The following is a 53,800-nucleotide window of genomic DNA, read 5'->3' on the forward strand; positions in this document are numbered from 1 at the left end:
GGGGGAGGAAAGTTGCCGGTTCGGCAAAAGCCTCCGGGCGGGCCCTGGCACGGGCCCGCCCGGAGGCGCGGATCACAGCGTCTGCTCCAGGCGGCCGGCCATCAGCTTGATGAAGCGCGACGGGTCGCTGAGTTCCCCGCCCTCGGCGAGCAGGGCCATCCCGTAGAGGAGTTCGGCCGTCTCCGCGAGGCCCGGGTCCTCCGCGCGCTCACCATGGGCCGTGCGCAACCCGCTGACCAGCGGATGAGTGGGGTTCAGCTCCAGGATGCGCTTGATCTGGGGCACGTTCTGCCCCATCGCGCGGTAGATGTTCTCCAGGGCCGGGGTGACATCGTGGGTGTCGCCGACGATGCAGGCGGGAGAGGTGGTGAGGCGGGAGGACAGCCGCACCTCCTTGACCTGCTCGCTCAGCGTCGTCGTCATCCAGGACAGCAGATCGGCGAAGTCCTTCTTCTGCTGCTCGCGCTCGGGCCCGCCCTCGTTCGACTCGTCCTCGCCGTCGAGGTCGACCTGCCCCTTGGCGACCGACCGCAGCTGCTTGCCCTCGAACTCGGGGACGGCGTCGACCCACAGCTCGTCGATGGGGTCGGTGAGGACCAGCACCTCGTACCCCTTGGCCTGGAAGGCCTCCATGTGGGGCGAGTTCTCCACGATCGAGCGCGACTCGCCCGTGGCGTAGTAGATGTGCTCCTGCCCGTCCTTCATGCGCTCCACGTACTGCCGGAGCGTGGTCGGCTGCTCCGCGTCGTGCGTCGAGCCGAAGGAGGAGACCTCCAGGATCGCGTCCCGGTTCTCGAAGTCGCCCAGCAGCCCTTCCTTGAGGACGCGGCCGAACTCCTTCCAGAACGTCGCGTACCGCTCGGCGTCGTCGGACATCATGTCCTTGACCGTCGACAGCACCTTCTTGACCAGTCGACGGCGCATCAACTGGATCTGGCGGTCCTGCTGAAGGGCCTCGCGCGAGACATTCAGCGAAAGGTCCGCGGCGTCCACGACACCCTTGACGAAGCGCAGGTATTCCGGCATGAGCGCTTCGCAGTCGTCCATGATGAAGACGCGCTTGACGTAGAGCTGCACGCCCCGCTTACGGTCCTGCATATACAGGTCCTGCGGCGCGCGGGACGGAATGAACAGCAGCGACTGGTATTCGAACGTGCCCTCCGCCTGCATGCGGATGGTCTCGAGCGGGTCGGTCCAGTCGTGGCTGATGTGCTTGTAGAACTCGTTGTATTCCTCGTCGGTGACCTCGCCCCGCGGGCGTGCCCACAACGCCTTCATCGAGTTGATGGTCTCGAGTTCGGGGGTGCCGCCGTCTTCCGGAGTGCTGTCGTCCTCCGAAGAGCTGGTGGCGCTTTCCCCGGCCATCCGGATCGGCCACGTGATGAAGTCCGAGTACCGCTTGACGATTTCCCGGATCTTCCACGGGGAGCTGTAGTCGAAGAGATGGTCCTCGGCATCCTCGGGCTTGAGCCGCAGCGTGACCGCGGTGCCCTGGGGGGCGTCCTCGACCTGCTCGATGGTGTAGGTGCCCTCGCCGCTGGACACCCAGCGGGTGCCCTGGGTCTCGCCCGCGCGCCGGGTCAGCAGCGTCACCTCGTCGGCGACCATGAAGCTGGAGTAGAAACCGACCCCGAACTGCCCGATGAGGTCCTGGGAGGCCGCCGCGTCCTGCGACTCCTTCAGCTCCTTGAGGAATTTCGCGGTGCCGGAGTTCGCGATCGTCCCGATGAGCTGTACCACGTCATCGTGCGACATCCCGATGCCGTTGTCGCGCACGGTCAGCGTGCGCTGCTCCTTGTCGACCTCCAACGCGATGTGGAGATCCGAGGTGTCCGCCTCCAGATCCCCGTCCCGGAGGGTTTCCAGCCGCAGCTTGTCCAGGGCGTCGGAGGAGTTGGAGATGAGCTCCCGCAGAAAGACATCCTTGTTCGAGTAGATCGAATGGATCATCAGCTGCAAGAGCTGGCGCGCCTCGACCTGAAACTCGAATGTCTCTACCCCTGTAGTCACCTGATTCCCCTCATGCGATAAGTGTTCGACGCCATCAAGTCCGGTGCGTCGCCGGAATCTTATCGAAGAGGGAGGTCACCGCGCGTGGTGGTCCGGTGCCTTCGCGCGGTTTGCGTGGCCCGACGGCCGGAGCCCCGGGCCGCGCTTGGTGTCGTTGTCGTATCCGGAGAACCCGCTGGGGGTGAGGCGATACGGACCCCGCGTCACTCGCCCTGCTGGTGCGGGTGGGAGCCCTGGGCGGGACGGATCCGGCTCCAGTCGAGGGCCTCGGCGGCCTCCCGCTGAATCTCTTCGGCCGCTTCCCGTGCCTCGGCGGGAACGTCGCCCTGTTCCGCTATGAGACTGTCGTAGATCGGGGACAGGTCACCCTTGTTCGCGGTGGTCATGCTGAGGTACTTCCTTCGTGCCGTGGTGCAGGTGTGCCACCCGAGCCTAACCTTCGGTTTCCCTTGTCGCGAGGACACATATCACCGTGATCCCGCGGGGTCCGGTTCCGTGAAGGTTGTGTGGGGCCCGGGTGGAGGCCGTCACGCGATGAGCGGCTCGGCCGCCGGACCGGGCCGCTCATCGCGTCAGGGCGTTCAGTGCGGCGCGGCCGCGGGCTCCAGGACGAAGACGGGGATCTCGCGCGTGGTCTTCTCCTGGTAGTCGGCGTAGTCCGGGTACGCCTCGACCGCGCGCCGCCACCACTGCGCCTTCTCCTCGCCGGTGACCTCGCGGGCGTTCATGTCCCACAGCTCCGTCCCGTCGCGCAGCTCGACGCGGGGGTCGGCCAGCACGTTGAAGTACCAGACGGGGTGCTTGGGGGCGCCGCCGAGCGAGGCCACCGCCGCGTACCTGCCCTCGTGCTCCACCCGCATCAGCGGAGTCTTGCGGATCTTCCCGCTCTTCGCCCCGCGCGTGGTCAGCAGGATGACGGGCATGCCCCGTATCGTCGTGCCCTTGGTGCCTCCGGAACTCTCGATCAGTTCGACCTGATTGCGCACCCACTGGGTCGGGCTCGGCTCGTACTCGCCGTGAAGAGGCATGTCATCCGTTCCCATCGTCGTCGACAACGCTTACCGCACGGCATAACGCGCCGGGCCTGCCCGATCATCCCGGGGCATCAGGCGGGCAGCAGGGCGGCGATCAGGAGACGGTGTGCAGCCGGTGGAGGGCGTGGTGACGGGCCCTCGGCACGGCCACCGCCGGAAGCGGCGGCGTGCCGAGCGCGGCCAGCCGGTCCAGCAGGACCCCCTCGCGCAGCGCCCAGGGGCAGATGGTGACCCGCCGCACGTCCAGCAGCTCCATGGCGGCCTCCGCCACGATCGCCCCGGCGAGCGACTGATGGGCCCGGGACGTGGAGATGCCCGGCAGCCGGGCGCGCTCGGCATCGGATCTGGCCGCCAGCCGGGGAATCCACTTCCGCAGATCGGAGCGGGCGAGGGTGCTGCGGCCGGGCGCCCCGGCCGTCGGCTTGGGGGCTCCGGCGAGCCGTGCCAGCTGGGTGAAGGTCTTCGACGTGGCGATCGCGGACACGGGGGCCGGCTGGTCGCGCAGCTCGGCCGTGGCCTCCGTGAGGACGGAACGCACGTACTTGCGCAGCCGCGCCACGTCCCGCTTGTGCACCGGCGCCTCGTCGGGCAGATGGTGGCGGGTGAGCCGACCGGCCCCGAGCGGCAGTGAGAGCGCCACCGCGGGTTCCGTACGGCTGCCGCAGGCCAGCTCCATCGAGCCGCCGCCGATGTCGAGCAGCAGCATCTGCCCGGCCGACCAGCCGTGCCAGCCGCGCGCGGCCAGGAAGGTCAGACGCGCCTCTTCCTCGCCGCTGAAGAAGCGCACCCGGAATCCGGTCGCGTCCTCGATCGCGGCGAGAACGGTCTTCCGGTTGGCTGCGTCGCGCACCGCGGAGGTCGCCAGGGGCACCAGGTCGTCGACCTGGTGTGCGGCCACGACCGCTTCGCTCTCGGTCACGGCACCGACCAGGCGCCGGATGGCGTCCTGGCTGATCACCCCGTGGCGATCGGTCGCCTCGGCCAGATGGACCGACCGCTTGAGCGTGGCCACCGGCTCGGGCGGTCCGCCCGGAACGAGGTCGGCGATCTTCAGGTGAACGGAACGTGAACCTATGTCGAGCACTGCGAGACGCATGCCTGCTGAGTGCCCGAGCCGCCGGACTTTACGCCGCGAGAGGCCGCTGCTGGGGGGTGGAGGAGGGTGCGGGGGATTCCTTTTCGCCGTTCCGCTCCGCCGGGCCCGGGGACTTCTCGGTGCGACGTCCGCTGGGGAACGTCAGATCCGGCACGTCGACCACGGGCGGCAGATCGGGCGTGAGCAAGGGTTGCTCGTTTGTGTCCATGACCCGATGGGTACCCTCGCGCATCGCACTCATCCGTGGCGGGACGGATTCTTCCCTGCGATACCGGTCACACCTGGACCATATCGGGCCAGGAGGGATCGGAATCGTGCGAAAAAGTGTGCCAAGCGGTCCCGGGTACAACGGCCGGATCGCGTCGGTGCCGCGCCCGAAGCTGTTAAGGGGATGTCCGCGTGATCGGCGAGACATCCCCTGGTCGGGTGGTTGATGCCGGTATGCGGCTAATCGGCCGGAGACGTCTCCCTGGCCGTCGGGCTGCCGGTGGCCACGACCGTCGAGGGCGCCGGGCGCGGACGGCGGCGGGAGACCGCGACCCCGGCCAGGCACAGGGCGCCGCCCGCGAGCGTCAGCGCGCCCGGCGCCTCGTCCAGCATCAGCCAGGACATCAGCACCACCAGGGCCGGCACCACATAGGTGGTGGCTCCCATCCGGCCCGCGGTGGTGCGGGCCAGGGCGAAGGCCCAGGTGGTGAAGGCGAGCGCGGTCGGGAACAGACCCAGGTAGACCATGTTGAGCGTCGCGGACAGCGGGGCGTGCGCGGCCTCCGACACCAGCGTCCCGGCGAAGGGCAGACAGGCCACCGTCCCGATCAGACAGCCGAACGTGGTCACCTGGAGCGCTCCGCCGTGCCGCAGCGCGGGTTTCTGGGAGACGACGCCGCTCGCGTACGTCACCGCGGCCACCACGCACAGCAGCACACCGAGCACGGAGGAGCGGCCCGAGCCGGACATCGAGAGCCCGACGACCACCGCGCCGCTGAAGGACACCGCCATCCCCCACAGCAGCGGACGCGGCAGCCCCTCGCCCAGCAGCCTGCTGCTGAGCAGCGCGATGAGGATCGGGCCGATGTTGACGACCATCGCGGCCGTGCCCGCGTCGACCTGCTGCTCACCCCAGTTGAGCGCCACCATGTAGACGCCGAACCACAGAAAGCCCGAGCAGGCGATTCCCGGCCAGGCCGCGCCGGGTGGCCACCCCACCCGCCGTATCAGGCTGATCGCGCCCAGTGCCACCGTCCCGGCGAGCAGCCGCCCGAGGGCCAGGGCGCCGGGTGAATAGGCCGAGCCCGCGCTGCGGATGGAGACGAAGGCCGAGGCCCACAAGACGACGGTGACGGCTGCCGCCGCCACGGCGAGCCATTCCTTTTGGTAACCGGTGTCCGGCGCTTTGGTCATGACGTCGACACTATGCCGCGCTCATTTCGATGATCAACGAAGTTTTGGCGCGCGGTCAGCCACTGACCGCGGGCTGTCCGAACCGGCTGACATAGCGGCGCTGCCAGGGCGTTTCCACGGCGCGCGCCGCGTAGTGCTCGCGTACGTACCGCACCGCGTCCCCGGGCGGTACGCCGTCCAGCACCGCGACGCAGGCCAGCGCCGTGCCGGTGCGGCCCCGGCCACCGCCGCAGGCGACCTCGACCCGTTCGCCCGCGGCCCGCTCCCACACCTCGCGCAGCGCGGCGGCGGCCTCCGCGCGGTCGGACGGGCACCGGAAATCGGGCCAGCGCAGCCAGCGGGCCTCCCACGCGACCGAGGGCGGCTCATGGCCCAGCAGATACAGCGCGAAAGCGGGCGCGGGTCCCTCCGGAAGGGGGTGGCGCAACCCCCGGCCGCGGATGAGCCGTCCCGATGGCAGTCGCATCACTCCTGGCGCGGAAGCGTTCCAAGTGGCGTCCATGGAGCGAGAGTAGCGGCGCGCGCGGCATGCGCGGCATGCGCGGCAGGGAAACGGGCCGGTGTGCCTCGGCATCATGATCACTGCCTAGGGTGATCCCATGGAAATAGGAGTCAACGTCCCGAACTTCGGCCCGGGCGCCCGGCCGGATGTGCTGCGCCAGTGGGCACGGACCGTGGAGGGGCTGGGGTACGACCTGCTGATGGTCTCGGACCACGTCGCGGTCACCCCCGATGTGGCGGAGCAGTATCCCGCCCCGTTCTACGAGCCCTTCACCACCCTGTCCTGGCTGGCCGGGATCACCGACCGGGTGCGGCTGGGCACCACGGTGCTGGTCGTCCCGTACCGTCATCCGCTGCTCATCGCCCGCATGGCCGCCAACCTCAACCAGCTCAGTGGGGGACGCCTGGTCCTCGGCGTCGGCGTGGGATGGGCGAAGCAGGAGTACGAGGCGCTCGGCGTGGAGTTCGAGCGGCGCGGAAAGCTGGCCGACGAACACCTCCAGGCGATCCGCACCGCCTGGGAGGACGACGCGGACTACCGCAGTGGCGACATACCGGTCTGGGTGGGCGGCATGAGCGACGCCGCGCTGCGCCGGGCGGTACGGCACGGCCAGGCGTGGCATCCCATCTGGTTCACCCTCGACTGGCTGCGGGAGGCGCTGGACCGGTTGAAGAGCATCGCGGAGGAGCTGGGCCGACCGGTGCCCGGGCTCGCCCCGCGCGTGGTGCTGAAGCTCACCGACGAGCCGGTCACCGGCCCCGAACGCCCGGCCGGCGAGGGCACGATCGACCAGGTCATGGATGACATCGAGGAGCTGCGCCGACTGGGCGCGGAGTCCGTGCTGCTCGACCCGTTCAACGGCGACCCGGAGGAGACCCGGCACCCGGAGGCGGCCTGGCAGGCGCTCGCGGCCGTGGCCGCCCGCCGGGGCAAGGCCACCGACCAGGCGGGTTGACCGGCCGCCGGGGGCCGGTGGCTTCGTTCCCCGGCCCCCGGTGCGTCGTCCGCTCAGCCCACGCGCTCGATGCGCGCGTTGCGGATCAGGTTCTTGCCGGTCTCCCGGACCTGCTCGAAGGCGGCGTTGTTGAGCAGGGCGCAGCTGCCCGAGGTCGAGGTCACGGAGACGGTCGTGGACTTGTCGTTGTCCAGGTTGGTGACCTTGAGCTTGGTGCCGACCGGGAACTGGTTGCTGGACGCGGCCGGTGCCCCGTCCTCGCCCGACAGGGTGACCGTCGAGCCCGCGCAGACGACTTCGCCGGCGGCGGCGTCCCCGGAGGCCGCCGTGTCATCGGCCGCCGCCGTGTCCTCGGCCGCGCCTCCGGCCTCCGGGGCGGACGAGGTGGCGGGGGAGGCCGCGGTGTCCCCGGAGCCCACCGCGCAACCGGACGCCTCCTGTTTCCGCTTGATCTCCTCGATGACCGCCTCCCGGTTGGCTATCCGGGCGTCCGACTGGGCATCCGGATTCGCTCGCTGGTCGGCGATGAACTTCTCGTTGTTGGCCAGGGCCTGAGCCAGTCCGTCGCACGCGGTGGACTCCGCCTTGACCGTGTTCGGGGAACTGGTGGTGCCGGCGTTGCTGCTGGTCGCCATCACTCCGGCCCCGGTGCCGGCCAGCGCCACCGCGCCGACCAGCAGCATCAGCTTCTTCGGACCGCCGAGGGTTCTTCTGCGCGCCATGTGTGACTCCTTCGCTGGGTTCATGAACCCATACGCGCCGGAGCCCCGCCCGTCTCATGGGTTCTCGCACCGCGTGGCGCGCAGTTCGTGGCCGTCGGCCGTCAGACAGCGCCCGGTGGTCAGGTCGTAGCGCCAGCCGTGCAGCGTGCAGGTGAGCACATCGCCCTCGATCTTCCCGAACCGGCCCAGGTCGGCGCGGAGGTGGGGGCAGCGGCGCTGGATCCGCCAGCCGTCGAGTTCGATGTCCTGGCCGTCGTCCTCACCGGAGGCGTAGTAGTTCTCGACGTACTCGATGCGCTCCATGGACAGGCACTTGAAGAACACGTACAGGAACTCGTTGTACGGCCCGATGCGGCTCGCGGTGAACCGCATCGACAGCAGCAGGCTGTTGGACCAGTCGACCTCGCGCTTGGCGACGTTGGTGGCCACCAGGTCGCCCGTGGTGGACAGCGTGTAGCGGCAGCGCTCGCCGTTCCACTCCCGCACCTCCCGCGCGGGGAAGTCGATCACGATCGGGATCTCGCCCACATCCAGCCGGGCGGGTCCGCCGACGCCCGCGCAGATGTGGTCCGCGCGCGCCAACAGCGGTTCCCACCACCGCTTCAGCTCGCTCAGCAGCCGGTGTCGCGGCAGCGCGGGGGAGCGCGAGGCGCGTTCGGCGGCCAGGGCGGGGCGCCGGCGGCGGGCGAAGTCACGCAGATAGGCGCGCTTGTCACCGAAGATGTGGTCGATCTCCTTGTCGGTGTGGCGGTGGGTGAGTTTGCAGGCGGTGTCCTCCGGCTCCGCGACCGTGCCCGGCAGCAGCAGATGCGCCGAGACATCCGGCCGCGCCTGCGCGAGCTGCGCCAGGAACTCCCGCTGGTCGGTGAAGATGGACTCGCCGTCGCGACCGGTGCCGTTGAACTCGAAGAGCGCGTCGTCGAGGAAGCACGGCGGTCCCGCGTTGGGGAACACGTGCGCCGCTTCGACCGCGTCGATGTAGCGCAGCGCGCGGTCGAACTGGCCCTGCCGCTTACGGGCGGCGAACTCCCGCTTCGCGGAGTCCGGCAGCTGGTAGACCATCGGGTACCAGATCGCCCCGGAGAACTGCACGAAGTACGCGTCGACCTCGCCGAACGCACGGATCGCCGGGATGTCCAGCGGATGCGCGTCGTTCTGGTTGAGCAGCACGGTCCTGCCGTCGTCCAGCGAGAGCGCCGAGTCGCCGATGGGCCCGTCGCCGGGGCCGGTGAGGGCGGTGATCATGATGCGCAGGCCGTCCCGCTCGACCGGCTTTCCGCTCTCGGTGCGCAGGAACCGGGTGAACCCCAGCGCCCGCAGCTCGCGCTCCAGCTCGTCGGTGGCGAAGGCGGGCAGCAGCACCGTGATGTCCTTGCGCACGTTGCGGCGCAGATTCTGCGCGTCGAAGTGGTCCCGGTGCAGATGGGAAACGTACAGATAGTCGGCGGACCGCCCGTAGTGCGCCCAGTCCAGGTCCGTGTTGTCCGGGAACGGAAACCACGAGCCGAAGAAGGCGGGGTTCACCCAGGGGTCGCACAGGACCGATCCCGCCTCGGTTTCGATGAAGAGTCCCGCATGTCCAAGTCCGGTGATACGCATCCCGCAGCACCCCAACCAGCTTGTCAGGTATGTCGGACACCTCCGACTCTCCCGGTGATGCGGAGGGGCTGCATCCGCAGGTGGGCTTGGCGGGTGATTCCGCGGCTTCCGGTCACCTGGTGAGGAACCGGATGTGCGGGCGTCCGTCGGGGCCGTCCGGGGTGACGGCCGTGCGCACCCCGTAGACGTCGGCGATCAGCTCCTCGGTGAGGACGTCGCCCGGCGTACCCGCCGCGGCCACCCGCCCCTCCCGCAGCACCAGCAGCGCGTCGCAGTACATCGCCGCCAGGTTGAGATCGTGCAGCGCGATCACGGTGGTGACCGGCAGGTCCGCGACGAGTGCCAGCAGATCGAGCTGGTGCTGGATGTCGAGGTGGTTGGTCGGCTCGTCCAGCAGCAGTTCCCGGGGCGCCTGCGCGAGGGCGCGGGCGATCTGGGCGCGCTGGCGCTCACCGCCGGAGAGGGTGTGCCACGACTGCTCGGCCCGGTCCGCGAGCCCGGTCCGCTCCAGGGCGTGGCGTACGGCCTCCTCGTCCGCAGCCGAGGTGCCCGACCAGGGGCGGCGGTGCGGGATGCGGCCCAGGCCCACCACCTCGCGCACGGTCAGCTCGGACTGGGTGGCGGCATTCTGCTCGACCACCGCGATCCGGCGCGCGACCGCCCTGCGGTGCGACTCCGCCAGCGGACGGCCGTCGAGCGTGACCACGCCCGAGGCGGGCGCCAGCACCCCGGCCAGCAGCCGCAGCAGCGTCGACTTGCCCGAGCCGTTCGGCCCGAGCAGCCCGACGCACGACCCCGGCGCCGGGGCGAGGCTCACCCCGTCCACGATCAGCCGCCCGCCCGCGGCGCGCGCCACGCGCTCGGCGCGCAGCCCGACCCCCGTGTCTCCCGTGTCCGTGTCCCCGGTCATGCCGTGCCCGCCTTCCGGGTGCGGTAGAGGACCAGGACGAAGGCCGGTACGCCGATCAGCGAGGTGACGACGCCCACCGGCACCTCCTGCGGGTCGAGCACGGTGCGGGCCAGCGTGTCGACCCACACCAGGAACACCGCCCCGGTCAGCGCCGTCACCGGCAGCAACCGGGCGTGCCCGGAGCCCACCAGGGCGCGGGCGGCGTGCGGAAGCACCAGCCCGACGAAGCCGATCGCCCCCGCCGAGCTGACCAGCGCCGCGGTCAGCAGCGCGGTGACGGTCAGCAGCACGATCCGGGTGCGGGCCACCCGTACGCCCAGGGTGGCCGCCGCGTCCTGCCCGAACGCGAACGCGTCCAGCGCGTGGGCGTGCACCCCGCACACCAGCAGCGTCACGGCCAGCACCGCGAGCCCGGCCCACACCTCGGCCCAGCCGACGTTCGCCAGCGAGCCGAGCAGCCAGAACAGCACGCCGCGGGTCTGCTCCGCGTCCGCCGCCGTCATCACGACGAACGAGGTCAGCGCCGAGAACAGCTGCATGGCGGCCACCCCGGACAGCACCACCCGGTCCGTCGTGGCGCCCAGCACCTGGCTGAGCGCCAGCACCAGCGCGAACGACACCACCGCACCCGCGAAGGCGCCGGCCGAGACGGACACCGCCCCGCCACCGGCACCCAGCACCACCACCGCGACCGCGCCGGTGGAGGCGCCCGAGGAGACACCCAGGACGAACGGGTCGGCGAGCGGGTTGCGCAGCAGCGACTGCATCACCACCCCGCACACCGCGAGCCCGGCCCCGCACACCGCGGCGAGCAGGGTCCGCGGCAGCCGCAGGTCCCACACGATGCCGTCGCGGATCGGCGTCAGCCCGGTCGTGCCCCAGCCCAGGTGGGACGCGACCGAGGCCCACACATCGCCGACCCGGATGTCGGCCGGACCGATGGTGATGGCGAAGGCGATCGACAGCGGCAGCGCCACCGCCCCGGCCGCCCACAGCGCCGGGTACCGCAGCCGTCGTACGCGTACCGCGGCCGTACCGGTCACTGGTCGAGACCGAAGCGGCGCAGCGCGGCGGCCACCTTCTCGATGCCGTCGACCGTACGGATCGACGGATTCATGGCCTGCCCGCTGAGCAGGACGTACCGCTTGTGGCGCACGGCGTCCATCGACCGGGTGGCCGGGTTTGACTCCAGGAACGCGATCTTCTTCGCGGCGGTCTCGGCCGACTCCTGCTTCCGGGTGAGATCGCCGATCACCAGGACGTCGGGGTTCCGCTCCGCCACCGTCTCCCAGTTGATCTGCGGCCATTCCTCATGGGCGTCGTCGAAGACGTCCTTCGCGCCCACCGCGTGGGTGATGGCGCCGGGGGCGCCGCAACAGCCCGCCATATAGGGGGATTCGGAGTTGGCGAACCAGTAGAGCACCGAGGTGCCGGACGCGTCGACGCCCTTGGTGGCCTTCGCGACCCGGGCCTTGAGCCTGCCGACGAGCGCGTCGCCGCGCTTCTCCACGCCGAAGACCCGGGCCAGGTCGCGGATCTCGCCGTAGACGTCGTCCATGGTCAGCGGGGTGGTGCGGCTGCCGTCGCCGTCCCCGCTGTTGTCCTTCACGCAGTCGGCGGGGGAGACGTACGTGGGTACGCCGAGCTTCTCGAACTGCTCACGGGTGGCCACTCCGCCCTTGCCGAGGGTGGATTCGAAGGACGCGGACACGAAGTCCGGCTCCTTGTCGAGCACCTTCTCGAAGGAGGGTGCGTTGTCGGCGAGCCGGGGCACGGTGGCGTTCGCCTCGCGCAGCCCGGGCAGGACGGGGTCGGTCCAGGTGGCGGTGGCCGCCATCCGGTCGGCGAGCCCCAGCGAGAGCAGGATCTCCGTCGACCCTTGATTGAGCGACACCGCCTGCCGGGGCGGTGCGGTGATGCGGACCTTGTGGCCGCAGTTGCTCAACGTTCGCGGATACCCGGGGGCGTCCTCGGAGGATTCGGAGGACGCTTCCGGGCCGCCGCCGCATCCGGTCAGCAACAGGGCACCGGTCAGGGCGCCGGTCAGCCACAGGGTGGCGCATCGGGCAGGACGTGCTATCGGCACGGGTGGTGTTTCCTCTGGCGACAGGTGCGGATCGGGCGGGCGGGACGGTCAGTGGGCGACGCCCGCCTTCGCCGGGGCGCTCGGCGCCACGGCCGGGCGCGGGACGAGCAGCCGCTCGGCCAGATACCCGAAGAACAGCCCGAAGGATCCCCACAGGGTCGCCTGGACGGCCAGCGCCGACAGCCGGAACTGCCACAGCAGGGTGGCCGGGAAGCCGTGGGGCACCTCGTTGAACGAGGGCAGGAACGCGTACGCCGGCCCGATCGCCGCGAGGAAGGCGACCGAAGCCGCCACGGTGGCGTTCCAGTTGCCCAGCCGCGGCGCCAGCCGCTTGCCGAGGATCACCGCGGCGACCGTCAGCAGGACACTGAGCACCACCATCAGGAAGTACAGCGTGGTGCGCTGGTCCAGGGTCGACGGATCGCCCACGGCCGGAGGGTTGGCCGGGTACTTCAGGAACGGCACCACATAGACGGACACCAGCGCGCCGAGCGACACCAGCGCGGCGGTGGCCCGCGGGCCGAACCGGCCGACGCGCCCGAGGGCGTAAGCGATGACGAGGGCGGCGATGCCGCCGAGGGCGACGCCGTAGATCAGCACCCCGGTGGCCAGACCGGCGGTGGACTGCATGGTGCGGCCGACGAGTTCGACACCGCCGTGTTCATGGCTGTGCGCTTCCTCGTACCCGATGGCCGCGTCCACGCGCGGCTCGCCCAGCAGATACGCCACGACGAGCGCGAGCAGCCCGGCGGCGAGACCCGCGAGCATGCCCCGGACGAGCAGCGCCCGGACGGATATGGAGTTCATGGTGTGTCGATTCCCCTGATGTGCAGCTGAAGCCGAGGCGGTGAGTGCGGTCAGTGTCAGTGGCAGGGGAAGCCGAGCAGATGGCGACCGTCGTGCACCCACTCGTGCACGTTCTCACCGGAGACGACCGCGGTGGCGCCCTGCTCGGCGCCGACGAAGTACAGGAGGATCAGCATGAGGACGCCGAAGAACAGCGCCCACGGGGCGATCGCCTTCAGCGAGATGGGAGTGATCTCCGGCACCGGCTGCGAGCTGGGTGCGGGAACGGCGGACTGAGCCATGGCGACCTCCTGGGAACACGCGTCCCGTTTGTTGGTACTCGTACGACGGCGCCGGGTCTGACTCGCCCGCCGGGCGGCCCGCTTTCACGGGACGTATCCGCCGGACACACAGTGGCGCGACCGTGCCGGGTTCTCACCGGACTTCCGTCACGCCGTCGTTTTCCATGAGACCGTAGCGCGCGGCACCCGGCCCCCGCTACGGCGCGGTCGCCGGAATCGGAGTCCCCGCGGGGGCGGATGCTACGGAATAGGGGGACAAGGCGGTGCGTATCACCCTGCTGGCGCCCGCGGTCAACGCGGCCCTGCGGCAGGTGCGTTTCGACGACGCCCCGCCGGACGCGGCCGCCGCGCGGCGGGCCCGGGACGCCGCGGGCGCCCTGCCGCACCACGATGTGACGTTCACCTCACCGTCCGCGCGCTGCCGCGGCACCGCGGAGGCTCTCGCCCTGGAGGCGGCGGTGGCACCCGAGCTGCGCGACCTCGACGTCGGCCGCTGGCGAGGCCGGTCGCTGGACGAGGTGGGGCGGGAGGCGCCCGACGACGTCGCCGCCTGGCTGGCCGATCCGGCGGCGGCGCCGCACGGCGGTGAGTCGCTGCGGGGGCTGATCGAACGGACCGGCACCTGGCTGGAGTCGAGGGCCGGGCAGGAGGCGCGGGTGCTGGCCGTCGCCGACCCCGCCGTGATCCGCGCCGCCCTGGTCCACGCGCTCGACCTGCCCCCGAGGACCTTCTGGCGGCTGGACGTCGCCCCGCTCACCGCGACCGAGCTGAGCGGCCGGTCCGGCCGGTGGAACCTGCGCTGCGGACTGCCCCTGACGGCCCCTGCGTAGGCCCGCCGTACGCCGATTCCCCACCGCGTCACAACAGCCGCGCTCCGCGGTGAGCGCGACGCCGATCCCGCCCGTATGAAGAGGGAGGGCCCTCGCCGGCCGAGCCCTGGCTCTGGTTGTCGGCGACGCGCTGGATCGACGTAAGGAGACGTGGTGGTGAAGCACACGCGGCGAGGCGTGCGCCATGCAGTACGGTACGCGGCCGTCGGTGCCATGGTCTGTGGCGGACTGCTGGTCGCCCAGTCCTCACCGGGCGGATCGGCGCACGGGGCGGAGAGCGGCGGCTCCTCGCAGGTACTGGACGGGAAGAACGCTGAAGGAGGCGCGAGAACGGACCTCGGGAGCCGCCTGGTGAACGAGCTGGGGGCGTCCCGTACGGCCGGGAACTGGACGGCCGCGGACGGGAAGCCGGTGGTCGCGGTGACCGACGCGGAGGCGGCCGACGCGGTCACCCGGGCCGGGGCGCGGGTCAAGCGGGTGCGGTTCAGCATGGAGCAGCTGCAATCCGCCACCGAGACGCTGCGCTCGGCGCCCCGGGTGGCCGGTACCGCCTGGATGGTCGACCCGAAGTCCAACAAGGTGATGGTGCTGGGCGACAGCTCCGTCTCCACCTCGGACTGGTCGAAGATGAAGGACATGGCCGAGCCGATGGGCGACGAGGTGAGCATGCGGCGCACCACGGGGACGTTCACCACCAAGACCAACGGTGCCGCCCCGATCTTCACCAACGGCAGCCGCTGCTCGGCCGGTTTCAACGTCACCAATGGTCAGACCGGCTTCATCCTGACCGCCGGGCACTGCGGCCCGCCCGGAACGCCCTGGTTCCAGGACACCTCGGGCAAGACGAGCATCGGCACCACCGTGCAGACCAACTTCCCCGGCAACGACTTCTCCCTGGTGCGCTACGACAACACCAAGCTGTCCCGGAACAGCGTCCTGGACGTGGGCAGCAGCCAGCAGGTGAAGATCACGAACGCCGCCGACCCGACCGTGGGCCAGGAGGTGTTCCGCAGCGGCGCCACGTCCGGGCTGCGCTCCGGAAAGGTGACGGGGCTGAACGCGACGGTGAACTACCCCGAGGGCAGCGTCAGCGGGCTGATCCAGACCACCGTGTGCGCCGAGCCCGGGGACAGCGGCGGCCCGCTCTTCGTCGGGAACACGGCGCTCGGTGTGACCTCGGGCGGCAGCGGCGACTGCACCAAGGGCGGGGTGACCTTCTTCCAGCCCGTGACCAAGGCGATGACGGCGCTCGGCGTGACCATCCCGGGCACCAGGATCGGTGACGCGGGCGGCTCGGCCGACAACTCCGCCATCGCCTCGGGCACCCAGGCCGCCCAGGACGACGCGACCTCGCTCGACGGCATCATGGAGCGGGTGCGGGCGTTCGGCCCCGGCCTGTGGATCATCGCCGGTGGCGTCGTCGGCTTCGCCATCAGCCTGCGACCGCGCCGTCGCCGGTACAACAGCTACTACTCCCCGGGCTGGTGAGCCGGACCCCCGGGGAGGCGGATCAGGCCTCGGGGACGTCCAGCAGGACGATCCGCTGGGCGCCCTTGGCCTCCCCGGGGTACCGGCTGACCAGGTCCAGACGGAGCCGGGTGGTGCGCACCGGGTCGAAGGTGACGACGGTCGGCTTGCCGGACGCGTCGGCCCAGGTGATGTCCGCCCCGTGGACCGGGGTGAAGCGGTGTCCGTCCCAGGCGGAGACCGTGATCGAGGCGGGCAGGGTGTGCGTCGTGTCGAGGGTGAAGGACACCTCGACGCGGCGCACTCGGCGTTTCCTGGCCCACGTCACCGAGATCCAGTCGGTCTTCCTGGCCCCGTTGAAGGCGGGCAGCAGTGCGGTGGCGGGCTTGGTGAAGGCGTTGGACCATCCGGTGGCCGGGTCGCCGTCCAGCATGGCCGCGGGCAGCGTCTGGGGCGCTCCGGAGTAGCTGGCGTCCGCGAGCGGGTACGCGGGCGCGGCCGGGCCGGGGTCGGGTGCGAAGGGTGGGGTGGGGGTGACCCGGGTGGTGGTGCCGCCGGTGGCGCGGACCGCGGTGGTGGCCTTGCGCAGCCCCGCCGAGCGGGCGGTGATGGTGAGGTGCCCCGGCTTGGTGCCGGTACGGACGATGGCGAGGGCCTTGCCGTGGTAGGCGGTGCGGGTGCTGGCCTGGTAGCGCTCGGCGCTTTCCTGCCGCCCGTTGTCGACGCCCGCGAGGGAGCCCCCGGAGACGTCGAAGGAGATCAGGTGGTCGGCGTCGGGGACCAGCACGCCGTGGGCGTCGACGATTTCGGCGGTGATGAAGCACAGTGACCGGCCGTCGGCGTCGACGGTCTTGCGGTCGGGGGTGAGGCGGATGGTGTGGGGGCGTCCGGCGGTGCGGAGTGTGTCGGTGGCGACGACGCGGCCGTTGCGGCGGGCTACGGCTTTGAGCTCGCCGGGGGCNGAGTGTGTCGGTGGCGACGACGCGGCCGTTGCGGCGGGCTACGGCTTTGAGCTCGCCGGGGGCGAAGGGGACGTTCCAGGTGAGGTGGAGTTTGCCCGCGCTGTTGTTGGGGCTGGTGTAGCTGCCGGGGTAGGGGCCGGTGGTGACGGTTTTGTCGTCGCCGGTGGCCTCGGTGGTTTCCAGGTAGGTGCGGCCGTCGGTGGTCTTCTTGGTGTCGAAGCGGCGGACGCCGAGCGAGTCACCGTTGAGGAAGAGTTCGACGGTGTCCACGTTGGCGTAGGCCCAGACCTCGACCGTCTCGCCCGGCCGGTGGCCGGTCCAGTCCATGGGCAGCAGATGGACCATCGGCTCGTCGGTCCACTGGCTCTTGAACAGGTGGTACATGTCCTTGGGGAATCCGGCCGTGTCCACGGCGCCGAAGAAGGACGCCTTCACCGGGAACACGTCGTACGGGGTGGGCTCGCCGATGTAGTCGATGCCCGACCACAGGAACTGCCCGGTGAAGAACTTCCGGTCGCGGTCCTTCTTCAGCCCGTACTCGCCGCTCATCGTCCACGAGGCGAGGTTGTTGTCGTAGGAGGAGGGCTCGCGCTTGCCGGGCGTGTGGTTCTCCCCGGTGTTGAGGTGCTCGGGCTCCTGGTAGGCCCCGCGGGAGGACGTTTCGGAGGAGGACTCGGACTCGAACAGGAACAGATGCGGATAGCGGGCGTGCAGGGCGTCCACCGAAGCGGCGGTGTTGTAGTTGAGGCCAAGCCCGTCCAGCTTGGCCAGCATCAGATCGGCGGCGGAGCCGGGAGAGGGGAGGGAACGGTACTTGTCGGAGCCGATCACCACCGGCCGGGTGTCGTCGGCCTTCTTGACGGCGTCGATGAGCCGCTCCGCCATGCCGAGCCCGGCGGTGCTGGTGGAATCCGGGATCTCGTTGCCGATGGACCACATGATGACCGCGGGGGAGTTACGGGCGGCCCGCACCATCTCGGTGATGTCCGCCTCGCTGTGCTCGTCGAAGAAGCGCCCGTAGTCGTAGGGGTTCTTGCCCGTGCGCCAGCAGTCGAACGCCTCGACCAGCATGACGATGCCGAGCCGCTCACAGATCTCGATCAGCTCCGGTGCGGGCGGATTGTGCGAGGTGCGCAGGGCGTTGACGCCCATGCTCTTCATGATGGTCATCTGGCGCAGCGCGGCATCGGCGTTGAACGCGGCGCCGAGTGCTCCGAGGTCATGGTGGAGGTCGACGCCCCGGAGCTTGGTGTACTCGCCGTTGAGGGTGAGCCCGTGGTCGGGGTCGATGGTGACGTGGCGGATACCGAAGGGGGTGCGGTAGCGGTCGGTGGTCCTGTCCCGGACCCGTAGTTCGGTTTCCAGGGTGTACAGCCGGGGTGTGTCGAAGGACCACAGCCGTGGCTTGTCGACCGTCATCTCCTGGGTGGCGTCGCGGGTGGTGTCCGCGCCGACGGTGAGGGTGGAGCGGGCGTGGGTGACCGTCTTCCCGTCGGGGTCCTTGAGGGTGGAGACGATGGTGACGGACTGGTCGTCGCCGGTGGTGTTGACGACGCTGGTGCGGGCCCGCACGGTGGCGCGGTCTTGGCTCAGGGTGGGGGTGGTGATGTAGGTGCCCCAGCGGGCCACGTGGATGGGGTCGGTGATGACGAGGCGGGCGTAGCGGTAGATGCCGCTGCCGGAGTACCAGCGGCTGCTGGGCAGTTGGTTGCGGACCTGGACGGCGAGGACGTTGGGGGTGGTGCCGTCGGTGTGGACCGCGTCGGTGAGGTCGAGGGCGAACCCGGTGTAGCCGTAGGGGTGGTTGCCGATGAGCTTGCCGTTGCAGTACACGTACGCGTCCATGTACACCCCGTCGAACTCGACGGAGATCCGCTTGCCCGCGAGCTCGGACGGCAGCGTGAAGGACTTGCGGTACCAGCCGAGCCCACCCGGTAAGTAGCCGGTCCCGCCCGTGGTGTCGTGCTCGGTGGTCGGGGTCAGCTCGATGCTCCAGTCGTGCGGCACCGCGACCGTACGCCACGCCGAGTCGTCGTAGCCGGGCTTCCGCGCGGCCTCGAAGTCCTCGTCCGGTTCGGCGTTCCCGTCCGGGGTGACGAGCCTGAACCGCCAGCCGTCGTCGAGCGGGATGCTCCGCCCGCCGGTGGCCCGGGATGCGGCGGCAGCCGGTGCGGCCGCCTGTGCGGGGATGCCGGTGGCGAGCGTCCCCGCCATGGGCGCGGCGCTGCCGGCGATCAGCAACGATCTACGAGTGACCGCCATGGCGATCCCCTTCTCTTCGATTATGTTGCTTCTTGGGAACGTTGACGGGCTTCAACGCCCCTTGGGAGAACAGATTCTGACAGTTTCGAACAGGTTGATGTCAAGGGTCCGTGCTGCCCCAGCAGATACTCCAGCGGCGTCTGGTAGAAGATCGAGTGCCGGGCCTTGATGACGAAGAGGGAGTCGTCGTCGGGCCTGATGGGCTCCACCAGATCGGCGTGCGGCGACCGCAGCGCGGTGTCCAGGAGCTCATCGTGATGGGAGCGCCAGCGGCCGAAGTTGTCATTGACGTAGATGACCTCGACCCCCGCCTCCCGGGCCCGTGTCACCAGCCGCCGCACCGCGGGCAGCGTCTCGCGGACGGAGGGGAGCAGCAACTCGGCGTCCGCGTGGTCATACGTGTTGATCATGTCGATGACGATGAGCGCGGTGTGCATGCCAGTGCCCCAGTGGTGCGTTGATCAGGCCAGCAGGCTTTCGTCGAGATGGGCCAGCAGGTCCGCCGGACTCTCCCGGATCTCGGCAGCTCCGGCGTCCGCCAGCGCCTCCTGGGGGACGCCGCCGGACAGCAGCGCCACACAGGGCACCCCGGCCGCTCGGCACGCCTCCACGTCCCAGACGCTGTCGCCGACGAAGACCGCGTCCCCTGGCGGCACCCCGGCGCGCTCCAGGGCCTGTTCGACCAGGTCCGGTGCGGGCTTGCCCTCGCCGACGTCGTCCGAGCTGAGCGCGTCGCGCGTCATGTCGTCGGCACCGATCGCCGCGCGCATGGCCGCCAGTTCGTCCTGCCCGGCGGAGCTGGCCAGCACCACATGACGCCCGCGGGCCGCCACCGCGCGCAGCAACTCCCCGGCGCCTTCGAAGGCGGGCAGCCGGGTGAAGTACGTGGCGTACAGGGTCTTGTGCGCGGAGCTGATGGTCCCGTCCCGCGACCGGTCCCGGTCCTCGCCCAGCAGATGGTCGAGAAGCCGGTCGGAACTCCTGCCGATGGCGAGGTGGATCTGCCGCATCGGCACCGCGTGCCCCGCCTGCCGGAACGCCTCCCACCAGGCCACGGTGTGCAGGTAGTTGGTGTCCACGAGCGTGCCGTCCACGTCGAACAGCGCGGCCTTCCGTACGGCGGCCATCGTCACCTCCCGGGGTGGGAAAGGGAAGGTGGCCCCCACCCGTGGCGGGGGCCACCTCGTGTGGCAGGGGGTTTTCCGGCCTCAGATCTGGACCTGGCCTCAGATCTCGTAGTGGTGCCGGTGGTGGTGCGGGTCGGGATCCTCGACCACCGGGGGCGTCGCGGCCGTCGGCGGGATCATCCGCCGGCGCTTGTAGACACTGACGTACGCGGCCATGCCGATGAAGCCGACGGCCATGAGGATCAGGCCCACCAAATGCACATTGAATCCACTGCTGTTCCAGTCCGTCGCGAAGGTGAGGATGCCTCCGATCGCGACCATGAGGATGCAACCGCCCAAGCCCATGAGTATTGCCTCCGAACATCAATTAGCTCTCTTCCGGGCCGGTCCGATCCCGAGTACCCATCAAGGGCACCTCCAATCTCACGGGCTGCCGCCCTCGGCGTCGGTGCCCGCGTCGGCGGCCACGGCCCGGTCGAGCGCCCGGAGGTCCTGGCGGGCCCGGGCGCGGTCCTTGGCGGACGCGTCCGTGACGTCCAGGAAGATCTGGTCGGCCTGCGGCCAGACCTCCGTCATCTTGGCCTTGACCCGCATCAGGACCTCCTCGACCTCTTCGCTGTCGAGCCCGGCGACGAGGTCGATCCGGGCCGCGACCAGCGTGGACTCGGTGCCCAGCCGCATCGTCAGCAGCGTGGTCACCGTGTCGATCTCCGGCTGCTCGTCGAGGAAGCGCCGTATCTCCCGCCGCTGCGCCGGATCGATCGCCTCACCGATCAGCCGCTCCCGCGACTCCTTGGCCAGCCGGTAGGCCACGTAGACGAGCAGCGCCCCGATCAGGAACGACGCCACCGCCTCGTACACCCCGTCGCCGGTGAGCATGTGCAGCCACATGCCGAGGAGGGCGAACACCACGCCGAGGCAGGCGGTGGAGTCCTCGGCCAGCACGGTGCGCAGCGTGGGGTCGCCCCCGGCGCGGACCTCGGCGAGCATGCCGCGGCCCGCCTTCCGGGCCTTGCCGCGGACCTGGACCAGGGCGCGGACCAGCGAGGAGCCCTCCGCGACGAGGGCCACCCCCAGGACCGCGAGGCCGACCAGATAGCCGGTGTGGTCCTCCGAGCTGCCCGAGTGCAGCGCCTCGGCGCCCTGGAAGAAGGAGAAGCAGCCGCCCATGACGAAGATGCCGACGGCGGCGAGCAGCGCCCAGAAGTAGCGCTCCTTCCCGTAGCCGAAGGGGTGCTGGGCGTCCGGGGCGCGTTTGCTGCGGTTGAGGGAGGCGAGCAGGAACACCTCGTTGAGGCTGTCGGCCACCGAGTGGGCGGCCTCGGAGAGCAGCGCGGGGGAGCCCGTGAAGACCCCGCCGATCGCCTTGGCGAGGGCGATGACGAGGTTGGCGCCGAGCGCGACGAGCACGGTGACCGCGGTTCTGGTGTCCTCGCCGGGCCGGGGGCCGGGGGCGCGTGCCGCGGATTCGCTCATCGTGGGACTCCGATCGTGGGACTCCGTACGTCGACTGGTCTGTGTCCCCTCTGGTGTCCCGATGCGGCGGTCTTAAGCGTCACGCCCTCCCTCGCGCCCGTGCTCGGGCCCGCCTGCGTGCCGCGCTCGGGCCCGCGCTCGGGCCCGCCTTCGCGCCCGCCCGGAACGCGGCACGCCCCGGGGAGAATCACTCCCTCGGGGCGTGCCGGGTTGTCGTCGGTCGGCCGGATCAGCCGGTGGGCGCGCCACCGGGGCTGGCCGGGACCTTGGGCATCGGGGTGAACACGTCCAGCCCCATCACGGCCGCGATCAGCAGGCCGATGACGCCGAGCGCCACCGCGCCCCAGGCCACGGCCGAGACCCAGGTGGCGCCCGAGGCCGACGCGGCGGTGCGCTGCCGCAGCAGCACCACGGCGGCGATGACCACGGCCGCGAGGCCGAACAGCCCGTTGAAGAAGGCCGTGGTGTGCCACGGTGTGCCGTAGACCGCCTCGATCTGGTTGGCGGCGGCTCCGGACTGGGCCTTGATCTGCCCGGTCAGCTGCTCACGCTCCTGGAGCATGGTGCCCAGCCAGGTGCCGGTGAGCGACGCGAGCCCCAGGCCCGCGGCGGCCACCGCGGCCGCGCCGGAGAACACCCCGGAGGAGGCCGCCGGGGCGGCGGCCGGAGCGGTCGCGGGCTCGTCGAGGCGGTCCGCGGAAGAGCCCGTGGCGGTCTCCTTGGCGGGAGCCTCGGTGTGCGATTCCTTCTCGGAAACAGCGTTCGGGACACCCTCCGCCGTTGCTTCTTCGGCTTCTGCGGGCTGCGCTGTGCGGTCGGTCGGTTGGTCCGTCTTGGTGGTGTCCATGGGCCGGACCGTAGGTGCCGAAAATGAGAGTCCGCTGAGAATGAGCCCCGGCCTCCGGCCGGGTGCCGCCGACCGGTGCGCGCGGGCCGCTGCGCATACGCTGGCCAGGCAGCCTCACGATGGCTGAAACTCTTCGCCGCATCGAGCCGCACCGACAGGAGCACACATCGTGACCGGCTCTCCTCACCGCCGCTCCGCCCCGCAGGGCGGACCGCGGGACCGGCTGCGCGCCTGGCTGCTGGAGGGCCTGACCGACATCGCCAAGCGGCAGCCCGGGCCGCACGCCGAACCGGAGAGCCCACACCGCGGCCGCCCGTGGTGGCGGGTCATGTGCCTGACCGGCCTCGACTACTTCTCGACCCTCGGCTATCAGCCCGGTATCGCCGCCCTGGCCGCCGGGCTGCTCTCCCCGCTGGCCACGGTCGTGCTGGTGGTGGTGACCCTCGTGGGCGCGCTGCCGGTCTACCGGCGGGTGGCCGCCGAGAGCCCGCACGGACAGGGCTCGGTCGCGATGCTGGAGCGGCTGCTGACCTTCTGGAAGGGCAAGCTCTTCGTCCTCACCCTGCTCGGCTTCGCCGCGACCGACTTCCTGATCACCATCACCCTCTCGGCCGCCGACGCCACCGCCCACCTGGTGGAGAACCCGCACTTCACCGACCTGCTGCACGGCCATGAGGTGGCCATCACCCTCGTCCTCATCGGACTCCTCGGCGCGGTCTTCCTCAAGGGCTTCACCGAGGCCATCGGGCTGGCCGTCGTCCTGGTCGGCGCCTATCTGCTGCTCAACGCCGTGGTGGTGGCGGTGGGGCTGTGGCACGTCTTCACCGCACCGCAGGTGATCACCGACTGGACGGCCGCGCTCACCGCCCAGCGCGGCAACCCCCTGGTCATGGTCGCCGTATCCCTGGTGATCTTCCCCAAGCTGGCGCTCGGGCTGTCCGGATTCGAGACCGGTGTCGCCGTCATGCCGCACATCGAGGGCAAGCCCGGCGACACCGAGGAGCGCCCCACCGGCCGTATCCGGGGCGCCCGGAAGCTGCTCACCACCGCCGCGGTGATCATGAGCGTGTTCCTGATCACCTCCAGCCTGATCACCACCCTGCTGATCCCGCAGCACGCGTTCCAGCCGGGCGGCGTGGCCAACGGACGCGCCCTGGCCTACCTCGCCCACGTGTACCTGGGCTCCGCCTTCGGCAGTGTCTACGACGCCGCCACCATCGCCATCCTCTGGTTCGCGGGCGCCTCCGCCATGGCCGGACTGCTCAACCTCATGCCCCGCTACCTCCCGCGCTACGGCATGGCACCCCACTGGGCGCGCGCGGTGCGCCCGATGGTGCTCGTCTTCACCCTGATCGCGTTCCTGGTGACCTGGCTGTTCAAGGCCGATGTGGACGCCCAGGGCGGGGCGTACGCCACCGGCGTCCTCGTCCTCATCACCTCCGCCGCCATCGCCGTCACCATCGCCGCGCGGCGCGCCCGGCAGCGCGGCTGGACCATCGGCTTCGGGGCCATCGCGGTCGTCTTCCTCTACACCACGGCCGCCAACGTCATCGAGCGGCCCGACGGCGTCAAGATCGGCGCCTGCTTCATCGGCGGCATCATGGCCGTGTCCCTGCTGTCCCGGGTGGCCCGCGCCTTCGAGCTGCGGGTGACCAGCGTCACCTTCGACGACATGGCCCAGCGCTTCATCCGCGACACCGCCCATCGCAAGATCCGCTTCATCGCCAACAAGCCGCAAGCCTGTGACCTGGCCGAATACCGTGACAAGCAGCAGCAGATCCGGGCCGACAACGACATCCCGCCCGAGGACGACATCATCTTCGTCGAGGTCACCGTCGCCGACCCGTCCGAGTTCGAGAGCGAGCTGCGGGTGTGCGGAAAGGTGATGCACGGCCGCTACCGGGTGCTCACCATGGAGAGCGCCACCGTCGCCAACGCACTCGCCGCCATGTTGCTGGCGGTGCGCGACGAGGCCGGTCAGCGGCCGCACATCCACTTCGAGTGGACCGAGGGCAACCCCCTGGCCCACTTCCTCCGCTTCTTCCTCTTCGGCCAGGGCGAGGTGGCCCCCGTCACCCGCGAGGTCCTCCGCGAGGCCGAACCCGACCGCGACCGCCGCCCCCACATCCACGTCGGCTGACCCCCGCCCCGCCCGGGCCTTTCACGCCACGACCGCCCGCCACCGGACCTCGCCGTCCTGCCGGTGGCCGGTGGGCGCGAGTCCGGCGGCGCGGGCCACGCCCGCCGAGGCCCGGTGGCCGGGGTGGATGTGCGCGATGACCTGGCTCACGGAACCGGCCGCGAGCCACGCCACCAGGGCCCGGGCCGCCTCCGTGGCGTACCCCCGCCCCTGCCATGGCGTGCCCACCACCCAGGCGACCTCGGCGGTGCGGTCGGTCGCGGGGCCGCTGACCGTGGCTTGGACCGTGCCCACCAGGCACCGCTCGGCGCGGGCGTGGGCCACCCAGTTGCACCACGCCACCTCCGGGTCGGGCGAGCCCGCGACCAGGCGTTCGTAACGGGCGCGCAGGGCCGTGGCGTCCAGCGGGGCGCCACCGATGAAGGTGTGCAGGCCGGGGTCGGACAGCACCCCGGCCATCTCCGCGGCGTGCTCGATCCGCAGCGGCCGCAGCTCCAGCCGCGCGGTGGGGATGACCGCCGCGCGGTCGGGGTGGCTCACTCCGCCCCCGCGGCAACGGGCTCGTCGGCCGACAGGCTGTCCATGAACGAGCTGACCGAGAACACCGCCCGCCCGGGCCCGGCCGGGCCGTAGCCCGGGGGCGAGGTCAGGCCGTACTCCTCCAGCGTCGCCCGGTAGGTCTCCAGCAGCCGGATGTGGTACTCCAGCGGCGCGCCCTGCGGATTGGCCTTGCCCAGCGGCGTCGTCGGCTCCGGGCACCAGGTGGTGAAGCGGGGGACGACGCCGTTGGACATGAAGAACCGCAGGCCCTCGGCGGTCGAGTTGATGGCCTCGTCCACGCTGGTGAAGCCGAACGGCTCGGCCATCTCCACGCCCGCCACGAAGTTGGGGATCACATTGCGCGCGCCGAACACCTCGGTCGAGTCCAGGATCCGCCGGTGCCACTCGTCCCGGCCGACGTAGCGTTCCTTGCCCGGGCAGTACAGCTCGAACAGCCGCCGGTCCCACACCTCGAAGTTGGGGTGGTAGATGCTGATGCCGTAGTCGTGGAACCGCTGGACGTCGTCGCGCGGCAGCGCCTGCGCCACCACCTTGCCGATCCAGCGGCCCGGGAAGCGCTCCTCGATGGCCTTCGCGTAGTGGCCGTAGAAGTCGGCCTCGTCACGGCCGCCGACCTGCGAGGTGATCGAGCCGCCGGTGAGGGTGTACGCCTTCGAGGCGCCGGCGGTGTCATGGCGGTCGATGATCTCCAGTGCCTCGAGCACCTCCTCGACCGGCTTGACCCCGGTGTACGGGCGGCCCGCCGCCTTGTGCTGGCGCCAGTTGTGGTTGATGTCGCAGTACTGGCACTCCTCCTTGGCGCCGAAGTACTGGCACACCCGGAACACCGTCAGATAGACCAGATAGCCCCACTGGATGGTCGGGGCGACCTCCATCACCGACTTGCCGTTCGCCAGCGTGTGCCGGTAGTAGTCCGGCATCGGCGGCAGGCCGACGTCCGCGATCCGGGTCCCGTCCAGATACAGGCCCAGCGCCCCGTCCTCCCCGGCCCGGACCACATACGGCGAGTCCGGGTTGACGCGCACCGACACCACGGTGCGCCGCAGCCCGTACGACCCGCCGGTGAGCACGATCTCCTCCGGCGGCCGGTTGAGCGCGGCCGCGCCCAGCTCGGGAAGGGTGCGGTGGTCGAAGGAGAAGATGAAGTACGACTTCGGCTTGACGTCCCCGTCGTCGCCGCCGCTGAGCGCGGAGTCGTCGAAGGCCATGCCGCCGCGCAGCAGGTCCTCCTTGATCACCGCCTCCGGCGGCACCTGCGGGAAGCGCCCCATCAGCTCCTCGACCAGCGCGGTACGGTTCGGGCTCGTCATCTGCTGCACCATCCCTGATTCGATGAGACTCGTCGGCTCCCCCGCAGCTCCGTCATCCCCGCCACCCTAGATCAGCCGCGCCGTCCGCCCGCCTGCGGGCGGCCGCGGGGCGCTCTACGGTGGGGAGGAGGATGCCTGTCAACCGGCTCGGTCTGGTCGTCCACCAGGCCCGCCCCGCCGCTGTCGCGGCGGCCCGCGCCGCGCATGCCTGGGCTGCCGCGCGGGGCATCGCCTGCACCGAGATCGACGTATGGCGCGAGGGCCATCCGCGGCGCAGCGCGCAGGAGGAGTCCGCGGCGGCCGGGCATCCCGATCTGATCGTCACCTTCGGCGGTGACGGCACGTTCCTGCGCGGGGCCCGGATCGCCGCCCAGGACGGCGCCGCGGCGCTGGGGGTGAACGTCGGCCGGGTCGGCTTCCTCACCGAGATCACCCCCGACGACCTGCGGGCCGCCCTGGACGCCGTGCAGGCGGGCCGCACCACCGTCGAGGAGCGCATGATGCTCACGCTGCGGGCGTCGCGGCCGCTGGACATGCCCGCCGGGATGGACGCGCTGCTGCGGTACGGACGCGGGCCGGTGCTGCCCGCGCCGAAGATCCGGCCCGGCAGCCCCGAAGAGGTCGGCTGGGGCGTCGCGCTGGACGTCACCGCCCTCAACGACGTGGTGTTCGAGAAGCTGGCCCGCGACCGCCAGGCCGGTCTGGCGGTCTACGTGGCCGGGCAGTTGCTCGCCTCGTACTCGGCCGACGCCATCATCGTGGCCACCCCCACCGGCTCCACCGCCTACAGCTTCGCCGCGGGCGGCCCGGTCGTCTCCCCGCACATGGACGCGGTCGTGTTCACCCCCGTCGCCCCGCACATCGCCTTCGACCGCACCGTGGTGGCCGCGGTGGACGAGGCCGTCGCGATCCGGGTGCTGCCGCACTCCGGGCGGGTGGCCGTCTCCATCGACGGGCAGCTGCGCGGGGTGCTGGAGCCGGGCGACTGGGTGGCGGCGTACCGGGCCCCGGCCCGGCTGCGGCTGGTACGGATGCGGCCCACCGAGTTCTACCACCGGCTGCGCGACCGCTTCCGGCTCGCCGACTCGCCCGCCGCCGACCAGGCCCCGCCCTTCTACCGGCCCCGCAGCCCGGTCCCCGACGACCTCGCCCATCTGCGGCTGCCCCCGCCGCAGGGCGCGCCCTGAAGGCGCGTACTGAAGATGCGGGGCCTGAAGACCCGTACTGAAGATGCGGGGCCTGAAGACCCGTACTGAAGATGCGGGGCCTGAAGATGCGGGGCCCTGAACCCGGTGCCATGGTGAGGGTTGTGACAGCTCAGAGGTTTCACACCGATCTCACGCTGCGTGTCAACGGCACCGACCGGCCCCTCACCCTCGACAACCGGGTGACCCTGCTGGACGCCCTGCGCGAACACCTCGCGCTGACCGGCACCAAGAAGGGCTGCGACCACGGCCAGTGCGGCGCCTGCACCGTCCTGATCGACGGCGAACGGGTGAACAGCTGCCTGGTGTTCGCCGTGACCGCGGCCGGGCACGACATCACCACCATCGAGGGCGTCGCGGACCTCGCCGCCACCGGCGATCTGCACCCGCTCCAGCGGGCGTTCCTGGAACACGACGGCTTCCAGTGCGGCTACTGCACCCCGGGCCAGATCTGCTCCGCCATCGGCGCGCTCACCGAGGCGGCCCGCGGCTGGCCCAGCCACGTCACCGAGGACCTGGCCGCCGGTGTCCGCGCGCCCGACGCCCTGGACGACGAGGAGATCCGGGAGCGGATGAGCGGCAACCTGTGCCGCTGCGCCGCCTACCGGGGCATCGTGGACGCCATCCGCGAGGCCGCCGGGGCGGACGGCCGGGGCGTGCCGGGCGTACCGGTCCGGGGCGGTGTGTAATGAAGCCCTTCGCCTTTGAGCGCGCCACCCGCCCCGAGGCCGCCGCCTCCCTCGTCGCGGACTCCACCGAGGCGGTGTACCTGGCCGGGGGAACCAATCTGGTCGACCTGATGAAGCTCGGCGTCACCGAGCCCGCCGTGCTCGTCGACATCACCGGACTGCCGTACGACCGCATCGAGCACCGCGCGGACGGCGGGGTGCTCATCGGGGCACTGGTGCCGAACAGCGAACTCTCCGGCGACCGCGGCATCCGCGAGCGCTTCCCGGCCCTCGCGCAGGCGCTGCTGGCCGGGGCCTCCGGGCAGCTCAGGAACCGCGCGACCACCGGCGGCAATCTGCTCCAGCGCACCCGCTGCGTGTACTTCCAGGACGTCACCAAGCCCTGCAACAAGCGGTCCCCGGGCACGGGTTGCTCGGCCATCCAGGGCAGCCACCGCGACCTGGCCGTCATCGGCACCTCCGACGCCTGCGTGGCCACCAACCCCTCCGACATGGCGGTGGCCCTGGCCGCGCTCGACGCGGTCGTCCATCTGCGGCGCGTCGACGGCAGCTCCCGCGCCGTGCCGCTCGCCGACTTCTATCTGCTGCCCGGCGACACCCCGCACCGGGAGACGGTGCTCCAGGCCGGCGACCTCATCACCGGTGTCGAACTGCCCCCGCCCCCGCCCGGCGCCACGCACTACCGCAAGGTGCGCGACCGCTGGTCCTACGCGTTCGCCGTGGTGTCCCTCGCCGCCGTGGCCGCCACCGACGGCGGGGGAGCGCTGCGGGAGATCCGGCTCGCGCTCGGCGGAGTGGCGCCCAAGCCGTGGCGCGCGCACAAGGCCGAGCAGTTGCTGGCCGGGCAGCGGCCGACCGAGGACACGCTGCGGACCGCGGCCCTGGCCGAATTCGCCTCGGCGCGCCCGCTGCCGCACAACGCCTTCAAGATCGGCCTCGCCGTGGACCTCATCACGTCCACCGTGCGCGACCTCGTGGCAGGGGAGGGGCGATGACCACATTGGAACGCACCGTGGGCGCCGAGGTGACCCGGATCGAGGGGCGCGACAAGGTCACCGGCACCGCGCTCTACGCGTACGAGTACCCCGTACCGGACGCTCTGTACGGGGTGGCCGTGCAGTCCACCATCGCCCGCGGCCGGGTGCGTTCCGTCGACGCCGGTGCCGCCCTCGCGCTCCCCGGGGTCGTCGCCGTCCTGGACAGCGGCAGCGTGCCGCGGCTGCACCCGACCGACGACCCGGAACTGTCCGTCCTCCAGTCCGCCGAGGTCGCCTACCGCGGGCAGATCGTGGCGGCCGTGGTCGCGGACACCTATGAGACGGCCCGTCAGGCCGCCGCCGCGGTACGCGTCATCTACGCGGAGGAGCCGCACGACGCCGAACTGCGCGACGGCGATCCGCACATCTTCGTCCCCGAGACGGTCAACGCCGGCTACGTGGGCCGGACGGAGCAGGGGGACGTGGACACCGCCCTGGCCACGGCGCCGGTCACCATCGACGCCACGTACACCACCCCGCCCGAGCACACCTGCGCGATGGAGCCGCACGCCACCATCGCGGTCTGGGACGGCGACACGGTGACCCTCTACAACGGCGACCAGGGGCCCTGGGTGACGGCGAGCACACTCGCCGCCCTCTTCGGCCTCCCCGAGGGCGCCGTACGGATCGTGGCGGACCATGTGGGCGGCGGGTTCGGCTCCAAGGCGCTGCCCCGCCCGCCCACGGTGCTCGCCGCGCTGGCCGCGCGCGCCGTCGGCCGCCCGGTGAAGGTGGCGGCGACCCGACAGCAGATGTTCACCATGGTCTCGTACCGGACCCCCACCGTGCAGCGCGTCCGGCTGGGCGCCGAGCGCGACGGCCGGCTCACCGCGGTCTCGCACAACGCGCTCCAGCAGAGCTCCCGGCTCGCCCCGTACTGCGAGCAGACCGTCGTCGCCACCCGCATGATGTACGCGGCGCCGCACCGCCGCACCATCCACCGCCTGGCGCAGCTCGATGTGCCCACGCCGTCGTGGATGCGGGCGCCGGGCGAGGCACCGGGGATGTTCGCGCTGGAGAGCGCGATGGACGAGCTGGCGTACGCGCTGGACATGGACCCCATCGAGCTGAGGGTGGTCAACGAACCGTCCGTGGACCCCGAGTCGGGGAACGCCTTCAGCAGCCGCAATCTGGTCGCCTGCCTGCGCGAGGGCGCGGCCCGGTTCGGCTGGCCGGGGCGCGACCCCAGCCCCGGCCGCCGCCGCGAGGGGCGGTGGCTGGTGGGCACCGGCGTGGCGGCGGGCAACTACCCCGCCTTTACGTTCCCCGCCACCGCGACCGCCCGCGCGGAACCCGACGGGCGCTTCAGGGTACGGATCGCCGCCGTCGACATCGGCACCGGCGCGCGTACCGCACTGACCCAGGTGGCCGCGGACGAACTCGGCGTGGCGCTGGACCGGGTCACCCTGGAGATCGGCCGCAGCGTGTACGGCTCGGCCCCGTTCGCCGGTGGCTCCATGGGCACCAGCTCATGGGGGTGGGCGGTGAGCAAGGCGTGCCGGGCGCTGGCCAAGCGGCTCGGCGAGGTGTCCGGCCAGGTCCCGCCCGGCGGACTGGAGGCCCACGCGGACACCACCGAGGACGTCCGGGCGCGGAAGGAACTCGCGCGCCACGCCTACGGCGCCCAGTTCGCCGAGGTGCGAGTGGACGCGGACACCGGGCAGGTGCGGGTCGACCGGATGCTGGGGATGTTCGCCGCGGGACGCATCATCAACCCCCGTACGGCCCGCTCGCAGCTGCGCGGCGGCATGTGCATGGGGCTGTCGACGGCACTGTGCGAGAACCTCGAACTCGACCCCCACTTCGGCGACTTCGCCAACCACGATCTGGCCACTTACCACGTGGCGGCACACGCCGATGTGCGCGATGTCGAGGCGCACTGGATCGAGGAGGAGGACGACCAGCTCAGCCCGATCGGCGCCAAGGGGGTCGGGGAGCTGGGCATCGTCGGGGCGGCCGCGGCCATCGCCAACGCCGTCCATCATGCGACGGGGGTACGGGTGCGCGACCTGCCGATCACCCTGGAGCGGGTGCGCACGGGCCTGAAACGCTGACCTGCCACAATGAGCGGGGCCTGAAATGGCCCCGCCCGGGTGTCCCGCGGTAACGGCGCGGGACACCCGGAGCGTGAGGGTCAAATGCTCGACGGCGTGGCCTTACTGGGCCGCACCGCCGTCGCCGATCGTGGCGCCGACGGCCTCCAGCGCGGTGGTCACCGGCTGGAAGAACGTCTCACCGCCCGAGGTGCAGTCGCCACTGCCGCCGGAGGTCAGGCCGATGGCCTGGCCGGACTCGGTGAAGAGGGCGCCGCCGCTGTCGCCCGGCTCGGCGCAGACGTCGGTCTGGATGAGCCCGCTGACCGAGCCCTCCGCGTAGTTGACGGTCGCGTTCAGACCGGTCACCGAGCCGCCGTTCAGCCCGGTGGTGCTGCCCATGCGCTGCACCTCCTGGCCCACCGACGCCTCGGCCGCCTCGGTGATGTTCACCTTGTTGCCGTCGCCGGTGTTGACCGTGCTCGGGGCCTCGGTGGCGGCGTCGTCGTACGTGGCGAGCGCGAAGTCGCCGGTGCCCGGGAAGGTGGCGTCCTGGATCGTGGCGACCGGGGCGCCGTCCTGGGTCTCCGACCACTCCTCGGCCGCGACACCGCAGTGGCCGGCGGTCAGGAAGCCGGGGTCGCCGCTCTCGGTGGTGACGTTGAAGCCGAGGGAGCAGCGCGAACCGCCGCCGAAGATGGCGTCACCGCCCTCGGCGAAGGTCTTGAACGTGCCCGCGGAACGCTTGACGTCGGCCATGTCCGCGCCCAGGGACTTCACCGTGGACTCGAGGGTGTCCCACTTCGCGCCCTTGACGGTGCTGTCCGCCGTGACCTGGAGCTTGTTGGTCTTGGGGTTGATGGCCCAGGCGGTGCCCGCCATGGTGGCCTTCTTCTTGAGCGTCGCCTCGGCGGCCTTCAGCGACTTCATGCTGTTCTTGGCGGCCTTGGGGACGGCCCCGGCGCTCTTGACCGCGGCGACCTCGACATTGTTGTTGTCGCCGATGACGTTGACGACGACCTGCTGCTGCTCCTTGTCGTACCAGGCACCGCCGAACGCCTCGCCCAGGCTCGACGCCAGCTGCGCGATCGCGTCCGAGGCGGAATCGGAGTTGAACGCCTTGGGCTTGGCATCGATGGCCTCGGACTTCTTGTCCTGCGAGGCATTGGCGTTGGGCAGCACAATGGCGGCACCCACGACGGCGGCAGCCGCGGCAGCCCCAATGATGATCTTTGTCTTGGGGGCGCGCTTGTGACTCCGGCTCAACTTATGACCTCCTGTGGGGCGCACGGGGTCGTACGCAGGGGACGGGTTCGCTACGGCAGTGGATACGCATGGGCCGCCGGTTGTGTTCACACCAATTTCACGGCCGTGCGGTGACGGCCCTCACACCTGGGACGAGGAGCGACAACGTCTGCATTGGTGTCCGTGTGCGGGGTACCGGCCGTTCTGTGTCCCTTTCCGCCCACGGGACCCGCCTACGAGAAAGGAGCGCATCGTGAGTGAGGACAAGCTGCCGGAAGCCCCCGGGGAACACGCCCCCGCCATCCCCAGGGACCTGCCCGACCAGCAGGCGCAGGGCGGCCCCGACCCCCTGGACATCGACGGCGGCACACCGCAGACCGCAGCCCCGCCGCACCGCCCGGAGGACGTCCCCGACCTGGACGAACCCGGCACCCGTCGGCGCGGAAAGCCGCACAGCGGAGGTGTGCACCCCGAGCAGCCGGTGCCGGATGAGCCCTCCGGATGACGATTGACCCGGCACGTCCGGGTACTCGGGCCGTATACCGATGAGCCCGCTGACCGCTTGATGAGGACGACGAGGACGGTGTTCACGATGGCCATTCCGGAACGGTCCGCCGCGCAGGTCGTGGTGGCCCTCAGCGGCCACTCCAAGGAGGACGCCGACGCCGTGTTCGGCGTGCTCCACGCCTGCTACCCCTCCGGCCCGGCCACCGACGCCCAGCCGCGGGAGGAGGCCGAGGGACACCCCACGGTGTGGAGCGCGACCTTCGAGGTGTCCGGTGCGCGGCAGGAGCTGGCCCCCACGCCCCTGGGAGCGCCCCTCACCGCCGATCTCCAGGGCGGCCCCCGCGAGGTGGAGCAACTGCGCGACGTCCTGGCCACCGCCTTCGCCGTACGGGACGAGGGCCGGGCGGCCGGTGACCAGGAGCGTGAACTGCACCTGCGGCTGGAGAGCCGCTAGTGCTGTTTACTTTGTCGTAGGGCTCTCTACCTTGTAGGGCTCGCTACGTCTTGTTCCCTGCGCGCCGGAACGCCCACTCCATGCGCGGCTCGACCACTCCGCGGAGGACCCGCCGCACCGGCGCCGTGCACAGCACCGTGATCATGGCGACGGCCGCGGCGGTCACCGTCAGCTCGCCGAGCGGGGTGTGCAGCCACGGATAGTCGTACCACCGGCCGAAGCGGGACGCCTTGATGATGAAGCCGTGCAGCAGATAGCCGTACATCGTCCCCGCACCGAGCACCGTGAACCAGGTGCGCCGCCCGGGCACCCAGGCCAGGAAGCAGGCCGTCAGCACCAGCGCCCCCACGAAGAGGACGGGCGTGGACAGCAGCCCGGCCCACTCCGGTACGCCGTCCAGGGCCGCGACGCTCTTGCGGTGGTAGAACCACTCCGAGTTGAACCACGGCGCCACCACGTACGCCGTGGCCAGCGCCACGAGTCCGACCGGCAGGGCGATCCACCGCGCCCGCCAGGTGCGCAGCCGGGCGAAGTGCTCCTGGCGGAGGGTGAGTCCGAGCACGAAGAACGGCAGGAACGCCAGGGTCCGCTGGAGCGAGAGGTCGCCGCCGGTCTCCGGCGAGAGCGAGCCGATCGCGGCCACGGCCAGCGCGACCGGCACCGGATGGCGCAGCGCCAGCCACAGCGGAGTGGTGATCCGCCAGATGAACAGCGCGACCAGGAACCACATCACGTACCACGGGTCGAGCAGGCTGAACGGCTCGTCCGGGTTGTCCTGCGCCCAGCGGGAGAAGAGGGTGTACGCGATCTCGAAGACGACGTACGGCACGACCACCCCGGTGACCAGCCGCTGGAGCCGCTTGGGCGCCATGTCGAAGGTGCGCGAGAAGTAGCCCGATATCAGCGCGAAGGCGGGCATGTGGAACGCGTACACCAGGAGGTAGACCGCCATGGAGGCCCGGCTGCCGTACGTCAGTGGTTCCCATGCGTGGCCACAGGCCACCAGTACGATGGTGAGGTACTTCGCGTTGTCGAAGTAGGCGTCGCGGGCCTTGCCTTGGGCCGCGCCCTCACCCCGTGCCGGTCGTTCCGCGGGGGCTTGCGGGTTTGCCACACGGGTGGGGGTGTCCTGGTGCACTGCTTCTCCCGGTCACCTTCGATCGAGCCAGCGAGGTTTCCTTTTCGCCTGCCCGACGTGGCCCCGCTCATGACCGTTCACGGTAGTGGCGAATGACACCCCACCTCCGCGGAACTGCCCGAATTTCATGAAGATCCCTAAAGCCTCAGTATTCGGCGCCCCGATGCTCCGGAAGTCTGCTAACGGTGGTCAGTTCACCATCGGCGGAGGCGAACAGCAGCGCCACCGCCAGGGCACCCGGGTCGGGGACGCCGACCGCGTGGTCCCCGGTGTAGCTGGCCCGCCCGCGCCGGGCGCGCAGATAGGCGGTGGCCCGGGCGCCGCGGTGGGCGGCCACCGCCGCCAGCCGCAGCGAGCGGGACGGGTCGGCGGTCGGCGGGCAGTCGGCGAGCGCCTTCGCGGCCGGGAGGAGGGCGTCGATCATGGTCTTGTCGCCGACCTCGGCCTCGCCGACCCGCTGGATCGCGGCCGTCCCGGCGGCGATCCCGGCGGCCAGTTCGCCGGTGCCGGGCGGGGTGGGGGCGGCCGCGGCGACCGCGTCGGCCAGCTCCTGGAAGAGCAGGCCGAACAGCGGGCCGCTGGTGCCGCCGACGTCGTCGAGGAAGACCCCGGCGGCCGCGGCGAGCGGTGTCGCCGCGGTGTCCTCGCCGACTGTCGGGGCGGCGGACAGGCTCTCCAGGGCGCGGCGCACCCCGTCCATCCCGGTGGCGAGGTTGGCGCCGAAGTCACCGTCGCCCGCCTGCTGGTCGAGGGCGGTCAGCTCGGGCTCGACGGACCGTACCGTGGCGCCGAAGCGCATCAGCCAGGCGGTGACGGTGGCGCGGGTCAGGGTGCGCGGGGCGTGGTTCACGGACATGGCTGCGGAGGCTCCTTGGGGCTAGGACCGGTGGGCGGGGTCACAGGGGCCAGGCCGGGGTGCGGGCGGGGGCGTCCCACAGCCGCAGGGCCTCGTCGTCGGTGGCGAGCAGGGTCAGCGAGAAGCCACGCATGTCGAGGGCGCTGACGAAGGTGCCGGTCAGCGACCGGTCGAGGGCGGTGTCCCGGGCGTCGAGGGCCTTGGCGAGGATGTGGTGGATCCCGTACAGCTCCAGCGACGTGACCGACCCCAGACCGTTGACCAGCGCGAGCACCCGGGGCCGCGGGCCATGGGGGAGGGCGGCCAGCAGCCGGTCCGTCATGGTCTCGACCAGCTTGCTGAGCGGCGCGTGCGGCACCGTCTTGTCGGCGCGCTCACCGTGGATGCCGACGCCGAACTCCAGCACGTCCTCGGGCAGGTCGAACGCCGGGGTCCCGGAGGCCGGGGTGGTGTGCGCTGCGGACGCGACGGCGAGGCTGCGGGAGCGGCGGGTCAGATCGACGCCGAGCGCCACCAGCTCGTCCAGGCCGCGCCCCTCGTCGGCGGCGGCGCCGAGGATCTTCTCCACGAGCAGGGTGGCGCCGGTGCCGCGGCGGCCGACGGCGATCTCGTCGGAGTCGGTGGCGAGGTCGTCGTCGATCAGCACCCGCTCGCAGCGGATGCCCTCGTGATGGAGGCGTTCGGCGGCGATGCCGAAGTTGATGCGGTCGCCGGTGTAGTTCTTGACCAGGTGCAGCACGCCGTCGTCCCCGGCGACGGCGCGGCTGGCCTCGAAGATCTGCCGGTTGTGCGGCGAGGCGAAGATCCGGCCGGGACAGGCGGCGTCCAGCATCCCGGCGCCGACGAATCCGGCGTGCAGTGGTTCATGGCCGGACCCGCCGCCCGAGACCAGCCCGACCCGGCGGGCGGGCGAGGTGACACGGGAGCGGAAGTACCCGTGGCCGGGATGGTGCTCCACGAGGGCGGCGTGGGCGGTGGCGAAACCGGCGTGCGCGTCCGGAACCAGTGATTCGGACGAGTCGGCGAAGTACAGCGGCATGGTCGCGGCTTCCCTGGAGGAGTGGGGCGGACAGGGACACTGGCTTCGATGGTCCGCCGCGATCCGTGGACCGGGCGCGCCGACCGACCCCGAACGGCCTACACGCATAGGCCGGTCGGGCGACGGGGTAGGGCTGCACACGGAACACGGCGCACACGCCACGGCGCACCAGCCCCACCGGCCCCAAGGAGCCCGTCATGCCCCTCGACGACTTCGCCCGCCACCCCCTGCTCTTCGGACCCAGCCCCGTTCACCCCCTCGACCGGCTCAGCGACCACCTGGGCGGGGCCCGCATCTGGGCCAAGCGGGAGGACTGCAACAGCGGGCTGGCCTACGGGGGCAACAAGACCCGCAAGCTCGAATACCTGGTTCCCGACGCGCTGCGACAGGGCGCCGACACGCTGGTGAGCATCGGCGGGGTGCAGTCCAATCACACCCGCCAGGTCGCCGCCGTGGCCGCCAAGCTGGGGCTGAAGGCCGTCCTGGTGCAGGAGAGCTGGGTGGACTGGCCCGACGCGGTCAACGACAAGGTCGGCAACATCTTGCTGTCCCGCATCATGGGAGCGGACGTCCAGCTGGTCGACGCCGGATTCGGCATCGGCTTCAAGGACAGCTGGACCCATGCCCTGGACCAGGTGCGCGCCGCGGGCGGCACGCCGTACCCCATCCCCGCCGGTGCCTCCGACCATCCGCTGGGCGGGCTGGGCTTCGCCAACTGGGCGTACGAGGTCGAGCGGCAGGAACGCGAGCTGGGCGTCTTCTTCGACACCATCGTGGTGTGCAGCGTCACCGGCTCCACCCAGGCCGGGATGATCGCGGGCTTCGCGGGCCAGGACCGCCCCCGCCGGGTGCTGGGCATCGACGGCTCCGCGAAACCGGCCGAGACCCACGCCCAGGTGGCGAAGATCGCGCGGAACACCGCCGAGCTGATCGGCCTCGGCCGGGACCTGCGCGACGAGGAGATCACCCTGCTGGAGGGCTGGGCGGGGGACCTCTACGGCATCCCGGTGGACTCCACCCTCGACGCCATCCGGCTCACCGGCCGCCTGGAGGGCGTGATCCTCGACCCGGTCTACGAGGGCAAGTCCATGGCCGGGCTCATCGACCTCGTACGCAACGGCGACATATCCAAGGACTCCACGGTGCTGTACGCGCACCTCGGCGGCCAGCCCGCGCTCAACGCGTACAGCGGCGCCTTCTAGCGACCGCCGAAGGAGGTACGGGAGCGGCGGGCGGGCGATCAACGGACGCGGATCGGGTACCCGAACCCCTGGAACGCACTCGCAGCACCAGGGAGCACAGGTGACGGACCCGAACACCGGCCACGGCGGCGCGCCGCTCGCCGGTTGCGTGGCGCTGGTGACCGGCGCGTCCAGCGGGATCGGGGCGGCCACCGCCCGCCTCCTGGCCCGGCAGGGGGCCGACCTCGCGCTGATCGCCCGCCGTACCGACCGGCTGGAGGAGCTGGCCTCCGGCGTCCGGGACCTGGGTCGCGCCTGTGTGCCGCTGACCGCCGACCTGCGGGACGCGGCCCAGGCGCGGGCTTGCGCCGACGAGGCGGCCGAGCGGTTCGGGCGGCTGGACGTGCTGGTGAACAGCGTGGGGTTCGTGGCGGTCGCCGGGGTCGAGGACGGCGACCCCGAGAACTGGGAGCGCATGGTCGACCTCAACCTCAAGGCCGTCCTGCACACCTCGCAGCAGGCGCTGCCGCATCTGCTGCGCGCGGCGGCGGAGGGCCCGCGCGGGGTCGCCGACCTGGTGTCCCTCAGCTCGGTCGCGGGCCGGGTCGCCCGGCCGCGCAACAGCATCTACTCGGCGACCAAGCACGCGGTCGGCGCGTTCAGCGAGGCGCTGCGCCAGGAGGTGACCGGGCGCTCCGTACGGGTGGGGCTGGTCGAGCCCGGCATGACCACCACGGAGATGACCGACAATGCCACGACGGGGGCCGTCGCCGCCGGGATGCCACGGCAGGACTGGCTGCACGCCGAGGACGTCGCCCGCTGCATCGGCTTCATGGTCACCCAGCCCGCGCACGCGGCCGTCAACGAGATCATGGTGCGCCCCACGGCCCAGGAACACTGACGGATCGGTGTTCCCGGGCCGGTGTTTCCCGGGGCTACTTCCCCAGGGCCTTCTTCAGCTGGGACTTGTTCATCTGGGACCGGCCCTCGATGTTCCGGCGCTTGGCCTCGGCGTAGAGCTGGTCCCGCGTGGGGCCCTGCGCCCCGGTGTGCGACCGCTTGCCGCCGCGCCGTGAGGGCGACATGTCCTCGGTGGAGATACGGCTCGCCTTCCGGGCCTCTCCGGAGCGGGCTCGCTCCTTGTTCACCGTCCGGGCGGCCATCTCCTCTGCCCGGCGCTCACTCGCGCCGCGCTCCTTCGCGCTCTCCTTGATGTGTTCGTACTGTCTCTCCCGCTTCGGGCTCGATCCCCTGGGCATGGTGTGCACCTTCTCTCCGGAGACAAGCACAACAGAGACAAGCACCACCATTTTCGCTCCGGACACCCGGTCCGCAACAGCGCCGCGGCCGCCGTGTGCGAGCGATTGGGCCCATCAGGTGAGATGTGCTCCGGGGGCGGTCGGACCGCCCTGCTGGTGCTCGACCTGCCCCGCCTGTGATGACAGCGTGGGCCGACATGGAGCACAGCCCTGGACCGCAAAACGTGCGCGCGAGGCTGCTGCTGGCCAGCGCCACCATGCTCTTCGTCGAGCTGGCGCTGATCCGGTGGACCGGCGCCAATATCGTCCATCTGAGCTATTTCTCGAACTTCATCCTCCTGGGCTCGTTCCTCGGAATCGGCCTCGGATTCCTCCTTCCCGCCGGCCGCGGGCAGTGGCTCACCCGCTGGGCGCCCATCCCGCTGGCCGTCCTCGTCGTCCTGGTCCGGGAGTTTCCCGTCCAGGTGCGGCAGAGCAGCGGCGAGGTCATCTACTTCACCGCCGTGAAGACCACCGGTCTGCCGCAGTGGGTCACCCTGCCCGTGCTGTTCGGGCTGACCGCGCTCATCATGATGGCGATCGGCAAGATGACGGCCGACCAGTTCCGGCAGCTGCCGTCGCTGGAGGCGTACCGCTTCGACCTGCTCGGCTCCCTCACCGGCTCGGTGTCCTTCGCGCTGCTGTCCTGGCTGCGCGCCCCGTCGGTGGTGTGGGGTGTGCTCGCGGCGCTGGCGATGCTGGTGCTGGTCGGGCGGCGCAACATCCTCCGGTCCGCGATTCCGCTGGCCGTGATGGTGGCGGTGCTGGCGCTGGAGTCGGCGGCCACCGGCATCTCCTGGTCGCCGTACTACAAGATCGAGGTCAAGAAGTCGGCCTCGGCCGCCCGCGACTACAACATCGCCGCCAACGGTGTTCCGCATCAGTCCATCGCCCCGCTGAAGGCGCTGACGAAGCCCGGTTCACCGTACGACCAGCCCTATCGCGAGACCCCGCGCAACTCCCACCGCCGGGTGCTGGTCATCGGCGCGGGCAACGGCAACGACGTCGCCCTCGCCCTCGCCCACGGGGCCCGGCGCGTGGACGCCGTGGAGATCGACCCGAGGCTTCAGGAGGTCGGCGCGTCCCTGCACCCGGCCCGGCCGTACGACGACCCGCGGGTGCACGTCCACATCAACGACGGGCGGGCCTTCCTGGAGCAGACCGACGCCCGCTACGACCTGATCGTCCTCGCGCTGCCGGACTCCCTGACCCTGGTGTCCGGGGCCAGCAACCTGCGCCTGGAGAGCTACCTGTTCACCCGGCAGGCGTTCGAGGCGGCTCATCGCCATCTCGCCCCCGGCGGCGCGTTCGCCATGTACAACTACTACCGGCAGAACTGGCTCATCGACCGCTTCGCCGGCACCCTCACCTCCGTCTTCGGGCACGCGCCCTGCATCACCCACTACGGGAACAAGAGGGCCGCGATCCTCGTCGCGGGCACCACCCCGGCCGCCCAGTCCTGCGATGCCACGTGGAAGGCGTCCGGGCCGGTGCCGAAGGCGGCGAGCGACGACCACCCGTTCCCGTACCTGCTGCACCGCACCATCCCCACCTTCTACCTCGGGGTGCTGGGCGCGATCCTGCTGGTGACCCTGGCGTCGGTGCGGCTGACCGGCGTCACGCTGCGGCGGACCGTCCGGTACGCGGACATGTTCCTGCTCGGCGCCGCGTTCATGCTGCTCGAAACCAAGAACGTGATCGGCTTCGCGCTGTACTTCGGCACCACCTGGCTGGTCAACGCCATGGTCTTCGCCGGTGTGCTGCTGGCCGTCCTGTCCGCGGTCGAGGTACGGCGCCGGATCCGCAAGCTCAACCAGCCGGCGCTTCAGCTCCTGCTGTTCGCGACCCTGGCCGTCTCCTGGCTCATCCCGGCCCATCTGGTGCTCGGACTGCCCTTCGCGGGGCGCCTCGCCGCCGCGATCGCGCTGGCCTTCGCCCCCATCTTCTGCGCCAACCTCATCTTCTCCGACCGGCTGGCCGTGGCCTCCGACCCCACGGCGGCCTTCGGCGCCAACCTGCTCGGCTCGCTGGTCGGCGGCACCCTCGAATATCTCGCGCTGGTCACCGGCTACCAGGCCCTGCTGCTCGTGGTGGCGGTGCTGTACGCGGGCGCCTGCGTCCTGATGCGCTTCACCCGGCCCGGTGCGGGCGAGCGCTCCGAACACGAGCCGGTCACCGTGGCCACCGCGCCACGCACCTGACCGATGTCGCCGTCTGGGCGACATGAGGCCGCCCCCGGTCCCTCGGGACCGGGGGCGGCCTCATGGGTGTCACTCGAACATGACGTACTCCGGGCGCGGCCGCAGGGCCAGCACCTCCTTCGGGGTCATCAGCCGGCTGGTCTCGGCGTCCTCCTCGTAGAACAGCTTGAAGCCGGTGCGCAGCCCCTCCGGCTGGTCCCTGACCAGCTGCCGCCAGGTGTCGCGCTTCATGCCCGGCGAGCCGATGCCGTCCGCGCTCTTGATCATGACGACGCCGGGCTGCTGGCGCAGCGCGGACTGGTCGCGGACCACGGACACCGCCACCTGGTGGAAGACGAGCGGCTTCTCCGGCAGATCGTGTTCCTCCACGATCCCGGACAGATAGCGCGCCACGTCGGTCAGCTCCTGTCCGCTGGTGTGGCCGTAGGTGTCGCCCGGCACCTCTCCCGGGCCCATGTCCCACTCGGGGTCCAGCGCTATGCCCACATCGGGCTTGACGAGCCACTTGCGCAGCGCCTTGACCTCGTCCAGCGCCGACGCCCGGCCGGGCTGGATGTTGAGCAGCAGCAGCGCCTCATGGCGCCGGGCCGCGTCGTGGAAACGGCGGATGGTGTCGTCCGGGACCCGGGTGCGATAGGTGCCGTCCGATCCCGCTGAGCTGTTGGTGACGGTCGCGAGCAGTTCGAGGACCGGCAGTGGCTCCCGGTCGGCGGCGTAGTCGCGCGCGGTCTTCTCGATCTCCTTGACCCGCTGGTTCAGGTCACCGGTACCGAGCCGGCCGAGTGCGGCGGCGCCGGGCAGTCCGCAGTACCCCACCAGGCGGTACCGGGACAGATCACGGCCGCCGCGGGGGAGTTCGGGTCGTCGCTTCGTCGGCCGCGGCGACGGGGAGCGGCCGGCCTTGTTGTCGGAGCCCGCGGCGGCGGTCCTGCGGCCCTTGGAGGGCGTGGGGCTCCTGGACGGCTTGGCCCAGTCGGTGTTCTGCTCGCCGCATCCGGCGAGCAGACCGAGACCGGCCGCCGCCGTCACCGAGAGCAGGCCCCGCCGGGTCGGCGGGGTGCCCTGCCCTCTGGTGTCCTCCCGGATCCGCTCGGCGCCTGTGCCCTGACCTGGTGTGGTGTGCGCCACGTTCCCCTCCGTCTGCGGGCCGATGGGTTTTTCCCCGTCCCCTGCGGCTTTCCGGCCGGAGCCAGGGTGAAACGGAGCGGTGGCCACCACTTACCTGACGTAACCCAGCTCCTTGTCGACCACGTTGCGCAGCGGACGGCCCTCGGCCCGGCGGAGCAGGTTGTCCAGGAACAGCTCGGCCAGGTCGTGGCGCCAGTGGACCACCTCACCCGCGGTGTGCGGGGACACGATGACGCCCGGCAGCTCCCACAGCGGGGAGGCGGCGGGCAGCGGCTCCCGGGCGAACACGTCCAGCGCGGCACCGGCCAGCCTCCCGCCGGACAGGGCGTCGACCAGGGCCGGTTCGTCCACCAGCTGCCCCCGCCCCACGTTGACCAGCCGGGCGCCGGGCTTCATGGCCGCCAGCACCGAGGCGTCCACCATGCCGCGGGTGGCCGGGGTGAGCGGGGCGGCCAGCACCACGTAGTCGGCCTCGCCCAGCCCGGTGCGCAGGGTCGCCGGCCCGTGCACGGTGCCGAAGTCGGGGTCCTCGGTGCGCGGGGTGCGGCCCGCGCCGCTCACCCGCATGCCGACCGCGCGCAGCAGCCGGGCCACGGCCCGGCCGATGGACCCGGTGCCCCAGACCAACACGGTCCGGCCGCCGATCCGCTCGCTGTCGCGCGGCCGCCACTGACGGCCCCGCTGGTGGTCCCACATGCCGGGGAAGTCCTTGGCGAGGGACAGGATCAGCCCGAGGACGTATTCGGCGATGGGCTGGTCGTACACACCGCGCGAGTTGGTGAGCACCACATCCGGGTTGCCGGTCAGCGCGGGGAACAGATACGGGTCCACCCCCGCGGCGGCCACATGCACCCAGCGGGGCGCCTTCGCGGGGTCGTCGGGCCACGAGGCGGCCACGGCCGGGCTCAGCGGCCACCAGGCGAGCAGGGTGTCCGCACCGGGGAGCAGCGCGGGCAGCTCCTCCTCGGTCGCGTACACGGTCCGCGCCAGGGACTCGATCCGCTCGCGGTTGTACGGCAGGTGGTCGTTGTACAGGACGACGAGCCGGTCACCCACGGCCGCCTCCCGACGGCTCGCTCACGCCGCCCGGAGGCTCACACCGGAGTGTCATGACGGTTCTCCCGAGGTCAGGAAGGGTGCGCAACGGATGCCCACACCCTGACCGCACCCGCGCAGCGGGGCAACGGGCACAGTGTCCGCTCCGGCGGGCCGTTGTGGACGCTGTGTCCCGGCCGACGCCACCGCTCCGGGGCCAAAGTCCTGCGCATCCCCGGTGCGGACCAGGCGTACACAGTGTCCACCACGGGCCCGGCGATGGAACAGGATGGCCGTTGACGGTACCGGACGGCTGAACCATGGTGATGGCCATCCGTCATCCCGTCACCTGCCCGTTCCCGGCAGCACACCCCGCGGCCCCCCGCCGCGCCCCGCACGAATGCTTGACGCCCGATGCCGCACCGATGGGTCGCATCGCCCCGCGCCTCAGCGCCTCCTCCTCGTCCCCAGGAGTCTCAAGCATGTCCTTGTCCAACGCATCGCAAGAATCCACCGCCAGAGTCCACAGCCTCGACGAAGCCCCCGTCACCGGCTTTCACCGCAGGATGGTCGCCGTCGCCATGGGCGGCCCGTTCTGCGACGGCTATCTGCTGGGCATCATGGGCGTCGCCCTCAGCCTGATCACCCCGGCGCTCAGCCTGAACACCATGTGGGAGGGGCTGATCGCCGCCTCCGTCCTGGTCGGCGTCTTCATCGGAGGCGCGGTCTTCGGACCGATCACGGACCGCGTCGGCCGCCATCTGATGTATGTGCTCAACCTGATCACCTTCGTGGTCTTCTCGGCCCTCCAGTTCTTCGTCACCGAGGCGTGGCAGCTGCTGGTGCTGAGGCTGCTGATCGGCATCGCGATCGGCGCCGACTACCCGATCGCGTCCGCCCTGACCACCGAGCTGGTGCCGCGCAAGATCCGCGGCCCCGCCCTGTCCGGCCTGGTCCTCGCCTGGTGGGTCGGCTACGGCGTCAGCTTCTGGGCCGGCTGGCTGCTGATGGGTACCGGCGACGACGCCTGGCGGTGGATGCTGGCCTCCGGAGCGGTCCCCGCCGTGATCTTCATCTTCTTCCGGGCCGGAGTGCCCGAGTCGCCCCGCTGGCTCGCCTCCCGCGGCCGGGTGGATGAGGCCAAGGAGGTCGTACGCAAACACCTCCACCAGGAGGTCAGCAGCGAGGAACTGCTTGCCGAGAGCGGGGCGAAGCGCGGCGGCTCGGGTCTGGGCAACCTGGCGGAGATCTTCCGCCGCGGCTACGCGATCCCCGCCCTGTTCTGTTCGGTGTTCTGGATCTGTCAGGTGGCGCCCGCCTTCGCCGTACGGTCCTTCCAGCCGCAGATGCTGGAGTCGTTCGGGGTGGGCAGCACCTTCGGCGCCAGCGCGCTCATCACCACGATCGCGGTGGCGGGCACGGCCGTCGGGCTGCTCGTGGTCAACCGGATCGGCCGACGGCCCCTGCTCATCGGCAGCTTCGCCTGCATCAACGTCTGCCTCATCGCCCTGATCGTGCTGCCGCTGCACTACGCGTTCCTGGTGGTCGCCCTCTTCGCCGGGTTCCAGTTCTTCGAGGCCGCGGGCAGCGGACTCCAGTTCGTGTATCCGAGCGAGCTGTTCCCCACCGACCTGCGCGCCACCGGCGTCGGTGTGGCCACCGCCATGAGCCGGGTCGGCTCCGCCTCCAGCACCTTCCTGCTGCCCATGCTCACCGCCGACTTCGGCGTGCGCGGCACCCTCGCGATGGGCGCGGGCATCACCATCATCGGCCTCATCGCCTCCATCGTCCTCGCCCCCGAAACCAAGGACCTGGGCCTGACGGAAGCCAGCCGCCGCGCCTGACCGCGCCGTTTCCGTCCCGCTCCGCCCCCTTCCCACGACCGAAAGGACCGCTCCATGCGCAAGCTCGTCTCCTTCGACTGCTACCGCACCCTCATCAACTTCGACACCCGCACTGCCACCCACGAGATCGTCAAGGACCGCCTCGCCGAGCTCGGCGTCGACCCCGACCAGTTCCACCACGACGCGTACGTGATGCGGTTCCAGGGCGTCGTGGACCACTACCGCCCGTACCGGGAGACCGTCCGCCGCACCCTGCACAACGTCATGCTGCTGCACGGCCTGGAGTACCGCGACGAGGACGGCGAGGCCCTCATCGAGGCCATCAAGAAGTTCAAGCCGTTCCGCGAGGTCCCCGACGCGCTGCGCCGCCTCAAGGGCGAGTACGACATCGCCATCCTCTCCAACAGCGAGGACGACCTGATCTCCTACGCCGTCGACGAGCTGGGCGTGGAGTGGGACTACGTCCTCACGGCCGAGCAGGCGGGGGCGTTCAAGCCGCTGCCGCAGGCCTTCGAATACCTCATGAAGGCCACCGGCCGCGGCCCGGAGGACATCATCCACACCGCCCAGGGCTGGGAGTACGACATCATGCCGACCAAGCGGTATGAGGGCATGCGGCGGATCTGGGTCAACCGGTACGGCTTCCCCGGTTCGGCCGCCTTCCAGCCGTACGAGGAGATCAAGGACCTGTCCGAGCTGCCCGGTCTGCTCGGCGTCTGACCCGGTTCCCCGGCCACCCCCACACCGCGAGAGGACCCCATGTCCGCCACCACGGCACCGGTCAACGGGCGCGTCGCCCACTGGTTCGCCGAACTGCCCGCCCCACGCCCGGCTTTGCCCGGCGACCGCGACGCCGATGTGTGCGTCGTGGGCGCCGGAATGACCGGACTGTGGACCGCCTACTACCTCAAGAAGGCCGACCCGTCCCTGCGGGTCACGGTCCTGGAAGCCGAATTCGCGGGCTTCGGAGCCTCCGGCCGCAACGGCGGCTGGGCCTCCGGACTGATCCCCGGCGCCCGGGACCGGCTGGCCCGCACTTGCGGCCGCGACGCCGTCCTCGACTGGCAGCAGGCCATGAACGAGGCCGTGGACGAGGTCATCGCCGTCGCCGCGCGCGAGGGCATCGACGCCGACATCGTCAAGGGCGGCACCCTGCGGGTCGCCCGCACCCCCGCCCAGGCCACCCGGCTGCGGCACAAGGTCGAGCAGGACCACGAGTGGGGCGTGCCGGAGTCCGTCCTGCTCACCCCCGAGGAGTCCGCGCGGCACATCGCCATCGACGGCGTCACCGCCGGCGCGTACACCCCGCACTGCGCCCGGCTCCAGCCCGCCGCCCTGGTCCGGGGGCTCGCCGAGACGGTGGAGCGGCTCGGCGTCACGATCTACGAGAAGTCACCCGTCACCGCCATCGAACCGGGCCGCGCGCTCACCGCGCACGGCACGGTCCGCGCCCCTGTGGTGCTCCGCGCGACCGAGGGGTTCACCGCCTCCCTCAAGGGGCTGCGGCGGGCCTGGCTGCCGATGAACAGCTCGATGATCGTCACCGAGCCGCTCCCCGAGGAGATCTGGAAGGAGATCGGCTGGGAGGGCCGGGAGACCCTCGGCGACACCGCACACGGCCACATGTACGCCCAGCGCACCCCGGACGACCGGATCGCGATCGGCGGGCGCGGCGTTCCGTACCGCTTCGGATCCCGCACCGACGACTCGGGCCGGGTCAGCGACCGTACGATCGGCCAGCTCACCCAGACCCTCCAGCGCATGCTGCCGCAGACCACCGGCGTCCGCGTCGACCACGCCTGGTGCGGGGTCCTCGCCGTGCCCCGCGACTGGTCGGCCACCGTCGGCCTGGACCGGGCCACCGGCACCGGCTGGGCCGGGGGCTACGTCGGCCACGGGGTCACCTCCACCAACCTGGCCGCCCGCACCCTCACCGACCTGGTGCTGAAGCGGGACACCCGGCTGACCCGGCTGCCGTGGACCGGACACCGCCCGGGCACCTGGGAGCCGGAGCCGTTCCGCTGGCTCGGGGTGCGCGGACTGTACGTCGCCTACCGGCTGGCCGACCGGCACGAGGCGGGCGGGCGCACCCGTACCTCGCCCATCGCCACCGTCGCCGACCTCATCGCGCGCCGACCCTGAGATCCTGGAGTCCCGGCGCCCCGCCTCCCCGGGGCCGCCGGGACTTTTCGGATATCCGCCCGCCGCGGCGGACACAGTGCAGGGAGGGAGCGGGCCGGATGGCATTGCTCACCGTCGCCGACGTTCTGCGGCTGCCCGTGATCGCCGCGGGACTGCCCCGGGTCATGGCCGGCGAGGACCGGCTGAACCGCCCCGTCCGGTGGGTCCACGTCACCGAACTGCTGGACCCGGCGTCGTTCCTGGAGGGCGGCGAACTGGTGCTCACCACCGGCATGCCCCAGCCCAACGACCCCACCCGGCTGCGCGGCTACGCCGACCAGCTCGCCGACGTCGGCGCGGCCGGGCTGGTCGTGGAGCTGGGCCGCCGGTACCAGCAGGTGCCCCCGGATCTGGTGGCCGCCTGCCGGTCCCGGGACCTCCCGCTCATCGTGCTCTCCCACGGCATCCGCTTCATCGAGGTCACCCAGACCGTCCACGCGCTGATCCTGGACGCCCAGGGCGAACTGCTGCGCCGCTCCCACCAGGTCCACGAACTCTTCACCGACCTGACGCTGCGCGGCGCCCGGCCGGAAGAGCTGGTCCAGGTCGCGGCCGACCTGATGGGACGGTCGGTGGTGCTGGAGAACCTGGTGCACCACGCCGTGATCGTCTGCACGGCGGGCCGCCCCGGCGGCCCGATCCTGGAGGCGTGGCAGCGCCGCTCCCGCGCCACCCCGACCCCCGACCACGCGGCGCCCAGCGGGCCGGAGGGCTGGCTGGTGGCCCCCGTCGAACACGACGGACAGCGCTGGGGGCGCCTGGTCGCGCTGCCCGACCAGACCGGCCCGGCCTCCGGCCCCGAACACACCCTGATCCTCCGGCGCGCCGCGACCGCCCTCACCCTGGCCCGGATGACCGGCCACACCCAGTGGGACCGGGAGGCCCGCGCGTCGGCCCTGCTGGAGCTGCGGCACGGAAGCCACCTCTCCCGCACCGAGTCCCGCATCCGGGTCGAGGCCCTCGGCCTGCCGACCGTCGGCCACCTCTTCATCGCCGTGGCCCTCGGCCACCGGCCCGACGCCGCCGACCGCGCCGACCTGGACAGCCGGGTCGGCGATGACCTGCGCGGCGCCGGGATCCACGCCCTGGTCGGCAGGCTCGCCCCGGACCGCACCGGCGTCCTGCTCACCCTGCCGCTCGCCGCGGCGTGGCAGCCCGTCGTGGAGCGCATCGGCCGGGTCACCGAGGAGACGCTCGGCGAGGAAGCCGTCCTCGCGGTCGGCCCTGGCGTGACCGCGCTCGACCAGGTGGCGCGGTCGTTCCGGCAGGCCGAGGAGGTCGCGGACGCCATCGGCCCCGCCACCCCGCGGCGGCCGTTCCACGTGTCCGCCGACCTCGGGCTGCCGGAACTGCTGTACACGCTGCGCGACGACGTCCGCGTCCAGAACTACGTGGAACGGCAGCTCGGCCGGCTGATGCAGCACGACCAACGGCACGGCGGCGACCTGCTGGCCATCCTGCGCCAGTACCTCGACGCCGCGGGCAACAAGTCGGTCGCCGCCAAACAGGCCGGACTGTCACGGCAGGCCTTCTACCAGCGCCTGCACACCATCGAGCGACTGGTCGGCGGCAACCTGGAGTCCGGCGCCCAGCGGTCCCGGCTCCATGTCGCCGTCATGGCCCTGGACACCCTGAGCGATGACCCCTCCTGAGCGGTGACCCCTACGGAGCGGTGAGGACACGGACCGGCTCGCCCGCGAGATAGGCGCGGATGTCCTCCACCGCGTCGCGGTAGTAGCCCTCGTAGTTGCGCCGGGTCACATAGCCCAGGTGCGGGGTGCCGAGCAGGTTCGGCAGCGTACGGAACGGGTGCTCCGGACCCAGCGGCTCCTCCTCGAACACATCGACGCCCGCGCCCGCGATCCAGCCGCCCCGCAGGGCGTCCGCGAGCGCCGCCTGATCCACGATGGCCGCGCGGGAGGTGTTCACCAGGTATGCCGTGGGGCGCATCCGCCGCAGCTCCGGCGCGCCGAGCAGCCCCCGGGTACGGTCACTGAGCACCAGATGCACCGAGACCACGTCGCTGGTCTCCAGCAACTCCTCCTTGGAGGAGACGAATCCGACGCCTTCCGCGGCCGCCCGCGCAGGGGTCAGGTTCCGGCTCCAGGCGGCCACGTCCATGCCGAACGCCTGGCCGACCCGCGCCACCTTGGTGCCGATCTTGCCAAGACCCAGCAGGCCGAGCCGACGGCCGTGCAGATCCATGCCGACCGTGCTCTGCCACGGCCCGCCGTCCCGCAGCGCCGTGCTCTCCGCCACCAGGTGGCGGGCAAGACCGAGGATCAGCGCCCAGGTCAGCTCGACGGGCGGCTCGGAAGAGCTGGCCGTGCCGCACACGGTGATCCCGTGCCGGGCGGCCGCCTCCAGATCGACGGACGCGTTGCGCATCCCGGTGGTGATGAGCAGCCTCAGCCGGGGCAGCCGGGCGAACAGCTCGGCGGGGAACGGGGTGCGCTCCCGCATGATGACCACGATCTCGCAGTCCCCGATCGCCTCGACCAGCGCGTCCCGGTCGGGGAAGTGGCGCCGGTGCGCCACCACGTCCACCGCGTCGCGGACCCCCGACCAGTCGGCCGAGGACAGGGCCACGTCCTGGTAGTCGTCGAGCACGGCACAGCGCAGTTTCATCGTATCCCCTCGGGCTCTTCCAACAGGTCCGTGCAGGTACGTTGTTTCTACCACCCACGGGGAAAGGGTCCTGGTGCGATACATCATCATCGGAGCGGGCGCGGTCGGCGGCACGATCGGCGCCCGGCTCCATCTCGCCGGCCATGACGTCGTCCTGGTGGCGCGCGGCGCCCACTACGAGGCGCTGCGCGACCGCGGACTGCGCTTCACGGCGCCCGAGTCCGTCCATGAGGTCCCGGTGTCCGTCGTCACGGGACCCGAGGACGTCGAACTCGGCCCCGACGACGTGCTCGTCCTCGCCGTGAAGACCCAGGACGGCGCGGCGGCGCTGGACGCGTGGGCGCCGCGCCCGGTCACCGGCGGCGGCACCGCGGGGGAGCGGCTGCCGCTGCTCTGCGCCCAGAACGGGGTGGAGAACGAGCGGTTGGCGCTGCGGCGCTTCCGCCGGGTGTACGGCGTCTGCGTCTGGATGCCCTCGACCCACCTGGAGCCGGGGGCGGTCGCCGCGCCGTGCGCCCCGTACACCGGGATCCTCAGCCTGGGCCGCTATCCGTCGGGTGCGGACGACACCATCCGGCGGGTGGCCGCGGACCTCGAGGAGTCCGTGTTCCTCGCGCCGGTCGTACCGGACGTGATGCGCTGGAAGTACGCCAAGCTCATCAACAACCTCGTCAACGCCGTCGAGGCGATCTGCGGGCCGCTCACCGGAGACGAGGCCCAGGCCCTCGCCGCACGGGCGAAGGCGGAGGGGACCGCGGTCCTCGACGCCGCGGGCGTCGCCCATGCCGACGCCGCCGAACAGGCCGCACTCCGCTCAGGAAAGGTGGAGATACGGCCGCCCGACGGGGTGGAGCGCGGCGGCGGCTCCTCATGGCAGAGCCTGACCCGGGGGACCGGTACGATCGAGACGGACTATCTCAACGGGGAGATCGTGCTGCTCGGACGCGAACACGGCATCCCGACACCGGTCAACGAGACGCTGGGACGGATCGCGGGCGACTGCGCCCGGGAGCGCCGCGCACCGGGCAGCATGACCCCCGGCCGGCTCACCGCCCTCATCGACGCGGCAGGATCTCCCTCAACACCTCGGTGAACTCCGCCGGGTGCTCACTGAGCCCCGTGTGACCGCCGGGGAAGTCCACGACCTCGGTGCCCAGCCGCTCGGCGAGCGCCACCGCCGGGCGGTACAGCAGCAGCCCGTGCGACTCCCGGCCGCCCGCCGGGACCAGCCGTTCCGATACGGCCGCCAGCGCCTCCAGATCCGGGGTGTGGCCGGTGAACGGGCACAGGATGTGCTCCAGGTAGTACGGGAGGTTGGCCGTCATCCGCTCGATCACCTCGGCCGGAAACGGTGGTGGCTGTACCCCGCGGTCCTCCTTCTCCGGCGCCTGCTCCTGCGGGAGGGTGCCGGCGGCCATCACCGCCATCGCCGCCCCGACGCCCTCCCGGCGGTACGCCGCGCGCACCTCGGCGAAGAACGCCCGCTGTTTCTCGGCGTCGGGCAGCAGTTCCACGAGAGGCGGCTCGTGTGCGATCGCCAGCCGCACCCGCTCCGGGTGACGCGCGAGCAGGTCCACCGCGACGATGGCGCCCGCGCTACAGCCGAACACGTATGCCGGTTCGCCGTCCGGTGCCACCGCGTCGAGCAGCAGGAACGCGTCCTCGCCGTGCACTTCGACCCGCTGGTCCGTGGGCGGGCCGTCGAGGGTGCTGCGAGAGGCGCCGCGCCGGTCGTAGGACACCACCGTGTACCGGTCGGCGAGGGCCGCCGCCGCATGGTCGTAGGAAGCGGCGTCACCCGCCCCGCCCGGGATCATCAGCAGCACCGGGCCGCTGCCGCGCACCTCGTAATGCAGCGTCGCGCCGGGCACCTTCAGGGTGCCGGTCTTCGGTTCGGTCATGGTGTGCACGGTATCCAGGTGGCATGGGGCGCGCGCGGTGTTTTTCGCGCCTGATGCGTCGTCATCACGACGCGCGCCGCCACTCCTGCGGATGACACGGCCGGTCTGACAAGGGGGTTCGTGCCACGTGACTTCATGGAAAGTTGGCTGCTCCGTAGCCGTCAAGGCGGTCCGAGTTGTTTTGCGTGGTGGCACACAGGGCACCGCACACACCTAACAGCAGGCATAATCGCAGCAACGATGGGCGCAGACGCCCAGAAAGGGGACGAAGTGATGGTGAACGCGCTGAGTGCCGACAACAGTGTGGGCTCGACGATCGAGGCTCTGAAGGCGGAGCTTCCGCAACTGGAGAAGCAACAGGAGGCCCTCAAGGGAGATTTGGACGCGGTCACCCAGCGGCTGGAGGTGGTCAGCACCGCTCTGAGCAGCCTTCAGGCCCTCTCGGGAGCCTCGCTCCCGCAGGCCGGAAACGGTGACATCGCGGAGGCGAAGGCCGCCGAGGACACCGCCACCGAGGCCGAGCCGAAGCTGGCCGCCGAGGCCGCCCCGGCGACCCGGACGCCCGCCGCCACGCGCAAGGCCGCCATCGGCCGCCAGCGCAGCAAGGCCAAGTCCACCACCAGTGGCCGGGCCACGAAGACCGCCACCAAGGCCGCGGGCAAGAAGACCGCCGCGAAGAAGCCCGCCAAGAAGGCGGCGGCCAAGGACACCACCAAGACCACCGCCAAGACCGCCACCAAGGCCACCGCGAAGGCCACCACCAAGGCGGCCAAGCCCAGCGACAAGAGCGCCCAGACGAGCGAGAAGGCCACCGCCAAGGCCACCGAGAAGACGGCCAAGGCGGCGGGCACCTCCTCCGAGCGCTCCACCGGGCTCGCCGAGTCGGTGCTCGGCGCCCTGAAGAAGGCGGGCCGTCCGATGCGCGCGTCCGAGGTCAACGAGGCCCTGGGCCGCGACGAGACGCGCACCAACGTGAACTCGGTGCGCAACACGCTGGAGCGGTTGCGCACGACGGACCGTGCCAAGCGCTCCGGGCGTGGCCTGTACGAGGCCGCGGCCACCAGCTGACCGCCACTCTCCCGTCAGTGCGCCGCCACCTCAGCGGCAGCGGGGGCGGAAGTGGCGTTTGGGGAGGGTGGACCCGGATGTGTCGGCGGCTGTGCACGCGCCGAAGCTGCGGTCCACCCACTCCGTTACGAGAAGGGCGTCATGACGCCCGCACCGCCGTCGGCCACCATCTCGGCCAGCCGGGCGGCGACATCGGTGGGGTCGGTGGCGAACAGCCGTCGGCCCGCGGCGATACGGCGTTCCCGCAGCGCCGAGGGCGCGGTGAGCGCGTCGAGCAGGCGCAGCAGCTCCCATGAGTCCGCCGCGTGGTCCGTCAGGCCGAGGGCGGCCATCCGGCGGACCCCCTCGCGGCCATGGCCCGGGATGGGGCGGTAGCCCACCACCGGGACTCCGGTGGCCAGTGCTTCCAGTGCGGTCTGTCCGGCCGCGTTGTCCACCAGCGCCCGCGTGGCGGCCAGCAGTCCGGGCAGATCCGGTTCCCAGCCCAGGGCCGCCACCCGCGGGCACCGGGACAGCCGGTCGCGCAGCCGTTCGTCCCGGCCGCACAGCGCCACCGGCAGATAGCCCGCGGCGGACAGCATCCGTGCGGTGGCCGCCAGCCGCGTACCGGCGCCCCAGGCCCCGGCGGACAGGACCACCGGTGGTCGGCCGGGGGCGCGCCGGTCGAAGCGGCGCCGCCAGTCCGCCGCCCCGGGCGCCGGGCCGAGGAAGCGCTCCGCCACCAGCGGGCCGGTGGCCACCGCGGGC

49 protein-coding genes and 2 pseudogenes are annotated in these 53,800 nt (G+C 71.5%); 19 read left to right on the top strand and 32 right to left on the bottom strand.

What is annotated here, in order from left to right; genetic code table 11:
- Positions 1 to 72: 72 nt before the first annotated feature.
- From htpG to EEJ42_RS06510, 7 genes are all read right to left on the bottom strand, one after another.
- Entirely contained in the window at positions 73 to 2,010 is a 1,938-nt protein-coding gene (htpG, locus tag EEJ42_RS06480) for a molecular chaperone HtpG (protein ID WP_123099014.1), read from the bottom strand.
- A 203-nt stretch (positions 2,011 to 2,213) separates the two neighbouring features.
- Positions 2,214 to 2,396 (bottom strand): hypothetical protein, encoded by a 183-nt coding sequence (locus EEJ42_RS06485; RefSeq protein WP_123099015.1) that lies wholly within the window; start codon positions 2,394 to 2,396, stop codon positions 2,214 to 2,216.
- Between the two features lie 195 nt (positions 2,397 to 2,591).
- Positions 2,592 to 3,038, bottom strand: a complete 447-nt coding sequence (locus EEJ42_RS06490; protein WP_123099016.1) for a nitroreductase family deazaflavin-dependent oxidoreductase — start codon at positions 3,036 to 3,038, stop codon at positions 2,592 to 2,594.
- A 100-nt stretch (positions 3,039 to 3,138) separates the two neighbouring features.
- Positions 3,139 to 4,140 carry a Ppx/GppA phosphatase family protein gene (locus EEJ42_RS06495; protein ID WP_123099017.1) on the bottom strand — a complete coding sequence of 334 codons (1,002 nt, stop codon included), beginning with the start codon at positions 4,138 to 4,140 and terminating at the stop codon, positions 3,139 to 3,141.
- Between the two features lie 28 nt (positions 4,141 to 4,168).
- Positions 4,169 to 4,348 carry a hypothetical protein gene (locus tag EEJ42_RS06500; protein ID WP_148081873.1) on the bottom strand — a complete coding sequence of 60 codons (180 nt, stop codon included), beginning with the start codon at positions 4,346 to 4,348 and terminating at the stop codon, positions 4,169 to 4,171.
- Between the two features lie 239 nt (positions 4,349 to 4,587).
- Positions 4,588 to 5,541 carry a DMT family transporter gene (locus EEJ42_RS06505; protein WP_123099019.1) on the bottom strand — a complete coding sequence of 318 codons (954 nt, stop codon included), beginning with the start codon at positions 5,539 to 5,541 and terminating at the stop codon, positions 4,588 to 4,590.
- Positions 5,542 to 5,596: 55 nt separating this feature from the next.
- Positions 5,597 to 6,043 carry a phosphatase domain-containing protein gene (locus EEJ42_RS06510; RefSeq protein ID WP_123099020.1) on the bottom strand — a complete coding sequence of 149 codons (447 nt, stop codon included), beginning with the start codon at positions 6,041 to 6,043 and terminating at the stop codon, positions 5,597 to 5,599.
- Between the two features lie 97 nt (positions 6,044 to 6,140).
- Here EEJ42_RS06510 and EEJ42_RS06515 point away from each other — a divergent pair, with 97 nt between their 5' ends.
- On the top strand, positions 6,141 to 6,998 hold the full coding sequence (locus tag EEJ42_RS06515; RefSeq protein WP_123099021.1) for an LLM class flavin-dependent oxidoreductase: 858 nt from the start codon (positions 6,141 to 6,143) through the stop codon (positions 6,996 to 6,998).
- 53 nt (positions 6,999 to 7,051) lie between these two features.
- Here EEJ42_RS06515 and EEJ42_RS06520 read toward each other — a convergent pair whose 3' ends face one another.
- The 7 genes from EEJ42_RS06520 to EEJ42_RS06550 all read right to left on the bottom strand — a co-directional run bounded on the left by EEJ42_RS06520 (position 7,052) and on the right by EEJ42_RS06550 (position 13,403).
- Entirely contained in the window at positions 7,052 to 7,720 is a 669-nt protein-coding gene (locus tag EEJ42_RS06520; RefSeq protein ID WP_123099022.1) for a hypothetical protein, read from the bottom strand.
- Between the two features lie 54 nt (positions 7,721 to 7,774).
- Entirely contained in the window at positions 7,775 to 9,319 is a 1,545-nt protein-coding gene (locus tag EEJ42_RS06525) for a Rieske 2Fe-2S domain-containing protein (protein WP_123099023.1), read from the bottom strand.
- 112 nt (positions 9,320 to 9,431) lie between these two features.
- Positions 9,432 to 10,229, bottom strand: a complete 798-nt coding sequence (locus EEJ42_RS06530; RefSeq protein ID WP_123099024.1) for an ABC transporter ATP-binding protein — start codon at positions 10,227 to 10,229, stop codon at positions 9,432 to 9,434.
- Positions 10,226 to 11,272: a FecCD family ABC transporter permease gene (locus EEJ42_RS06535; RefSeq protein ID WP_123099025.1), complete on the bottom strand. Its 1,047-nt coding sequence runs from the start codon at positions 11,270 to 11,272 to the stop codon at positions 10,226 to 10,228. Before EEJ42_RS06535 ends, EEJ42_RS06530 begins: the two co-directional genes overlap by 4 nt.
- A complete protein-coding gene (locus tag EEJ42_RS06540; protein ID WP_123099026.1) occupies positions 11,269 to 12,315 on the bottom strand; it encodes an ABC transporter substrate-binding protein in 1,047 nt (348 codons plus the stop codon). The genes EEJ42_RS06535 and EEJ42_RS06540 overlap by 4 nt, the downstream gene beginning before the upstream one ends.
- A gap of 48 nt (positions 12,316 to 12,363) precedes the next feature.
- The gene (locus EEJ42_RS06545) at positions 12,364 to 13,122 is read right to left on the bottom strand and encodes a CbtA family protein (RefSeq protein WP_123099027.1); all 759 of its coding nucleotides are present in this window, start codon (positions 13,120 to 13,122) and stop codon (positions 12,364 to 12,366) included.
- 56 nt (positions 13,123 to 13,178) lie between these two features.
- Positions 13,179 to 13,403 (bottom strand): CbtB domain-containing protein, encoded by a 225-nt coding sequence (locus tag EEJ42_RS06550; protein ID WP_009720365.1) that lies wholly within the window; start codon positions 13,401 to 13,403, stop codon positions 13,179 to 13,181.
- A gap of 263 nt (positions 13,404 to 13,666) precedes the next feature.
- On the opposite strand from EEJ42_RS06550, the gene EEJ42_RS06555 reads away from it, so the two are divergent.
- Together EEJ42_RS06555 and EEJ42_RS06560 are read left to right on the top strand one after the other, a co-directional pair.
- Positions 13,667 to 14,233 carry a histidine phosphatase family protein gene (locus EEJ42_RS06555; protein WP_123099028.1) on the top strand — a complete coding sequence of 189 codons (567 nt, stop codon included), beginning with the start codon at positions 13,667 to 13,669 and terminating at the stop codon, positions 14,231 to 14,233.
- Between the two features lie 177 nt (positions 14,234 to 14,410).
- Positions 14,411 to 15,721, top strand: coding sequence for a S1 family peptidase (locus tag EEJ42_RS06560; RefSeq protein ID WP_342778254.1), 1,311 nt, complete (start codon positions 14,411 to 14,413; stop codon positions 15,719 to 15,721).
- Positions 15,722 to 15,743: 22 nt separating this feature from the next.
- On the opposite strand, the pseudogene EEJ42_RS06565 reads toward EEJ42_RS06560, so the two are convergent.
- From EEJ42_RS06565 to EEJ42_RS06590, 6 genes and pseudogenes are all read right to left on the bottom strand, one after another.
- Positions 15,744 to 18,924: pseudogene (locus EEJ42_RS06565) on the bottom strand (glycoside hydrolase family 2 TIM barrel-domain containing protein).
- Positions 18,925 to 19,031: 107 nt separating this feature from the next.
- Positions 19,032 to 19,361: pseudogene (locus EEJ42_RS06570) on the bottom strand (cysteine hydrolase family protein); the annotation flags it as partial.
- Between the two features lie 24 nt (positions 19,362 to 19,385).
- Positions 19,386 to 20,051 carry an HAD family hydrolase gene (locus EEJ42_RS06575; RefSeq protein WP_123099030.1) on the bottom strand — a complete coding sequence of 222 codons (666 nt, stop codon included), beginning with the start codon at positions 20,049 to 20,051 and terminating at the stop codon, positions 19,386 to 19,388.
- A 99-nt stretch (positions 20,052 to 20,150) separates the two neighbouring features.
- Positions 20,151 to 20,396, bottom strand: a complete 246-nt coding sequence (locus EEJ42_RS06580) for a hypothetical protein (protein ID WP_123099031.1) — start codon at positions 20,394 to 20,396, stop codon at positions 20,151 to 20,153.
- A 78-nt stretch (positions 20,397 to 20,474) separates the two neighbouring features.
- Positions 20,475 to 21,527, bottom strand: a complete 1,053-nt coding sequence (locus EEJ42_RS06585) for a cation diffusion facilitator family transporter (RefSeq protein WP_123099032.1) — start codon at positions 21,525 to 21,527, stop codon at positions 20,475 to 20,477.
- 229 nt (positions 21,528 to 21,756) lie between these two features.
- Entirely contained in the window at positions 21,757 to 22,374 is a 618-nt protein-coding gene (locus EEJ42_RS06590; protein ID WP_123099033.1) for a hypothetical protein, read from the bottom strand.
- 169 nt (positions 22,375 to 22,543) lie between these two features.
- Here EEJ42_RS06590 and EEJ42_RS06595 point away from each other — a divergent pair, with 169 nt between their 5' ends.
- A complete protein-coding gene (locus tag EEJ42_RS06595; protein ID WP_123099034.1) occupies positions 22,544 to 24,514 on the top strand; it encodes an APC family permease in 1,971 nt (656 codons plus the stop codon).
- Between the two features lie 21 nt (positions 24,515 to 24,535).
- On the opposite strand, the gene EEJ42_RS06600 is transcribed toward EEJ42_RS06595, so the two are convergent.
- Positions 24,536 to 25,054: a GNAT family N-acetyltransferase gene (locus tag EEJ42_RS06600; protein WP_123099035.1), complete on the bottom strand. Its 519-nt coding sequence runs from the start codon at positions 25,052 to 25,054 to the stop codon at positions 24,536 to 24,538.
- Positions 25,051 to 26,385 (bottom strand): radical SAM protein, encoded by a 1,335-nt coding sequence (locus EEJ42_RS06605; protein ID WP_123099056.1) that lies wholly within the window; start codon positions 26,383 to 26,385, stop codon positions 25,051 to 25,053. The genes EEJ42_RS06600 and EEJ42_RS06605 overlap by 4 nt, the downstream gene beginning before the upstream one ends.
- A 131-nt stretch (positions 26,386 to 26,516) precedes the next feature.
- Between EEJ42_RS06605 and EEJ42_RS06610 the strand changes: the two genes are divergently transcribed.
- The 4 genes from EEJ42_RS06610 (at position 26,517) to EEJ42_RS06625 (ending at position 31,370) form a co-directional block, all read left to right on the top strand.
- Positions 26,517 to 27,572 (top strand): NAD(+)/NADH kinase, encoded by a 1,056-nt coding sequence (locus EEJ42_RS06610; protein WP_123099036.1) that lies wholly within the window; start codon positions 26,517 to 26,519, stop codon positions 27,570 to 27,572.
- An 86-nt stretch (positions 27,573 to 27,658) separates the two neighbouring features.
- Positions 27,659 to 28,279: a 2Fe-2S iron-sulfur cluster-binding protein gene (locus EEJ42_RS06615; protein WP_123099057.1), complete on the top strand. Its 621-nt coding sequence runs from the start codon at positions 27,659 to 27,661 to the stop codon at positions 28,277 to 28,279.
- A complete protein-coding gene (locus tag EEJ42_RS06620) occupies positions 28,279 to 29,274 on the top strand; it encodes an FAD binding domain-containing protein (protein ID WP_123099037.1) in 996 nt (331 codons plus the stop codon). The genes EEJ42_RS06615 and EEJ42_RS06620 overlap by 1 nt, the downstream gene beginning before the upstream one ends.
- Entirely contained in the window at positions 29,271 to 31,370 is a 2,100-nt protein-coding gene (locus tag EEJ42_RS06625; RefSeq protein WP_123099038.1) for a xanthine dehydrogenase family protein molybdopterin-binding subunit, read from the top strand. Before EEJ42_RS06620 ends, EEJ42_RS06625 begins: the two co-directional genes overlap by 4 nt.
- A gap of 102 nt (positions 31,371 to 31,472) precedes the next feature.
- Here the strand turns inward: EEJ42_RS06625 and EEJ42_RS06630 are convergent, their stop codons facing one another.
- A complete protein-coding gene (locus EEJ42_RS06630) occupies positions 31,473 to 32,615 on the bottom strand; it encodes a S1 family peptidase (RefSeq protein ID WP_342778255.1) in 1,143 nt (380 codons plus the stop codon).
- A 232-nt stretch (positions 32,616 to 32,847) separates the two neighbouring features.
- On the opposite strand from EEJ42_RS06630, the gene EEJ42_RS06635 reads away from it, so the two are divergent.
- Positions 32,848 to 33,099: a hypothetical protein gene (locus EEJ42_RS06635; protein WP_184502969.1), complete on the top strand. Its 252-nt coding sequence runs from the start codon at positions 32,848 to 32,850 to the stop codon at positions 33,097 to 33,099.
- An 87-nt stretch (positions 33,100 to 33,186) separates the two neighbouring features.
- The gene (locus EEJ42_RS06640; RefSeq protein ID WP_184502970.1) at positions 33,187 to 33,555 is read left to right on the top strand and encodes a hypothetical protein; all 369 of its coding nucleotides are present in this window, start codon (positions 33,187 to 33,189) and stop codon (positions 33,553 to 33,555) included.
- Between the two features lie 43 nt (positions 33,556 to 33,598).
- Here the strand turns inward: EEJ42_RS06640 and EEJ42_RS06645 are convergent, their stop codons facing one another.
- From EEJ42_RS06645 to EEJ42_RS06655, 3 genes are all read right to left on the bottom strand, one after another.
- Positions 33,599 to 34,669: an acyltransferase family protein gene (locus EEJ42_RS06645; RefSeq protein ID WP_123099059.1), complete on the bottom strand. Its 1,071-nt coding sequence runs from the start codon at positions 34,667 to 34,669 to the stop codon at positions 33,599 to 33,601.
- Between the two features lie 169 nt (positions 34,670 to 34,838).
- A complete protein-coding gene (dhaL, locus tag EEJ42_RS06650) occupies positions 34,839 to 35,549 on the bottom strand; it encodes a dihydroxyacetone kinase subunit DhaL (protein WP_123099041.1) in 711 nt (236 codons plus the stop codon).
- 40 nt (positions 35,550 to 35,589) lie between these two features.
- Positions 35,590 to 36,588 carry a dihydroxyacetone kinase subunit DhaK gene (locus tag EEJ42_RS06655; RefSeq protein ID WP_123099042.1) on the bottom strand — a complete coding sequence of 333 codons (999 nt, stop codon included), beginning with the start codon at positions 36,586 to 36,588 and terminating at the stop codon, positions 35,590 to 35,592.
- Between the two features lie 197 nt (positions 36,589 to 36,785).
- Between EEJ42_RS06655 and EEJ42_RS06660 the strand changes: the two genes are divergently transcribed.
- Positions 36,786 to 37,790, top strand: coding sequence for a 1-aminocyclopropane-1-carboxylate deaminase (locus EEJ42_RS06660; protein ID WP_123099043.1), 1,005 nt, complete (start codon positions 36,786 to 36,788; stop codon positions 37,788 to 37,790).
- 100 nt (positions 37,791 to 37,890) lie between these two features.
- Positions 37,891 to 38,670: an SDR family oxidoreductase gene (locus EEJ42_RS06665; RefSeq protein ID WP_123099044.1), complete on the top strand. Its 780-nt coding sequence runs from the start codon at positions 37,891 to 37,893 to the stop codon at positions 38,668 to 38,670.
- A 34-nt stretch (positions 38,671 to 38,704) separates the two neighbouring features.
- Here the strand turns inward: EEJ42_RS06665 and EEJ42_RS06670 are convergent, their stop codons facing one another.
- Positions 38,705 to 39,028: a plasmid stabilization protein gene (locus EEJ42_RS06670; RefSeq protein WP_123099045.1), complete on the bottom strand. Its 324-nt coding sequence runs from the start codon at positions 39,026 to 39,028 to the stop codon at positions 38,705 to 38,707.
- Between the two features lie 224 nt (positions 39,029 to 39,252).
- On the opposite strand from EEJ42_RS06670, the gene EEJ42_RS06675 reads away from it, so the two are divergent.
- On the top strand, positions 39,253 to 41,268 hold the full coding sequence (locus EEJ42_RS06675; protein WP_246096158.1) for a spermine/spermidine synthase domain-containing protein: 2,016 nt from the start codon (positions 39,253 to 39,255) through the stop codon (positions 41,266 to 41,268).
- Between the two features lie 69 nt (positions 41,269 to 41,337).
- On the opposite strand, the gene EEJ42_RS06680 is transcribed toward EEJ42_RS06675, so the two are convergent.
- Positions 41,338 to 42,396, bottom strand: a complete 1,059-nt coding sequence (locus EEJ42_RS06680; RefSeq protein WP_246096160.1) for a hypothetical protein — start codon at positions 42,394 to 42,396, stop codon at positions 41,338 to 41,340.
- 90 nt (positions 42,397 to 42,486) lie between these two features.
- On the bottom strand, positions 42,487 to 43,452 hold the full coding sequence (locus tag EEJ42_RS06685; RefSeq protein ID WP_123099047.1) for a D-2-hydroxyacid dehydrogenase: 966 nt from the start codon (positions 43,450 to 43,452) through the stop codon (positions 42,487 to 42,489).
- A 461-nt stretch (positions 43,453 to 43,913) separates the two neighbouring features.
- Here EEJ42_RS06685 and EEJ42_RS06690 point away from each other — a divergent pair, with 461 nt between their 5' ends.
- The 4 genes from EEJ42_RS06690 to EEJ42_RS06705 all read left to right on the top strand — a co-directional run bounded on the left by EEJ42_RS06690 (position 43,914) and on the right by EEJ42_RS06705 (position 49,108).
- Positions 43,914 to 45,275 (top strand): MFS transporter, encoded by a 1,362-nt coding sequence (locus EEJ42_RS06690; protein WP_123099048.1) that lies wholly within the window; start codon positions 43,914 to 43,916, stop codon positions 45,273 to 45,275.
- A 54-nt stretch (positions 45,276 to 45,329) separates the two neighbouring features.
- Positions 45,330 to 45,995 (top strand): HAD-IA family hydrolase, encoded by a 666-nt coding sequence (locus tag EEJ42_RS06695; protein ID WP_123099049.1) that lies wholly within the window; start codon positions 45,330 to 45,332, stop codon positions 45,993 to 45,995.
- Between the two features lie 39 nt (positions 45,996 to 46,034).
- Complete coding sequence (locus tag EEJ42_RS06700) at positions 46,035 to 47,417, top strand: NAD(P)/FAD-dependent oxidoreductase (protein WP_123099050.1); 1,383 nt, start codon at positions 46,035 to 46,037, stop codon at positions 47,415 to 47,417.
- 98 nt (positions 47,418 to 47,515) lie between these two features.
- On the top strand, positions 47,516 to 49,108 hold the full coding sequence (locus EEJ42_RS06705) for a PucR family transcriptional regulator (RefSeq protein ID WP_123099051.1): 1,593 nt from the start codon (positions 47,516 to 47,518) through the stop codon (positions 49,106 to 49,108).
- Positions 49,109 to 49,118: 10 nt separating this feature from the next.
- On the opposite strand, the gene EEJ42_RS06710 is transcribed toward EEJ42_RS06705, so the two are convergent.
- Positions 49,119 to 50,084 carry a D-2-hydroxyacid dehydrogenase family protein gene (locus tag EEJ42_RS06710; protein ID WP_123099052.1) on the bottom strand — a complete coding sequence of 322 codons (966 nt, stop codon included), beginning with the start codon at positions 50,082 to 50,084 and terminating at the stop codon, positions 49,119 to 49,121.
- A gap of 73 nt (positions 50,085 to 50,157) precedes the next feature.
- Between EEJ42_RS06710 and EEJ42_RS06715 the strand changes: the two genes are divergently transcribed.
- Positions 50,158 to 51,177 (top strand): ketopantoate reductase family protein, encoded by a 1,020-nt coding sequence (locus EEJ42_RS06715; protein ID WP_123099053.1) that lies wholly within the window; start codon positions 50,158 to 50,160, stop codon positions 51,175 to 51,177.
- On the opposite strand, the gene EEJ42_RS06720 is transcribed toward EEJ42_RS06715, so the two are convergent.
- On the bottom strand, positions 51,140 to 51,985 hold the full coding sequence (locus tag EEJ42_RS06720) for an alpha/beta fold hydrolase (RefSeq protein WP_123099054.1): 846 nt from the start codon (positions 51,983 to 51,985) through the stop codon (positions 51,140 to 51,142). The genes EEJ42_RS06715 and EEJ42_RS06720 overlap by 38 nt on opposite strands.
- A 273-nt stretch (positions 51,986 to 52,258) precedes the next feature.
- Here EEJ42_RS06720 and EEJ42_RS06725 point away from each other — a divergent pair, with 273 nt between their 5' ends.
- Positions 52,259 to 53,053: a prephenate dehydrogenase gene (locus EEJ42_RS06725; RefSeq protein ID WP_246096162.1), complete on the top strand. Its 795-nt coding sequence runs from the start codon at positions 52,259 to 52,261 to the stop codon at positions 53,051 to 53,053.
- A gap of 125 nt (positions 53,054 to 53,178) precedes the next feature.
- On the opposite strand, the gene EEJ42_RS06730 is transcribed toward EEJ42_RS06725, so the two are convergent.
- A partial coding sequence (locus EEJ42_RS06730; RefSeq protein WP_484422000.1) for a glycosyltransferase family protein occupies positions 53,179 to 53,800 on the bottom strand: 622 nt, incomplete at its 5' end.

Source organism: Streptomyces botrytidirepellens (genome assembly GCF_003721215.1).
Classification (GTDB): domain Bacteria; phylum Actinomycetota; class Actinomycetes; order Streptomycetales; family Streptomycetaceae; genus Streptomyces; species Streptomyces himastatinicus.

Excerpts from the sequence above, each read along its gene's own strand:
- EEJ42_RS06485 (WP_123099015.1), bottom strand. The coding sequence starts at position 2,396 with ATGACCACCGCGAACAAGGGTGACCTGTCCCCGATCTACGACAGTCTC.
- EEJ42_RS06490 (WP_123099016.1), bottom strand. The coding sequence starts at position 3,038 with ATGCCTCTTCACGGCGAGTACGAGCCGAGCCCGACCCAGTGGGTGCGC.
- EEJ42_RS06495 (WP_123099017.1), bottom strand. The coding sequence starts at position 4,140 with ATGCGTCTCGCAGTGCTCGACATAGGTTCACGTTCCGTTCACCTGAAG.
- EEJ42_RS06500 (WP_148081873.1), bottom strand. The coding sequence starts at position 4,348 with ATGGACACAAACGAGCAACCCTTGCTCACGCCCGATCTGCCGCCCGTG.
- EEJ42_RS06505 (WP_123099019.1), bottom strand. The coding sequence starts at position 5,541 with ATGACCAAAGCGCCGGACACCGGTTACCAAAAGGAATGGCTCGCCGTG.
- EEJ42_RS06510 (WP_123099020.1), bottom strand. The coding sequence starts at position 6,043 with ATGGACGCCACTTGGAACGCTTCCGCGCCAGGAGTGATGCGACTGCCA.
- EEJ42_RS06515 (WP_123099021.1), top strand. The coding sequence starts at position 6,141 with ATGGAAATAGGAGTCAACGTCCCGAACTTCGGCCCGGGCGCCCGGCCG.
- EEJ42_RS06520 (WP_123099022.1), bottom strand. The coding sequence starts at position 7,720 with ATGGCGCGCAGAAGAACCCTCGGCGGTCCGAAGAAGCTGATGCTGCTG.
- EEJ42_RS06525 (WP_123099023.1), bottom strand. The coding sequence starts at position 9,319 with ATGCGTATCACCGGACTTGGACATGCGGGACTCTTCATCGAAACCGAG.
- EEJ42_RS06530 (WP_123099024.1), bottom strand. The coding sequence starts at position 10,229 with ATGACCGGGGACACGGACACGGGAGACACGGGGGTCGGGCTGCGCGCC.
- EEJ42_RS06545 (WP_123099027.1), bottom strand. The coding sequence starts at position 13,122 with ATGAACTCCATATCCGTCCGGGCGCTGCTCGTCCGGGGCATGCTCGCG.
- EEJ42_RS06550 (WP_009720365.1), bottom strand. The coding sequence starts at position 13,403 with ATGGCTCAGTCCGCCGTTCCCGCACCCAGCTCGCAGCCGGTGCCGGAG.
- EEJ42_RS06575 (WP_123099030.1), bottom strand. The coding sequence starts at position 20,051 with ATGGCCGCCGTACGGAAGGCCGCGCTGTTCGACGTGGACGGCACGCTC.
- EEJ42_RS06580 (WP_123099031.1), bottom strand. The coding sequence starts at position 20,396 with ATGGGCTTGGGCGGTTGCATCCTCATGGTCGCGATCGGAGGCATCCTC.
- EEJ42_RS06585 (WP_123099032.1), bottom strand. The coding sequence starts at position 21,527 with ATGAGCGAATCCGCGGCACGCGCCCCCGGCCCCCGGCCCGGCGAGGAC.
- EEJ42_RS06590 (WP_123099033.1), bottom strand. The coding sequence starts at position 22,374 with ATGGACACCACCAAGACGGACCAACCGACCGACCGCACAGCGCAGCCC.
- EEJ42_RS06605 (WP_123099056.1), bottom strand. The coding sequence starts at position 26,385 with ATGACGAGCCCGAACCGTACCGCGCTGGTCGAGGAGCTGATGGGGCGC.
- EEJ42_RS06610 (WP_123099036.1), top strand. The coding sequence starts at position 26,517 with ATGCCTGTCAACCGGCTCGGTCTGGTCGTCCACCAGGCCCGCCCCGCC.
- EEJ42_RS06615 (WP_123099057.1), top strand. The coding sequence starts at position 27,659 with ATGCGGGGCCCTGAACCCGGTGCCATGGTGAGGGTTGTGACAGCTCAG.
- EEJ42_RS06620 (WP_123099037.1), top strand. The coding sequence starts at position 28,279 with ATGAAGCCCTTCGCCTTTGAGCGCGCCACCCGCCCCGAGGCCGCCGCC.
- EEJ42_RS06625 (WP_123099038.1), top strand. The coding sequence starts at position 29,271 with ATGACCACATTGGAACGCACCGTGGGCGCCGAGGTGACCCGGATCGAG.
- EEJ42_RS06640 (WP_184502970.1), top strand. The coding sequence starts at position 33,187 with ATGGCCATTCCGGAACGGTCCGCCGCGCAGGTCGTGGTGGCCCTCAGC.
- dhaL (WP_123099041.1), bottom strand. The coding sequence starts at position 35,549 with ATGTCCGTGAACCACGCCCCGCGCACCCTGACCCGCGCCACCGTCACC.
- EEJ42_RS06655 (WP_123099042.1), bottom strand. The coding sequence starts at position 36,588 with ATGCCGCTGTACTTCGCCGACTCGTCCGAATCACTGGTTCCGGACGCG.
- EEJ42_RS06660 (WP_123099043.1), top strand. The coding sequence starts at position 36,786 with ATGCCCCTCGACGACTTCGCCCGCCACCCCCTGCTCTTCGGACCCAGC.
- EEJ42_RS06670 (WP_123099045.1), bottom strand. The coding sequence starts at position 39,028 with ATGCCCAGGGGATCGAGCCCGAAGCGGGAGAGACAGTACGAACACATC.
- EEJ42_RS06690 (WP_123099048.1), top strand. The coding sequence starts at position 43,914 with ATGTCCTTGTCCAACGCATCGCAAGAATCCACCGCCAGAGTCCACAGC.
- EEJ42_RS06695 (WP_123099049.1), top strand. The coding sequence starts at position 45,330 with ATGCGCAAGCTCGTCTCCTTCGACTGCTACCGCACCCTCATCAACTTC.
- EEJ42_RS06700 (WP_123099050.1), top strand. The coding sequence starts at position 46,035 with ATGTCCGCCACCACGGCACCGGTCAACGGGCGCGTCGCCCACTGGTTC.
- EEJ42_RS06705 (WP_123099051.1), top strand. The coding sequence starts at position 47,516 with ATGGCATTGCTCACCGTCGCCGACGTTCTGCGGCTGCCCGTGATCGCC.
- EEJ42_RS06710 (WP_123099052.1), bottom strand. The coding sequence starts at position 50,084 with ATGAAACTGCGCTGTGCCGTGCTCGACGACTACCAGGACGTGGCCCTG.
- EEJ42_RS06720 (WP_123099054.1), bottom strand. The coding sequence starts at position 51,985 with ATGACCGAACCGAAGACCGGCACCCTGAAGGTGCCCGGCGCGACGCTG.
- EEJ42_RS06725 (WP_246096162.1), top strand. The coding sequence starts at position 52,259 with ATGGTGAACGCGCTGAGTGCCGACAACAGTGTGGGCTCGACGATCGAG.